Here is a 48,586-nt window from a genome sequence, read left to right on the forward strand (position 1 = left end):
TTTCCCCGGGCGGCTTTTTTTCGTCCCGGCGGGCCCGTTCCGGGACGCCGGAATGTCAAGCCTTGCCGCACCCCACCCCCGCCGGTACGCTGCCCCGACAGTACCCCGAGCCGGCATGTCTTCCCGTTTCGTCCACCTCCACCTGCACACCGAGTTTTCGCTCGCGGATTCGATCATCCGCGTGCCCGAGAAACCGGATCATGCCGACCCGAAGAAAGCCAAGCAGGCCAACCTGCTGAGCCGGGCGGTGGAACTGGGCATGCCCGCGCTGGCGGTCACCGACCGCAACAACCTGTTCGCGCTGGTGAAGTTCTACAAGGCCGCCGAAGGCGTGGGCATCAAGCCCATCGCCGGCGCCGACGTGATGGTCGCCGAAGGCAACGAAGCGCCATGGCCGGTGACGCTGCTGTGCCGCGACCGCGAAGGCTACCTGTCGCTGTCCCGACTGCTGTCGCGCGCCTGGCTGGAAGGCCACCGCACCGACGGCGTCGCCATCGATCCGGACTGGCTGCGCGCCGACCACCAGGGCCTGTTCGCGATCATGGGCCGGCAGAGCCTGGCCGGACGCCTCGCGCAGACCGGTCGCCATGACCTGGCCGAACAGCATCTGGCCGACTGGCAACGCGCCTTCGGCGACGACCTGCACCTGGAGCTGACCCGCACGCAGCGCGACGGCGAGGAGGCGTTCAACGCCTTCGCCCTGCACGCCGCCGGATCGCGCGGGCTGCCGGTGATCGCCAGCAACGACGTGCGCTTCCTGTCGCCGGACGACTTCGACGCGCACGAGGCGCGCGTCTGCATCGCCTCCGGCCGCGTGCTGGACGATCCCAAGCGTCCGAAGGAGTACAGCGCCGAGCAGTACATGAAGTCGGGCGAACAGATGGCGGCGCTGTTCGCCGACGTGCCGGACGCGATCGACAACACGCTGGCGCTTGCGCAGCGCTGCAACATCGAGATGCGGCTGGGCACGTACTTCCTGCCCGCCTATCCGGTGCCCGACGACGAGACGCTGGACAGCTGGATCCGCCGCCAGTCGCACGACGGCCTGAAGGCGCGCCTGGAAAAGAATCCGCTGGCGCCCGGCCACACCCGCGAGGATTACGAGCAGCGGCTGGATTTCGAGCTGGACACCATCTGCAAGATGGGCTTCCCCGGCTACTTCCTGATCGTGGCCGACTTCATCCAGTGGGGCAAGAATCACGGCATCCCGATCGGCCCCGGCCGCGGTTCCGGTGCCGGCTCGCTGGTGGCGTGGGCGCTGCAGATCACCGACCTGGACCCATTGCCGTACGGGCTGCTGTTCGAGCGCTTCCTCAACCCGGAACGCGTGTCGATGCCCGACTTCGACATCGACTTCTGCATGGACCGGCGCGACGAGGTGATCGACTACGTCGCGCGCAAGTACGGCCGCGACCGCGTCAGCCAGATCATCACCTACGGCACGATGGCGGCCAAGGCGGTGGTGCGCGACGCCGGCCGCGTGCTCGGCTACCCGTACGGCCTGGTCGACGGCGTGGCCAAGCTGATCCCCAACATCCTGGGCGTGTCGCTGAAGGACGCGATGGGCGAAGGCAGCAGCGAGGCCGCCTCGCAGGAGCTGATCGACCGCTACCGCGACGAGGACGACGTCCGCGACCTGATCGACCTGGCGCGCCAACTGGAAGACCTCACCCGCAACGCCGGCAAGCACGCCGGTGGCGTGGTCATCGCGCCCTCGCCGCTGTCGGACTTCTGCCCGCTGTTCGCCGAACACGACGAGGGCGGGCGCGGCAAGAATCCGGTCACCCAGTTCGACAAGGACGACGTGGAAGCGGTCGGCCTGGTGAAGTTCGACTTCCTCGGCCTGCGCACGCTGACCATCATCGACTGGGCGGTGAAGGCGATCAACGAACGCCACGCCCGCGCCGGCGTGCCGCCGGTGGACATCACCACCATCCCGCTGGACGACGCCAGCGTGTACCGCGACGTCTTCGCCAACGGCAACACCGGCTCGGTGTTCCAGTTCGAATCCACCGGCATGCGCCGCGCCCTGAAGGAAGCCAAGCCCGACCGCTTCGAGGACCTGATCGCGCTGAATGCGCTTTACCGCCCCGGCCCGATGGACATGATTCCGTCGTTCGTCGAGCGCAAGCACGGCCGCGAGGAATTCGAGTACCCCGACCCGCGCACGCGGACCATGCTGGAAGAGACCTACGGCATCATGGTCTACCAGGAGCAGGTCATGCAGATGGCGCAGATCGTCGGCGGCTACTCGCTGGGCGGCGCCGACCTGCTGCGCCGCGCGATGGGCAAGAAGGTGCCGGCCGAAATGGCCAAGCACCGCGAGATCTTCCGCGAAGGCGCCGCCAAGGGCGGCGTGGACGAGCGCAAGGCCGACGAAATCTTCGACCTGATGGAGAAGTTCGCCGGCTACGGCTTCAACAAGTCGCACGCCGCCGCGTACTCGCTGGTCGCCTACCAGACCGCATGGCTGAAGAAGCACTATCCGGCCGAATTCATGGCCGCCACGCTGTCCTCGGACATGGACAAGACCGAGAAGGTGGTCGGCTTCCTCGACGAGGCACGCGGCCTGGGCCTGAACGTGCGGCCGCCGGACGTGAACCATTCGGACTTCATGTTCGTGGCCACCGATGCCAACACCGTCCGCTACGGCCTGGGCGCGGTGAAGGGCGTCGGCCAGGGCGTGTGCGAAGGCATCGTCGAGGCGCGGAAGGACGGCGGCGACTTCCGTGACCTGTTCGATTTCTGCAAGCGTGTCGATTCGTCCAAGCTCAACAAGCGTGCGCTGGAAGCGCTGATCAATGCCGGCGCGCTGGACGCGCTGGGCCGCAACCGCGCCTCGCTGGCGCTGCAGTTGCCGGAAGTGCTGAAGGCGATCGACCAGATCAGCAAGAACCGCAGTGCCGGCATCGTCGACATGTTCGGCTCCAGCAACGGCGGCGACGACATCCATGTGGAACTGTCGGATACCGACGAATGGCCGCTGATGCAGGTACTGCATGGCGAGCGCGAGACGCTGGGGCATTACCTCAGCGGCCATCCGATGGACCCGTACCGCGACGACCTGCGCTCGCTGGTCGGCAACGACCTGAGCGAACTCGACCGCATCTGGTCCAGTTCCTCCGGCGGCGACAAGAAGGGCTGGCGACCGGAGGTCAATGCGATCGTCGCCGGCCAGGTGGTCGGCATCCGCCGCAAGGGCGACAGCCAGGTCTTCGTGCAACTGGAAGACGGCCGCGGCCGCATCGAATGCAGCGCGTTCTCCGATGCGCTGGCCGAGTTCGGCGCGCTGATGACCCGCGACCGCGTGCTGGTCATCAAGGGCGGCCTGCGCGAGGACGAATTCAGCGGCGGCTACAGCCTGCGCATCCGCCAGGTGTGGGATTACGCCCAACTCTGCCAGCAGCACGCGCACCGCCTGCAGCTGCGGCTGGACCTGCGCGTGCCGGGCCTGTGGGAACGGGTCGATGCGCTGCTGTCGCGGCACCGCCCCGGCGGCACGCCGCTGCGCCTGGACCTGCTGATGGCCACCGGCACCTCGGCCATCGCCGGCATGCTGGACCTCAACGGCCAGAAGGCCGTGCGGGTGGACGCGGAACTGCTCGACGCGCTGCGTTCGATGCCCGGCGTGCGCGCGGCCAAGCCGGCGTTCCATCGCCCGTGGGCGAACTGACGCACCGCGTGCGCGGCGTCACGGCCCTACCCCCCCGTACGTGACCGCCGGAGCGCTTCGGCTACACTTTCCCCCTTTCCGGCCCATGGCCCGCAGATGAATCCGAACTACCTCGATTTCGAACAGCCCATCGCCGATCTGGAAGCCAGGATCCAGGATCTGCGCACCGCCAGCACAGGGCCGGCGGTGAATGTCGATGCCGAGGTGCACGCCCTGCAGGACAAGCTGCGGGTGCGCACGGCGCAGATCTTCCGCGACCTGTCGCCGTGGCAGGTGTCGCAGCTGGCCCGCCACCCGGCGCGCCCTTACACGCTGGACTACATCAAGGTGTTCTGCGACGAGTTCCAGGAACTGGCCGGCGACCGCGCGTTCGCCGACGATTCCGCCATCGTCGGCGGCCTGGGCCGCATCGATGGTCGCAGCGTGATGATCATCGGCCACCAGAAGGGCCGCGACACCAAGAGCAAGATCGCCCGCAACTTCGGCATGCCGCGCCCCGAGGGCTACCGCAAGGCGCTGCGGCTGATGAAGATGGCCGAGCGTTTCAAGCTGCCGCTGCTGACCTTCATCGACACCCCGGGCGCCTATCCGGGCGTGGGCGCGGAAGAGCGCGGCCAGTCCGAGGCCATCGCCCGCAACCTGATGGAAATGGCCGAACTGAAGATCCCGATCATCTGCACGGTGATCGGCGAAGGCGGCAGCGGCGGCGCGCTGGCCATCGGCGTCGGTGACCGCACGCTGATGCTGGAATACGGCACCTATTCGGTGATCTCGCCGGAAGGCTGCGCCTCGATCCTGTGGAAGGACGCCGCCAAGGCCAAGGACGCCGCCGAACAACTCGGCCTGACCGCCAAGCGCCTGCACGGACTGGGCCTGGTGGACAAGGTGGTGCGCGAACCCATCGGCGGCGCGCATCGCAACCCGCGCCAGATGGCCGTCCGCCTCAAGGCCGTGCTGCTCAACGAACTGGACGCACTGGAACAACTGCCCGTCGAGCAGTTGCTGCAGAAGCGCTACGAGCGCCTGCGCGGCTACGGCGCGTACGAGGCCGCCTGAGCCGCCGACGGCGGGATCGACTCGCGCCGGTCCACCGGCACCGCGATGTTCCATGGGGATGGAATGAGGCGGCACCTGATGAGGCGCCGCAGGGGGAAGGGGAATGAGCGAGTCGATCGACCGTATCAACCGGAAGACCATGACCACCGCGTCGGTGGTCACCCACTACGCGCGTCCCTGGGACCTCAGCAAGGCCGAACAGGCCACGTTCGAGCGGGTGGCCGCACAGGCGAAGGACCAGCCCATCCTCGACATCGGCGTCGGCGGCGGGCGCACGGTGGCCGCCCTGCGCCGCATCAGCCACGACTACCTGGGCATCGATTACAGCCAGGGCATGGTGGACGCCTGCCGGCAACGGTTCCCGGACGCACGTTTCGAACTCGCCGATGCGCGCGCACTGTCGGACGTGGCCGATGCATCGATCTTCCTCGCCGTCTTCAGCTGCAATGGCATCGGCATGGTGTCGCACGCCGACCGCCTGCTGATCCTGCGCGAAGTCCAGCGCGTGCTGCGTCCCGGCGGCTTCTTCGTGTTCTCCACCCACAATCGCAACTCACCCGAATGCCGGCGCGGATTCCTGTTCCCGCCGTTCGACTGGTCGTTCAACCCGCTGCGCCTGGCGGTGCGGTCGCTGCGCTTCACCGGTGAGACCGTGCTGCGCATGCGCAATCGCAGACGCCACCATCCGCACGAAGTGCACGCCGACGACTACTCGGTCATCAACGATGTCTGCCATCACTACAGCACCCTGCTGTACTACCTGACCTTGGCAAAGCAACGCCAGCAACTGGTCGACGCCGGCTTCGAGGCCGACGCCGAGGCCTACGACCTCAGCGGGCGACGCATCGTCGACGACACGTCGGATGACTCGATCGCGCTGATCGCACGCAAGCCGTCCGTGCCCCTGCCCCAAGGCCGCCCATGAGCCCACTCCTCCTGCTTTCCTTCGCCCTGCAGATCGCCTGCTGCGTGCACGTGGTGCGGACCGGACGTCCGCTGTACTGGGTCTTCATCCTGCTGGTGTTCTCGTTCCTCGCGGTGATCATCTACTTCATCGCCGAAATCCTGCCCGACCTGCGCCACAGCCCCTCGGCGCGGCGCACCGTTCGCTCGGTGCGCGACCGTATCGATCCGGATCGCGACCGGCGCGATGCCGCCCGACTGCTCAAGGCCTCGGACACGCCCGAGAACCGGCGCCGGCTGGCCGAGGAAAGCCTGCGCAGCGGCGACTACGCGCAGGCCTGCGAACTCTACGAGCAGGCGCTGAAAGGCCTGTATGCCACCGACCCGGACCTGATGCTGGGACTGGCGAAGTCGCAGTTCGGCCTGGGCGACTCGGCCAAGGCACGCGCCACGCTGGATGCGCTGATCGCCGCCAATCCCGGGTTCCGCTCCGTCGACGGTCACCTGCTGTATGCGCGCGCCGTCGAGGACACCGCCGACGCGGCGGCCGCCATCCACGAATACGAAGCCGTCGTGCAGGGCTACCCGGGCGAAGAAGCGCGTGCCCGCTTCGGCCTGCTGTTGAAGCGGCAGGGCGATCACGCCCGCGCGCGCAGCGTGTTCCAGGAAATCATAGACCGCTCCGACGCCGCGCCCCGCTACTACCAGCGCGAGCAACGCGACTGGATCGACGTCGCCAAGCGGGAGCTGGCTGCGCTGCCGCACGCATAGGCGCGCGCGACTCGCCGCCACGTACTCGTGCGTGTCGTCGCCGTCAGGGTCGCTTCGGATCGCGCAAGCCGGACAGAGTGATGGGACGGCGATCCAGTACCGCCGAACCACCTTGGCCTGTACGGCAGTGACCGGCTGCATGTCGCCGGTATCGCGGCTAGCATGCACGCATGCATGATCCCGACGCCTTCCTGCCCGCGCTGCCGATCCCGCCGGTGACGGGACGCGTATGGGTGGCGCTGAGTGGAGGGCTGGATTCGACCGTGCTGTTGCACCGGCTGGCGCACGATCCGGTCGCGCGCCGGCACGGACTGGATGCCATCCACGTGCACCACGGGCTGCATGCCGACGCCGATGCCTGGGCCGCGCATTGCGAGGCCCTGTGCGCGACGCTCGATGTACCGCTGCAGGTCCGTCGCGTCCACGTGGACACGACGCGGGGCGAAGGCGTGGAGGCGGCGGCGCGACGTGCGCGCCACGCGGCCTTCTCCGAGGTCATGCAGGCCGGCGACATCCTCGCCTTGGCCCATCATCGCGATGACCAGGCGGAAACCTTCCTGCTGCGCGCACTGCGCGCATCCGGCCCGGATGGCCTGGCGGCGATGCGGCCGTGGCGCGTGTTCGGCGCGGGGTGGGCATGGCGTCCGCTGCTGGACGTACCGCGCTCTGCGCTGGAGGCCTATGCGCGCGCGGCATCGCTGGCGTGGATCGAAGACCCCAGCAATGCCGGCACGGCGTTCGACCGCAATTTCCTGCGCCACGAGGTGTTGCCGCTGTTGCGGCAGCGTTGGCCGCAGGCGGATGCCGCCTTCGCGCGCAGCGCCGCACTGAGTGCCGAAGCGGCCGACCTGCTGTCGCGGCAGGACCGCGAACTGCTCGCCCTCGCCGCCACGCTGGACCCGGCCGCGCTGGCGGTGGCGCCGCTGCGCCATGCCTCCGCCGCGTCGCGCGCACGTGCGTTGCGGTGCTGGATCGAAACGCTTCGCCTGCCACCGCTGCCCGCCGAAGGCGTGGCCCGCATCGACGAGGACCTGCTGGACGCACGCCCCGACGCGCAGGCCGAGTTCGCCTGGCAGGGTGCGGTGGTGCGGCGCTGGCGCGGCCTGCTACACGCCGAACGCCTGCGCCCCGCCTTGCCGGACGACTGGCAGGCCGACTGGGACGGCACCGCACCGTTCCAGTTGCCGGATGGCGGCGTGCTGGCGCTGCAGGACGAGCGCGAGCCGTTCGAGACGCCGCTACGACTGACCGCCCGTCGCGGCGGCGAGCGCATCGCCTTGCCTGGCCGCCCGCACCGGCATGCCCTCAAGGACGTGCTGCAGTCGCTGGGCGTGCCGCCGTGGGAACGGCGCCAGTTGCCGCTGCTCTGGCGCGGCGATGCGCTCTGGGCCGCCGGCGACCTGGCCCTGTCGGCCGACTGCGACGCCTGGCTGCGCGCGCGTGGCACGCGCCTGACCTGGCGTCGCGGCTGACCTTGCGTCGCCGGCGAATCCGCCCCGCGTTTGACCTGACCGCAGCCGATCCCCACACTTGCCGCATGGCAAAGAAAACCCCTGCAGACGCCTCGCCCGTCGCCCATTTCGAACAGTCGCTCGATGAGCTGGAGCAACTGGTCGAGAAGATGGAGCACGGCGACCTGAGCCTGGAAGCCTCGCTCGCCGCGTACGAACGCGGCGTGGGCCTGTACCGGCAATGCCAGACGGCGCTCGAACAGGCCGAACTGCGCGTGCGCCTGCTCAGCGACCCGGAACAGCCCGAGAACGGCGAGCCCTTCGCACCCGCGCCCGATGGCCGCTGACCCGCGCTTCGCCGCCTGGGCGGCGGCGCTGGAAGGCCATCTCGACCTCGCCCTGCCTCCGGCCGACGCCGCACCACAACGCCTGCACGCCGCCATGCGCCACGCCGTGCTCGGCGGCGGCAAGCGCATGCGCGCCCTGCTCGTCTACGCCAGCGGCACGCTGCTGCAGGCGGACGAGGCCACGCTGCACGCGCCCGCCATCGCGGTGGAACTGATCCACGCCTATTCGCTGGTGCACGATGACCTGCCGGCGATGGACGACGACGACCTGCGCCGCGGCAAGCCCACCGTGCACATCGCCTTCGACGAAGCCACCGCCATCCTCGCCGGCGATGCGCTGCAGACGCGTGCGTTCGAGCAACTGGCCGCGGCAGATGTCGATGCCAACCTGCGCGTGGACTGGCTGGCAACGCTGGCGCAGGCGTCCGGTGCGGCCGGCATGTGCGGCGGGCAGGCACTGGACATCGACGCGACCGGCACGCGGCAGACGCTGGACCACCTGCAACGCATGCATGCGCTCAAGACCGGCGCCCTGATCCGCGCTGCGGTGCGCATGGGCGCGCTGGCCGGCGGCGCCGACACCGCGACGCTCGCGCGCCTGGATGATTTCGCCACGGCGCTGGGACTGGCGTTCCAGGTACGCGACGACATCCTCGACATCGAGGCCAGTTCCGAACAACTGGGCAAGACCGCCGGCAAGGACGTGGCCCAGGCCAAGTCGACGTATCCGGCGCTGCTCGGCATGGACGGCGCGAAGGCCAAGCTCGCCGAGCTCGATGCGCGGATGCGCGAAGCGCTGGCGCCGTACGACGGCGATGCCGATGCGCTGCGCGCGCTCGGCGACCTGGCCATCCATCGCGCGCACTGAGCGCAGACATGAAAAAAGCCCGGCAATGCCGGGCTTTTTCTTCCGAGCGATGATCGCTTACTTGATCAGGCGCAGGGCGAACGGATAGCGGTAGCTTTCGCCGTTGTTGGCCTTGATGCCGGCGATGATGCACAGCACCAGGTTGGCGATGCCGACCAGCGGCATCAGCAGCAGGCCGATCAGCACGAAGGCGAGGATCCACGAAATCACGATGGCGATGAACACCGTGATCTGGAAGTTCAGCGCTTCCTTGGACTGGTCGACGACGAAACCCTTGGACGCATCGTCCTTGCTGACCAGCCAGATGATCAGCGCACCGATCGGGCCGGTGATGATGCCCAGCAGGTGCGCCAGCAGCGACATGGTGCGCTGGTCCTGCGGTGCATCACCGGTGGCCGGCGGCGGCGGTGCGGTGACGTTGTCGAATTCGCTCATCGTGTGGATCCCCGAAAGTAGTGTGGTGGGCGGTCGAGCGCTGCGTTCCCCCGCAGCCCTCCGCACGCCAAGCATAACGGGTAAAGACGTCGCCGTCGGCCACGGGCGCGCGCCGACGCCGTGACTACTCGCCGGCGACGGTCATCCGGCCCACCAGGATGGAGCCGACACCCACGTGCGAGCGGCGGTCCACGTCACTGCCCACCGCTTCGATGCCGGCGAAGATGCCCTTGAGATTGCCCGCGATGGTGATGCCGTCCACCGGGTAGGCCAGCGTGCCCTGCTCGACCCAGAAACCGGCCGCGCCCCGCGAGTAGTCGCCCGTCACGCCGTTGACGCCCTGCCCCATCAGCTCGGTCACCAGCAGGCCGGTTCCCATGCCCGCGAGCAGTTCGTCGAAGCCGCCCGCATTGGCCTTGACCTGCAGGTTGTGGACGCCGCCCGCGTTGCCGGTGGTCTGCAGGCCGAGCTTGCGCGCCGAATAGCTGCCCAGCACGTAACGCTCCAGCACGCCGTCGCGGATGAGGTGCGAGCGCTTCGTCGCCACGCCTTCGGCGTCGAACGCCGACGAGCGCAGGCCGTGCGGCAGCAGCGGCAGTTCCTCGATGGCGAACCAGTCCGGGAAGATGCGCTGGCCCACGTGGTCGAGCAGGAAGCTGGCCTTGCGGTACAGCGCGCCGCCGGAGACCGCGCCCAGCAGATGGCCGACCAGCGAGCGCGCGACTTCGGCCGAGAACAGCACCCGATGCTCGCCGGTGGCCAGCGAGCGCGGTTGCAGCCGCGACAGCGTGCGTTCGGCGGCCTTGCGGCCGATGACCGCGGGATCCTCCAGTTCAAGGTGCGACAGCGCCGTGCTGTACCAGCCATCGCGCTGCATGCCGTCGCCCTGCCCGGCGATCAGCGCGCAGCCGATCGTGTGCTGGGTGTCGCGCTCGTGGCCGATGAAGCCGTGCGAGTTGGCGTACACCGACAGGCTCTCGCCACTGCCGATCGAGGCGCCATCGGAGTTCTCGATGCGCGCATCGGCATCGCGCCCGGCCGCCTCGCAGGCGAGCGCCAGGTCCACCGCACGATCCATGTCGAGCGCCCAGGGATGCCAGACATCGAGGTCCGGGAAGTCGCGGGCCATCAACGCCGCGTCGGCTAGACCGGCGGCCTCGTCGTCCTCGGTATAGCGCGCGATGGCGCAGGCCTGCGCCACCGTGGCTTCCAGGCTCTCCTCGCGCAGGTCGGCGGTGCTGGCACTGCCCTTGCGCTGGCCGAAGTAGACGGTCACGCCGATGCCGCGGTCGCGGGTCGACTCCACGGTCTCCACGTCGCCCAGGCGCACGTTGACGTTCAGGCCGGTCTCCTCGCTGCAGCTCACTTCGGCCTGGGTGGCGCCATGCGCGCGGGCGCGCTCCAGCAGGCGCTGCGACAGCACCTGCAGGCGTTCCAGCCGGGCCAGGCTGTCGTCGGGGGAAGTCAGGGCGGTGGCGTTCAATGCTTTATCCTTGTGTCCTGTGATCCGCGCCCGGAGCGTCGGATCGAATGTATCCAGGCGCCCGCACGATGCGGCGGACGCGAGAGAGAGGCAGCAGCATGCGCGGACGCGACCCCGAGACCGGCGAATTCCTGAGCCCCAGCCGCACCCAGCAACGGGGCGAAGCGCTGGAGATCCGCAGCCTGGCCGAAAAACTGGTGGCGTTGCCGGCCGCGCAGCTGGCGCGCCTGCCGATTCCCGACGACCTGATGCCGCACATCGTCGAAACCCAGCGCATCACCTCGCACATCGCGCACAAGCGCCAGTTGCAGTTCCTGGCCAAGCAGATGCGGCGCGAGGACGACGAGGTGCTGGAAGCGATCCGCGATGCGATGGATGAAGGCGGCGACGCCGCGCGTCGCGAAACTGCCCTGCTGCACCGTGCCGAGCAATGGCGCGACCGCCTGCTGGCCGGTGGCGACGACGCCTTGGCGGCGCTGCTGGACGAGTTCCCCACCGCGGACCGGCAGAAGCTGCGCCAACTGGTGCGCAACGCGGCCGAAGAAAAGGCGAAGAACAAACCGCCGCGCGCGTTCCGCGAACTGTTCCGCGAGCTGCGCGATGTGCTGGCGGATGCCGGCGGCGACGTCGCGGACGAAGATCAAGACTGAGATACCGCGCTCTAGCCCCTCTCCCCTCGGCGACCGAAGGAAGTCCCTGCGGGAGAGAGGGGTTGGGGAGAGGGTACGGCGAAGTCCATGCAGCGCAGGCGTCATGGATTCCGCCGCACCCTCATCCGCCCCTGCGGGGCACCTTCTCCCGATGGGAGAAGGGACAGACAAGGACGCATGGTGTTCCGCGAGCTGCGCGATGTGCTGACGGATGCCGGCGGCGACGCCATCCACCACGACGAAGACGCGATGTAGCCCCTCTCCCTCCGGGAGAGGGGTTGGGGAGAGGGTAAGGCGAAGTCCATGTGACACAGGCGTCATGGATTCCACCGCACCCTCATCCGCCCCTGCGGGGCACCTTCTCCCGATGGGAGAAGGGACAGGCAAGGACGCATGGTGTTCCGCGAGCTGCGTGATCTGCCGGCGGATGCTGGCGTAGCTCGGGAGACCAGCGAAAACGATGCACTGTAGCCCCTCTCCCCTCGGGAGAGGGGTTGGGGAGAGGGTACGGCGAAGTCCATGTAGCGCAGGCGTCATGGATTCCGCCGCGCCCTCATCCGGCGCTTCGCGCCACCTTCTCCCAGAGGGAGAAGGGACAGGCAGGGATGCATCACGCCTTCGTCCCACCCACCGTCAGGCCTTCGATCAGCAGTGACGGCTGGCCCACGCCGACCGGTACGCTCTGGCCGTCCTTGCCGCAGACGCCGACACCCTGGTCCAGCGCCAAGTCGTGACCGACCATCTTCACCTTCTGCATGGTCTCCGGGCCGTTGCCGATCAGCGTGGCGCCCTTCACCGGCGCGGTGATGCGGCCGTCCTCGATCAGGTAGGCCTCGGTCGCCGAGAACACATACTTGCCGCTGGTGATGTCGACCTGCCCACCACCGAAGTTGACCGCGTACAGGCCCTTCTTCACCGAGCGGATCATGTCCTCCGGATCGTCCTGTCCGGCCAGCATGTAGGTGTTGGTCATGCGCGGCATGGGCAGGTGCGCGAACGATTCGCGGCGACCGTTGCCGGTGGGCGCCACGCCCATCAGGCGCGCGTTGTGGGTGTCCTGCATGTAGCCCACCAGCACGCCGTCCTCGATCAGCGTGGTGCAGTTGGTCGGCGTGCCTTCATCGTCGATGTTGAGCGAGCCGCGGCGCCCGGGCAGCGTGCCGTCGTCGACGATGGTGACGCCCTTCGCCGCGACCTGCTGGCCGATGCGGCCGGCATACACGCTGGTGCCCTTGCGGTTGAAGTCGCCTTCCAGGCCGTGGCCGACCGCTTCGTGCAGCAGCACGCCCGGCCAGCCGCTGCCCAGCACCACCGGCATCACGCCGGCGGGGGCGTCGATCGCCTCCAGGTTCACCAGCGCCTGGCGCAAGGCTTCGCGCGCGAGGTCTTCGGGCTTGCCGTCGGCGAACAACTCGGCGTAACCGTAACGGCCACCCATGCCGGCATAACCGGATTCGCGGTGGCCGTTCTGTTCGACGATCACCTGCACGTTCAAGCGCACCAGCGGACGCACGTCGGAGGCGAGCACGCCGTCGCTGCGCGCGACCAGCACGGTGTCGATGCCGCCGGACAGGCTGACGGTCACCTGCTGCACGCGCGGATCGGCGGCGCGAAGGAAACGGTCGACCGCGCGCAACGCTTCGACCTTGGCATCGTTGCCCATCGCGTCGATCGGATCGTCGCCGGCATACAGCGCGCGGCCGCCGCTGCGCACCAGCGTACGCGGCGCGTGCGCGGCGCCGTCGCGGGCGATGGCGCGCGCGGACTTGGATGCGTCGATCAGGGCCTGCGCGTTGATGTCGTCGGAGTAGGCGAAGCCGGTCTTCTCGCCGGAGATGGCGCGCACGCCGACGCCCTGTTCGATCGAATGCGCGCCGTCCTTGACGATGCCGTCTTCCACCGTCCAGCTTTCGCGCCGCGCATGCTGGAAATACAGGTCGCCGAAATCGATGCCCGGCCCCAGCAACGTGCCGAAGGCGCGGTCGAGGCCGGACGGATCCAGGCCGGCAGGCAGGAGAAGGCGGGTTTCGGCGAGCGTGATGGGCAGGGTCATGTCATTACCATGGGGGCGGAGGACGACCGCGGCAAGCGGCCACGGACCCGCCGGGACTCAGGGGGCGCCGGCGCTGCCGGTGCGTTCGTTGGTGCGGGCACGCGACTGTTCGCGTCCCACCACTTCGACCTTCGGCGATTTCCACGGGCCGGTGACGCGGTAGGTCTTGGCGCCCATCTCGGCCAGCGGCTTCTTCAGCACCGCATTGGCCACGGCGCCCACGGCGGCGCCGATGGGACCACCGGCGACGGCGCCGACGGCGGTCAGCACGTTGGCGGATTTCGGCTTCACGTCCACGGTCTGGTCGAACCGCTCGCTGCGCAGGTCGGTGTCGCCGCGGATCACGATTTCGGCCGCCGGGCCATCGATCATCAGGTTGTCGCTGCGCGCCAGTCCGCCATCGAGGCGGATGTCGCCGTCGATGCGGTTGAACGCGAAGCCTTTGGAAAAGAAATCGCTGAAATCGAGCATCAGGCGGCGGCGCACTTCGGCGACGCTCAGCAGGCCGAGCACGCGACCCGCACCCGGCTCCACTTCCAGCAGGTGGCCGTCGCGCACGGCGAGCTTCACGCTGCCTTCCAGCGCAGCCAGGCGGAACGCCGCCGGGCTGCCCGGCCAACCGGCATCGGCGGTGATCTGGCCATGGCCGCCGCCGACGCGGTCGCCGACACCCAGGTCGTCGAACAGCACGCCGAAGTTCTCGCTCTTCACGTCGGCGGCGAACCGCGTGCGCGCCGCGTTGCCGGTGCCGGTCCACTGGCCGCGCACGTCGATCTGCTGGCCGGGCGAGCGAAGCTGCAACTGGTCCACGTACATGCCGTCCGCCTGCTGGCGCGTGCGCAGCTTGGCCGTACCCAGCCGCGCATCGCCGAACCGCAGGTCCTCCACCTCCAGCGACAGCGGCGGCACCGCGGCAGGATCGATGTCGTCGGTCGCGCTGCGCCCGCCTGCACCGGCGGTCGCTGCGCCAAGCGCAGGCGCCTTGCGCCAGTGCACGCGCGCGAGCTTGCCGGCGATGGCAGCGCCCTTCGCATCGGGCACCAGCAGCGCGCCGGAGAGTGCATCGCCATCCAGCGACACCGCCAGCGCCTGCTGCGCGGGTGCAAGCTGCAGGCGCGTGTCGGGGAAGACCGACCCGAGCATCAGCAGCCGTTCGGCGGTGACATCGATATGACGCAAGGGCAGACCATCGCCCTCACCACCACCGCCGCGCGCGACGGCGATCCACTCCATCGCATCGAGCGCGCCGGTGCGGCCGGTGGCCACCAGGCCCGACGGCGGCGGCGCGTCCTTCACCTGGGCGCTGCCCAGGACGACACGCACGCCCGTCTGGCTGTTGGCATTGCGGGCACGCAACGCCAGCACGTCGCCAAAGGCCACGTCGATCTCGCCACTGCCGATCGGCAGCGGCGCGCGCACCGTCGTTGCCAGCGGCGTCGCCGGCGCCTTGCGCATGGGCGCCGGCAGGTTCATCGCAGTGCCCACCAGGTCCGAGGTCAGGCTGAGCTGGGTGGGCGCGGCCACGGCGCCCGCCGCGGTGCGCGGAATCGCCACCCCGACGGTCCATGGCGAACGACCGTCCATGTACGGCTTCAGCCATGCCATCCCGGGGGCGCGATCGAGCAGGCGGTCCGCGTCCACCACAGCGGACAGATCGGCCTCGAAGGCCTGCCTGCGATCACGCGTGCCGCTGCCGGCGCGCAGGCCCAGTACGCCCGGCAGGCCGTCGTGCACGACCTGCAACGGCCCGGAGGCGAAGCCGCCGTCGTCGTACTTCGCCTTGCCGCGCATGTTGTCGAACACCAGGTCCCAGCGCGTCTCCGACAACTGCGCGCCTTTCAGCTCCACCGTGCCCGCCAGTTTCTTACGCGCCTGCCGCTCGGCGCGCAGCGGCTGCAGCAGGTCGAAGGTCGCCGCCACCGGACCCTTGGCCTGCAGATGGTCCAGGGTTTCGCCGTAGGTCTTGCGGAGCGGACTCTGCCGGAGCAGCGCGAGCAAGCGGGCCGAATCGGTGTCCGTGCGCGCGGTGATCTTCAGGTCGCCTTCGCGGAAATCGGCGATGCCGGCCTGGAAGGCGGGAATGTCCACCTCCGCCAGCGCGCCGCGCCCCTTCAGCTCGAAGCCGTTGCCGATGAAGGCGATGTCGGCGTCGACCTGTTCGAGTTGCGGCCACTCGGGCTGGAACTTGAACTGGCCATGCTGGATCTTTGCGACCGCTTCGAACCGTCCGTTCTGCCGGGTGAACGGCCAGTCGTCCAGATCGCCGCTGACGAGGGCGCGACCATTGCGCACCGTGCCGCCGACCAGGGCCGCATCCAGCCAGTCGACCGCCGTCTTCGACATCTTGTGGTGGACCCAGAAGCGCTTTGCCACCGGCACCGGCGCGTCGGCCAAGTCCGCCGCCAGATCGATCCAGGGCCGCGTGCCGTCGCCCTGGAACCACAGGCCGCCACGCAGATCGGCCGCATAGTCCTTGCCCTGCACCTGCAGCGCCGTGGTGCCCACGCGCCAGCCGTTTCCTTCGCGCCAGCCAAGCATGTCGCCCCGCAGGCGCACGTCATGCACCACCGCGAATCCGCTGGGCCAGTCGAAGCGCATCGTCGCGGACGGATCCAGCCGCAGCCGGAAGCCATCGGCGTCGCCCTCGAAATCGCCCGCCAGGCCGCTGAGCCCGGGCGCATCGCCGACCGCTTTGAACGCGATGTCACGCAGCTGTCCTTCCGCATGCAGTGCGCCATGCCTGCGGCCGGCCAGGTTCAAGCGCGCGAGGCGCGCACCGGGCTGGGCCTGCACCAGCCAGCGGCGGAGGCCGGCATCGACCCGGTCGCTGAGCCCCAGCACGGCGAACAACGGTGCCGCATCCACCTGGTCCGCCAGCAGCGCATAGCGCTCGCCGCCGGCCACGACCAGGCCATCGAGCGTCTGCACGGCCGGTGCCGTGCCCACCCGCAGGCGTGGCGCATCAAGGCGCCAGCCGCCGGACACCAGTCGCCAGCGCATGCGCGCTTCCATCTGCTCGAAGCCGATGCGTGTCGGCGCGGCGGACGCCGGCAGCGGCGCACCCCGCAGCGCGACCTGGCGCAAGCGCGCATCCGCCGTCACCAGCACCACCCGATGCTTGCGCAGTTCCGTCCAGGCCTGCACGCGTCCGTTGCCGTGCTCGGCGACCACGCCGGCGTAGCGCAGCAGCGGCGACCATGCGCCGATGTCCTCCGCGGACACGTCCAGGTAGGCGCGTCCATCGCCGGCCTTGCGGTCGAAATCCACCGTGACATGCAGCGGCGCGGCATCCCGGCGGATCCATGCCCGCGTTCCCGCACGCACGCGGTCGCCCTGCACGCGCAGCCGCAGGTCGATCTCCGGCAGGCGGATGTCCCAGCCCAGCGACGGCGCGATGATGGCCAGCTTGCCGTCGATCACCTGCAGTTCGCCCAGGCCTTCCAGGCTCCGCAGCGGATCTTCGGTGGACTGCGATTGCCCCGGCAGTCCGCGCACCGCCCACTTGCCGTCGTCGCCGCGCTGCAACGTCAGCGACAGGCCGCGCAACCGCAGTTCGGTGAAGGAACGGCCCGGCAGCAGGCCGCCATACATCGACACCAGCACCTCGGCCTGGCCGATGCGCACGCCGCCGTCGCCCTCACCCAGGCGCAAACCGTCCAGCTGCAACAGCGGCCCACGGCGGGTCCACTGCGTCTTCACCGTATCGAAGGCCACCGGCCGGCCGGCCCGCTCGCTGAGCCAGGCCGCGATGCGGTCGGGATGCCGCTCGGCCAACGGCAACACCTGGCTGGCGATACCGAGCACCACCGCCATGCACACCAGCACCACCGCGATGCCATACACGGCACCCCGGCGGGCCAGGCGCAGACGGCGGCGCATCGGCGTGGGCATCAGCGGGCCGGGAATGGAGAGTGGGGAATGGAGAATGGGGGCGTCAAAGGCAACACGCCGGCTGTCGGGCTATCGCTCACGCGATTCCCCATTCCCGATTCCCTGTTCCCGGCTTCACAGCAGCACGACATCGAACTGCTCCTGCAGGTACTGCTCGTCGGCCTGGAAGCGGATCGACTTGCCGAGGAACTCTTCCAGTTCGGCGACGGCAGTCGACTCCTCGTCGGTGATGCGGGCCACGACCTTGGGCGAGGCGATCACCAGCAGGCGCGCGGCCTCGAACTGGCGCACCGCGCGGGTGATCTCGCGGAAGATCTCGTAGGTCACCGTCTCCGTGGTCTTGATGCTGCCGCGGCCGCTGCACTCGGGGCAGGGTTCGGACAACTGCCGCGCCAGGCTTTCCACGGTGCGCTTGCGCGTCATCTCCACCAGGCCCAGCGGCGAGAACTCGTACACGGTGGTCTTGGCGTGGTCCTTGGCTAGCGACTTCTCCAGCGTACGCAGCACCTGGCGGCGGTGCTCCGGATCGTCCATGTCGATGAAGTCGATGATGATGATGCCGCCCAGGTTGCGCAGCCGCAGTTGGCGCGCGACCGCCTGCGCGGCCTCCAGGTTGGTGCGGTAGACCGTCTCTTCCAGGTTGCGTTGGCCAAGGAACGAACCGGTGTTCACGTCGACCGTCGTCATCGCCTCGGTCTGGTCGATCACCAGGTAGCCGCCCGACTTCAGCGGTACCTGCTTGTCCAGCGCGCGGCCGATCTCGTCCTCGACCCCGTACAGGTCGAAGATGGGACGCTCGCCCGAATACAGTTCGATGCGCTCGGCCAGCACCGGCATGTACTTGGCCACGAAGGCCTGCAGGCGCTCGTGGGTTTCCTTGGAGTCGACCTTGACCTTCTCCACGTCCTTGCGGATCAGGTCGCGCACGGCGCGCAGCGGCAGGCTGAGGTCTTCGTACAGGATGCTGCACGAAGGCGACTCGCGGCCGCGCCGCTCCACCACGTTCCAGACGCGCGACAGATAGGCGATGTCCTCGGCCAGCGCCTCGGCCGGCTGTCCTTCCGCATTGGTGCGGATGATGTAGCCGTGTCCGCCGTGCAGGCCGGCCAGTTCGGTGACGACCTGCTTCAGGCGATGGCGCTCGGCCTCATCCTCGATGCGCGCCGACACGCCGATCACCTTCGACTGCGGCAGCAGCACCAGGTAGCGCGAGGGAATGCTGATCTGCGTGGTAAGGCGCGCGCCCTTGCTGCCGATCGGGTCCTTCACCACCTGCACCACGATGTCCTGCCCGTCGCGCAGCAGGTCCATGATCGGCGCGGCCGGCGGCGTGGGCAGCGGCGCGTCCTCGCCCTCGACCACCGCGCCCGGCGACGAACGCACGATGTCGTTCGCGTGCAGGAAAGCGGCGCGATCCAGCCCGACTTCCACGAACGCGGCCTGCATGCCCGGCATCACCCGCTGCACCTTGCCCTTGTAGATGTTGCCGACCACACCACGACGCCAGCCGCGCTCGATGTGCAGTTCCTGCAGCATGCCGTTTTCGATCACCGCGACGCGCGTTTCGCGCGGGGTGACGTTGACCAGGATTTCTTCCGACATGGGGATCCTTCCTCAGGCTGACGCGATGGCGGCGGATGCCGTGGGATGGATGCCGAAGTCGCGCAGCAACTTCGCCGTTTCGTGCAGGGGCAAGCCCATCACCGCCGAGTAGCTGCCGGCCAGCCGGGTGACGAACTGTTCGGCCCGCCCCTGGATGCCGTAGGCGCCGGCCTTGCCCATCGCCTCGCCGCTGGCGACGTAGGCGGCGATCTCGACCTCGTCCAGTTCGGCGAAGCTGACGTCGGTGATGACCAGCGCCTGCGCCTCGCGCGAAGCGCTGACCACCGAGACGGCGGACACCGCCTGATGCGTACGGCCGGACAGGCGACGCAGCATGGCAGCGGCGTCGGCGGCGTCGGTGGGTTTGCCGAACACTTCGTCGCCGAGAATCACCTCCGTGTCCGCCCCCAGCACCACCGCGCCCGGCGTGGCGACGACCTTCAGGAGGCCGGCACCCGCCTTCTCGCGGGCGACGCGGCGGACATAGTCGGTGGCGGGCTCGTTGGGCTGGCGGTGTTCGGGGATATCGAGATCGATGCGTCCGAAGGTCAACCCCAGGCGGGTCAGCAGTTCGGCACGGCGGGGGGATTGGGAGGCCAGGTAGAGCATCACGGAAGAATAACCCGCGGCGCCTGACTGAATGGCCGCTGATATCGGCCGGAACGGGCAACCCCGCCGCAGATCACAGCCCGTTCATGTCATCGTGAACACCCTTGCGCGTCGACGACGACCCGGGTGCACGCCACTCGAACCACGATAGGAGATCCCATGCGTCCGACCCTGATCCGCCCCCTGCTGCTCGCCCTCACCCTGTCCCTGGGAACCACTGCCGCCATGACTTCGTCTGCCCAGACCCTCGCCAGTATCGGTGCCGCCGCTTCGGAAGGCACCCTGCTCAACGTGTCGGCGCAGGCCGAGGCCTCGCGCGTGCCCGACATCGCCACGATCTCCGCCGGCGTCGTCACCCAGGCCGTCGACGGCAACACCGCCATGCGCCAGAACAGCGAGCAGATGGCCAAGGTCGTGGCCGCCATCAAGGCCGCCGGCATCGCCGACAAGGACGTGCAGACCAGCGGCATCAGCCTCAACCCGCAGTACCGCTACGCCGAGAACGAGGCCCCCAGGATCACCGGCTACCAGGCCAACAACACCGTCAGCATCAAGGTCCGCGACATCGCCAAGCTGGGCAAGGTGCTGGACGCCCTGGCCGGCGTGGGTGCCAACCAGATCAACGGTCCCAGCTTCGAGATCGACAACCCTGAGCCGGTCTACGACGAGGCCCGCCTGGCCGCGCTGAAGAAGGCCCAGGCCCGCGCCGAGACCTATGCGAAGTCGCTGGGCCTGAAGGTGCGCCGCATCGTCAGCATCTCCGAAGGCAATGGCGGCTTCCGTCCGATGCCGATGATGGCGATGGCCAAGATGGAAGCGCGTGACGCCAGTGGCGCGCCGCCGGTCTCGCCGGGCGAAAGCACCGTCTCGATCAACCTGGACGTGGTGTTCGAACTGGGCAAGTAAGATCGGCCCCGCAAACCACCGACGACGACGGCGTCCCGAGGGGCGCCGTTTTCGTTGCGCGGCCGGATCACCGGACTACGCCGAAGGTCGAACGCCCGCCCCCTTGCGGACGCCCTCCGCCGGAGTACAGTCTGGGCTTGCGGCGCCGGGACGTTGCAACCCCACTCCCCGCGACCGAGCGTTGTTCCGTTCACAGCCCTCAAGGAGGTGGATCATGGTTCGCGCACTACCCCACGGTTCCGATACCCGCATCGACATCGGCCGCATCGCCGCCATCGCGGCCGCCATCGCGGTGCATGCTGCCGCCCTGCTCATGCTGCTGATGCCGATGGCGGCGCCACCCATCGCAGCACCTGTGAAGCCCAAGATCGTCATTGAGTGGTACAAAAAGGAACAGGTCGAGCCCAAACCGATTGAAGCCGAGATCGTCAAGCGGGTGGATCCCAAGCCCGTTGAATCCCGTCCGACGGTGCAGCCACGCATTGAGACGCCGGTCATCGACATTCCCATCATCGTGGATACGGGCAGCGAGCGCGTGGTCGATATCGCTACGGTCGACAGTGGCGATATCGGCGGCTCATCCATGGGTACTGGGCCATTGCCATCCGCTACGCTGGAGTATGTCCACGCGACCGCGCCGCGCTACCCGATCAGCGAGTTGAAGAATGGTGTGGAAGGTACGGTGGTCCTGCGCGTACTGGTCGACATCGACGGCAAGCCCCTCGACGTGAGCATCGAGACCAGCAGCGGCAACCGCAACCTCGACCGCTCGGCCCTGCAGCACGTACTGAAGACCTGGCGCTTCAAACCCGCCATGCAGAACGGGCAGGCGGTGCAGGCCTACGGTCTGGTGCCGATCGCGTTCAACCTGCAGTGACACCCATCGCGTAAAGCAGAAAAGCCCGCCGAAAAGCGGGCTTTTCTGCTTCTGTAGGAGCGACGTGAGTCGCGACCGCAGACCTTGGGTCATCTGCGCACCTCGCCGCGACTCGCTGATCCTCCACCTCGACCATCCCCGGCGCATACACCATCCGTTCGCGACTCACGTCGCTCCCACAAAGATCTGCGCAGCTCAGGCGCGATGGTACGGATGGTTCGCCAGCATGGCGGCGGCACGGTAGACCTGTTCGGCCACCACCAGCCGCACCAGCATGTGCGGCAGGGTCAGCGGACTGAGCGACCACTTCTCGTGTGCGGCCGCCAGCACGTCCGGAGCATGGCCTTCCGGCCCGCCGATCAGCAGCGCGATGTCGCGGCCCAGCGTGCGCCAATGTTCCAGCCGCTGCGCGAGCTGCTCGGAAGAATAGGGTTTGCCGGTCACTTCGAGCGCCACCACATGCGCGCTCTTCGGCAGCGCCGCCAGCACGCGCTTGCCTTCGTCCTCGATCGCACGCTGCGGATCGCGTCCCTTCCCGCGCAGGCCCGGTTCGATTTCGACCAGCTCGAACGGCAGCCAATGCGACAGGCGCTTCTGATACTCGGCGAAGCCCTGCGCGACCCAGGTCGGCGCACGCTCGCCGGTGGCGATGAGGCGGCATTTCATGCGTGCATGTTAACGGCACAAGGTGCAGCGCCGCACCGAGCCATGGGCGCTGACTAGGATGGCTGGATGACCACTTCGCATTCCCAGCCGTCGTAGCGGCCACCGCATTCGTGCGCGAGGTCATACAACGGCAGGCAGATGTCGTCGATGGCGTCATAGGCGGGCACATCGCGGCGGAACACCTGTGCACCCCACTCCTGCTCCCCGTCATCGTCGCGGTCCGGCGCGCGGCTACTGAAACCCATGGCGCCGGCCCTGCGCAAGAATTCGTCACGCGCAACGGCGCTGGGGAAGTAAGCCCAATGACAGATCTCGCGCGGCTGCTGCAGTGTATCGCCCCGCTCTTCGAGTGCGGCGCAGACGTCGCGGTTCTCCATCGACTCGCGCGTGCGCGGGTTGGGATAGAGGAACTCGTGATACGTGCTCCACGTCGGATCGGGGCGATGTCCGGACTGGTAACGATAGTGCGGCGATGTGCGCATGGCCTGGTCGACCCGTGCGTCCCAGGTGTCACCGTGCGCCAAGTAGAAGTAGAAATCGCGGCAACCCGAGGAGGTGTTGCGACCGGCGTAGACGCCTTGCCCATCAGGGGCCAGCAAAGGGACCACCCGGTCTTCCAGCGCCACCAGCGCGTCGAACTCCTGCTGACTGGACAGCCCGTCCTCACGGGGTTCACGCATCTCCACGCGCAACCACGCCATGACCGGGTACTCGTCCACCCGCACCTCATCGGCCAGGCTCAGGTCCAGGTAGATCGACGCGGGCTGGTCATCCACCCGGAGTGCGTAGAAATTCCAACGACCCTCCCTGGCCATGAGCGAACCTGTCAGAGGCGCGATTCGTCGGCGGTCTCGACATCTTCCGGCGGCTGGTCGCCGACGGTCCACAGGCGTTCCAGCGCATAGAACTCGCGCACGCGCGGCAGCATGACGTGGACGATGACATCGCCCAGGTCCACCAGCACCCATTCGGCTTCGCGCTCACCTTCCACGCCCAGCGGCATGACATCCAGCTTCTTGGCGAACCGCACCACTTCGTCGGCGATCGACTTGACGTGGCGGGTGGAGGTGCCCGAGGCGATCACCAGGTAGTCGGCGACGCTGGACTTGCCGCGCACGTCGATCTCGACGACATCCTTGGCTTTCAGCTCCTGCACCGCGGCATGTACCGTGGCGAGCAGGTCCGGCAGGGCCGGCGGCGGGCTGGGGAGGCGGGTCTTGATGACGTGGGCTTGGCTGGACAAAGGCGTGAAGGCTCAGGGAACTCGGCCCTGATTATAGCGGACCCGGGTCGGCGACCCGTGACAGGTACAGCCTTTCGTCGGTAATGGCGTCCGCGACCGCTGACGGTACGAGCTGACGCCAGGGCCCATCCGCGGCGATGCGACGGCGGATCTCGGTGGCCGATTCCGTCTGCAGCGGCTGGTTCAAGCGGAAAACGCGGCCGGCGGGCGCACGATGCAGATCGTCGGGACGCGCGGTCCAGCGCCCCTCCAGCACGCTGGCCAGGACCGGCGCGAGGCCGGCATCGAGGCCGCTGCCGGGGCGATCAGCGACGATGAAATGCGCCAGCTCGAACAGCGTCTGCCACGCCCGCCATGTCGGCAGGCCCAGCAGGCTGTCCGCGCCGATCAGCAGCGCGAGCGGCACCGCCTCACCCCGTTCGGCCCGCAGTTCCCGCAACGTGTCGATGGTGTACGAGCGGCCGACCGGATCCCGTTGCGCGCGCAGGAGTTCGCGCCGGTCGACGCAGAGGCCCGACATGTCCGCGACGGCGAGATCCAGCAGATGGGCGCGCTGGGCCGCGGTGGCGCCGGGCGCCGCGCGATGCGGAGGATCCGCCGCCGGCATCAGGCGCACCGGCACGTCGAACGCATCGCGTGCGGCGCAGGCGATGGCCAGATGTCCGTTGTGGACGGGGTCGAAGGTGCCGCCGTAGAAGACCTGCAGCATCGCCGGTCAGGCGACCAGCAGGCGCACGGCCTTCGCGTCCGCGATGGCCAGCAGCAGCCGCTCCAGTACCACCCATGCATCGCCGTCGCCGCGTCCCTTGGCGATGCGGTCGATCTTCGATGCCTCGGCGACGAAACGGTCCCAGCGCGCGGGCGCGGCATGGCGCTGCAGCGCGCGCTTGAACGGCGCCTGCTTGGCTTCCCAGATGCCCTGCGACTTCATCTCGGCGGCCAGGTTGCCGCCATTGGCCTGCACGCGCGCCAGCGTCGCCGTGCGCAGCAGTTCCTTCACGATCATCGGCATCAGCCCGGCCACCACGTCACCCTCGGCGCGCAGGCCGGCGAGGATGCGCGACACCTGCGCGCCCTGCCCCGCCAGCACGGCATCGGTCAGGCGGAACACGTCGTAGCGCGCCGCATTGGCGACCAGCGACTCCATGCGTTCGACATCCAGCGTCTGGCCATCGCTGAGCAACGCCAGCTTGTCGATTTCCTGCGCGGCGGCAAGCAGGTTGCCTTCCACGCGATCGGCCAGCAGCTGCACGGCATCGCGCTCGGCGCGCAGGCCCTTGCTGCGCAGGCGGCTTTCGATCCAGCCCGGCAGCTCGTGGGGCTTGATGGCCCAAGCCACCGCGAGTACACCGACCCGCGTGACCGCATCGCTCCACTTGCCCTGGTAGGCCTTGCCCCACTCGCCCGAGGTGATCAGCAGCACCACGTCGGGAGGCGGATTGGCGCAGAACGCGGTGATCACTTCCGCGCCCTCCTTGCCCGGCTTGCCGCCCGGCAGGCGGACTTCGACCAGCCGCCGGGCGCTGAACAGGCTGGGCGCACTGAAGCTCGCTTCCAGCTGGCCCCAGTCGAAATCGCGGCCGTCAGCGTCGAAGACTTCGCGCTCACCGACACCCTGGGCACGCGCATGGGCGCGGACGGCATCAGCGGCCTCGAGCACGCGCAGCGGCTCCGGCCCGGCGATCAGATAGACCGGCAGCAGCGGCTCGGAGGTTCCGCGCGCCGCCAGCTGTTCCGGCTTGAGTTCCATCAGGGGGCCGCGTTCACCTGGCCCGAGCGCACCACACCATCGATGCGGCGCAGGATCGAAGCGGCCATCTCGCGGCGCAGTTCGTCGGCAAGTACTTCGCGTTCGGTGGTGGTACCCGTGGCGTCCTCTGGCGGCGACACGTAGTCGCGCGACAGCTCGACGACCTGCTGCGGCACCAGATCGGTGCCGTCGGCCTTCTTGAAGGCGAACACCACCGCATAGCGGAGGCTGAATTCCTGCGAACGCCCGAATTGGTCGATCGCGATCGGCAGATCGCCCCAGCGCTCGGAGACGACACGCAGCGTGGCAACCTGCGTGTCGCTCGACGCTGTGCTGTCCTCTTCGCCGATCGGCGCCGCAAGGGTCGCACCCGCCGCCTGCAGGCCACGCGAGAGGCTGGTCACCAGCGCGCTGTACGAGGCCGACGACGAGGTGACGCGGACCGGGCCGAGATCGGCCGGCAACGCAATCTTGCTGCGCAGATGGAAGCCGCACCCGGCCAGCAGGACCAGGGCGAGAACGAGGAGGGGCAGGCGGAATCGGATCATGGGCGAAGTCTGGACGAGCCCGTCATGGGCGGCAATAGCGTAGCCCGACCGGAGGTGAACGCCGGGGCAAGCCGTTGTCCACCCTCATGCCGCCACGATGTTGACGATCTTGCCCGGCACCACGATCACCTTCCTGATGCTCAGGCCTTCGAGGAACTTGGCCGTGTTGGGTTCCGCCTTCGCCAGGGCCTCCACGCGATCCCGCGGCGCGTCGGCCGCCACCTCGATGGTGCCGCGCAGCTTGCCGTTGACCTGCACCGCCAGGGTCACCGAATCGCGCACCAGCGCATCGGCGTCGACCTGCGGGAACGCCAGGTCCTCGATCAGCGTTTCCTCGTGGCCCAGCGCCTGCCACAAGGCGTGGCTGGCGTGCGGGGTAATGGGATTGAGCAGCAGCACCGCCGCTTCCAGTGCTTCCTGGCGCACGGCCCGGCCCTGCGGCGAGGCGTCGTCGAACTTGCCCAGCAGGTTGGACAGTTCCATCACCGCGGCGATGGCGGTGTTGAAGCTGTGGCGCTTGCCGTAGTCGTGGCCGACCTTGTCGATGGTCTCGTGGGTCTTGCGGCGGACGGCCTTCTGCTCCGCCGTCAGGCTGGCGGTGTCCAGCACGGACGTGGCGCCGTCGGCGACATGCTTCTGCACCTGCGTCCACAGGCGGCGCAGGAAACGCGCCATGCCTTCCACGCCCGCCTCGTTCCATTCCAGCGACTGCTCGGGCGGCGCGGCGAACATGGAGAACAGGCGCACGGTGTCGGCGCCGAACTTGTCGACCATCGACTGCGGGTCGACGCCGTTGTTCTTCGACTTCGACATCTTCTCGACCGGGCCGATCTTCACCGGCTGGCCGTCGGCCTTCAGCGTGGCGCCGACCACGCGCGCCTTGTCGTCGCGCTGGATCTCGACATCGACCGGATTGATCCAGTCCTTGGAACCATCGGCGTTGTCGCGATAGAACGTCTCGGCGATCACCATGCCCTGCGTCAGCAGGTTGGTGGCCGGTTCGTCGCTGTCCACCATGCGCGCGTCACGCAACAGCTTGTGGTAGAAGCGGAAGTACATCAGGTGCAGGATCGCGTGCTCGATGCCGCCGATGTACTGGTCCACGGGCAACCAGTAGTTGCCGCGCTTGTCGACCATCTCCTTCGCGCCCGGCGAGGTATAGCGCGCGTAGTACCAGCTCGACTCCATGAAGGTGTCGAACGTGTCGGTCTCGCGCTCGGCGGCGCCGCCGCATTGCGGACACTTGGTCTTGCGCCATTCGGGATCGGCCTTGATTGGCGACTTGACGCCGTCGAGGGTGACGTTTTCCGGCAGCACGACCGGCAGGTCCGAATCCGGCACCGGCACCGCGCCGCAGCTCTGGCAGTAGATGACCGGAATCGGGCAGCCCCAGTAGCGCTGGCGGCTGACGCCCCAGTCGCGCAGGCGGTAGTTCACCCGGCGCTGGCCCTGGCCCTTGCGCTCGAAGCGCTCGGCCAGCGCCTCGAAGGCGCCGCGGTAATCCAGGCCATCGAACTCACCGGAATTGACCAGCTCCAGGTCGTCGCGCGTTTTGTCGCCGTACCAGTCGCGCCAGGTGGTCGCGTCGTAGGTCTTCTCGTCGTCGTTCTTCGGCGCCTTCAGCGCGATCACCTGCTGGATCGGCAGCGCATACTTGGTGGCGAATTCGAAGTCGCGCTGGTCGTGGCCGGGGACGGCCATCACCGCGCCGGTGCCGTAGCCCATCAGCACGAAGTTGGCGACCCACACCGGCACCTTGTCGCCGGTCACCGGGTGGACGGCACGCAGGCCGGTGTCCATGCCGCGTTTTTCCTGCGTCTCCAGTTCGGCCTCGGACACGCCGCCGTGCTTCAGTTCTTCCAGGAACGCGGCCAGCGCGGGATTCGAGGCCGCCGCCTTCAGTGCCAGCGGATGCTCGCCGGCGATCGACACGAAGGTCACGCCCATCAGCGTGTCCGGTCGCGTGGTGAATACCGTCAGCGGGTCCTGGCCTTCGACGACGAACTGGATTTCCAGGCCTTCAGAGCGGCCGATCCAGTTGCGCTGCATGGTCTTGACCGCGTCCGGCCAGCCCGGCAGGTTGTCCAGGCCGTCCAGCAGTTCCTGGGCGTAGTCGGTGATGCGCAGGAACCACTGCGGAATCTCGCGCTTCTCGACCAGCGCGCCACTGCGCCAGCCGCGGCCGTCGATGACCTGCTCGTTGGCCAGCACGGTCTGGTCCACCGGGTCCCAGTTCACCACCGAGTTCTTGCGGTAGGCCAGGCCCTTGCGCAGCAGGCGGGTGAACATGCGCTGCTCGTGCACGTAGTACTCGGGGCGGCAGGTGGCGAACTCGCGAGACCAGTCGATGGCGTAGCCCAGCGACTTCAACTGGGTGCGCATGTGCTCGATGTTGGCGTAGGTCCACTTGGCCGGCGCGGTCCTGTTCTTGATCGCGGCGTTCTCGGCCGGCAGGCCGAAGGCGTCCCAGCCCATCGGCTGCAGCACGTTGTGGCCGGTCATGCGCTTGTAGCGGCTGATCACGTCGCCGATGGTGTAGTTGCGTACGTGGCCCATGTGCAGCGCGCCCGACGGGTACGGCAGCATCGACAGGCAGTAGAACTTCGGCTTGTCCGACTGCTCGTTCACCTCGAAGGCACGCCGGGCCTCCCAGAAGGACTGGGCCTGGGATTCGACGGATTTCGGATCGTAGGAAGCGGGTTCGGCAACAGTGGACATGGTGGTGTGCGGCAACGGCGACGGCAAAGCGGCCAAGGGTACCGCAGCGCACCATGGCCCGCCACGCCAGCGGTTAGCATGGACGGGTCGAAACCGGGGACCTCCATGACCAAGACCTTGCTCGCCCTAGCCCTGGCCGCCGTCGGCGTGCCGGCCTTTGCCGCCGAAGCCGCCACGCCGGCCACCACCCTGGCCCTGCACTGCGAGCGCCTGTTCGACGCCCGCAGCGGCAAGGTGCTGGGCGAACACACGGTCCTGGTACGGGACGGCCGGATCGCCGAGGTCATCCCGGGCCGCGCCAAGCTCGCCGATGCCGAGTCCATCGTCCTGGCCGACCGCACCTGCACGCCCGGCTGGACCGACCTGCATGTCCATCTCGGCAGCGAATCCAGCCCGCAGAGCTATTCCGAGGGCTTCCGCCTGGATCCGGTGGACTACGCCTTCCGTTCCGTCGGTTATGCCGAAAAGACCCTGATGGCCGGCTTCACCAGCGTGCGCGACCTGGGCGGCGAAGTGGCGCCACATCTTCGCGACGCGGTCAGCCAAGGTCTGGTGAAGGGTCCGCGCATCTTCGCGGCCGGCAAGTCGATCGCCACCACCGGCGGCCATGCCGATCCGACCAACGGCTACAACGACCGGCTGTCGCACCTGCTCGGCCCGCCGGGTCCCACCGACGGCGTGATCAACTCGCCCGAAGAAGCCCGCCAGGCGGTCCGCCAGCGCTACAAGGACGGCAGCGACGTCATCAAGATCACCGCCACCGGCGGCGTGCTGAGCTATGCCAAGTCTGGCGACGCGCCGCAGTTCGTCGTGGACGAGGTGAAGGCCGTCGTCGACACCGCGCGCGACTACGGCTTCCGCGTGGCCGCGCACGCGCACGGCAAGGAGGGCATGAAGCGCGCCATCCTCGGCGGCGTGACCAGCATCGAGCACGGCACCTACATGGACGACGAGATCATGCGGCTGATGAAGCAGCACGGCACCTGGTACGTGCCGACGATCTACGCCGGCCGATTCGTGGCCGAGAAGGCCAAGATCGATGGCTATTTCCCGCCCGTGGTGCGACCCAAGGCCCAGCGCATCGGCGCCTTGATCCAGGAAACCGCCGGCAAGGCCTACCGCAACGGCGTGAAGATCGCCTTCGGCACCGACATGGGCGTGGGGCCGCACGGCGACAACGCGCGCGAGTTCCTCTACATGGTCGAAGCCGGCATTCCCGCCGACATCGCGTTGCAGTCCGCCACGGTCCGTGCCGCGGAGGTGCTGGGCGTGGACGACCAGGGGGTCATCGAAGCCGGCAAGCGCGCCGACATCGTCGCCATGCCGGGCGACCCGGTGGCCGACATCAACGCGGTGATGAAGGTCGACTTCGTGATGAAGGATGGCAAGGTGTATCGCAGCCCGCGCCTCGACGATACCGCCCGATGACGCGATGACGAACGCGCCGCAGCGCGCCATTTTGCGGAAGGGCAGCCGTCAGGCCGCGCTCGCGCGGCGGAGGCCTTCACCTCCCTGCGCGAGAAGCGACGCCGGTTGACCGCAACACCGGCGGTGAGCCGGACTACGTTCGTGGTGAGCCTGTCGAACCACGCTGTTTGCGACGGGGCAACGCATCGCGACATCCACGCTTTGCCGTGACAAGCGTGGTTCGACAGGCTCACCACGAACGACATTCCCGGAATGCAGGCCTGCGGACTGAGTGGCGCCGGGCTTGCCCGGCGGCTCCTGGATCCAACTCGTCGTTTACGTATCGAAGCGCAGCGGAGCAAGCGCCGCGCTACGCACGCGGACTGCGCGAGACCATCCACAGCCAGCCCAGCCACACCGCATAGCCCAGCCGCTGTGCGACGCCGGCCGGCATCAGCTCCACCGCCAGCAGCGTGACGAACAGCACCAGCAGGGCCGCTACGGCACTCGCACGCGCCAGCAGGCGCCAGGCCGGACGTCCGCGCAGTCCCCGCGCGACCAGCAGCGCGCCCGGCACGAACGCCACCCACCACAGCATCCACGCGGTGGCATGCAGGCTGCTGGCCGGGTTGTCCAGATCCTCGGGATCGAGCGGCAACAGCCCCATCGCGGCAAAACCCAGTGCCGACAGCAGGGTCAGTTGCGCGCCCACGCGCAACGGCCAGCCCGCATCTTCCGGCAGACGGCGACGGAGATCGAGCGCCGCCGCAGCCGCCAGCGCGCCGGTCAGGACGAATCCCAGCACGTTGAAGCCCAGCGCATGCGGCACGCCCTTCGCCCCGAGGACGGCGACCGGGTGGAAGACCTGCGAATACCCGGACAACGCCAGGCCGAACCCGACCAGCACCGCGACAAACACCATCGCCGCCGCCGGCCCGCTCCAACGCCATGCCGCGCTCATGCGTCCTCCCACCGGAACACCTCCTCGATCCCTACGCCGAACGCCCGCGCGATGCGGAACGCCAGTTCCAGCGACGGCGCATAGCGCCCCGCTTCCAGCGCGATGATGGTCTGCCGCGTCACGCCACAGGCATCGGCCAGCGCCTGCTGGGTCATTTCGCCGCGCCCGAAGCGCAGGCGGCGGATGTCGTTGGCGATCGGCGTGCCGGTCATCGGCGGTCGCGCCAGTACATCACCGCCGTCGCGGCGTATTCGCACAGCCAGCCGCACATCAGTGCGAACACCAGCAGGTTGGCGACCATGAAGGGGGTCGCCCACGCCAACCGCTCGGCCGGCGAGAACGCCAGCATCACCGCCAAGCCGATCAGGCAGAACGTCAATCCGCTGCGGCCCCAGTCCGCCGCCTGCTGTTCGATCCGAAGGTCGCGTTCGTCTTCCTGCACCCGCCCTTTCCATCGCGCGCCGAGCACATGGGTCAGCACCGCCCACGCGACCAGCAGCAACACCAGGTTGCGGCCGATCGCCCGGGCCCCGTGGTTGTCCCAGACGGCGCCCTGGGCGAACACGTGGGCCTTGGCCAGGAAGTAAGCCACCGCCGCCAGCATGAAGGCCACGCCCACCCAGGCCTTCCACTCGCCGGGCGACACGCCGCGCTCGACGTCACCCAGCGGCGTGCGCGAGATCGCATACAGCGACACCCATGCCACCGTGACCAGCAGGGCCGTGCCCCACTTGCCCAGATCCACGCCCACCAGCACGTCCGGGCCCGCCAGCAGGGCCCAGAACGCCAACAGGCCCGCCACCAGCAACCCCAGCCAGCCCACTCGCTGCCATGCCATGATGTCCGCTCCAGAAGACAATATGTAATTCATACATTACATTTTGATCCTCCAATGTCAAACCTTTTTTACATCATCTTGTATCCTCCCGCCCGCGGCACCATCTGACCGCCACGCCCCCATCCGCCATGAGCGAGCCGATGACCGACCTGCCCCACGTATTCGACGCCACCACTGACACCTTCGAGGCCGAGGTCCTGCGCAAGTCGCTGGAAGTGCCGGTGCTGGTCGACTTCTGGGCGACCTGGTGCGGGCCCTGCAAGACGCTGGGACCGATCCTCGAGAAGCTGGCCGGCGAGTACAACGGTGCCTTCCTGCTGGCCAAGGTCGACGTCGACAAGGAACAGCAGATCGCCGCAGCCTTCCAGATCCGCTCGGTCCCCACCGTGTTCCTGGTCAAGGACGGACAACTGGTGGACGGCTTCCCCGGCGCGCTGCCGGAAGGCCAGCTGCGCGAGTTCCTGGCGTCGCATGGCGTGCAGCCGGCGGAAGCCGCCGCCGACGCCGTCGAAGCCGCGCCGCTCGATCCAGCCGCGCAGGTAGCCGCGCTGCGCGAGGCCGTGGCCGCCGAACCGGACAAGGACGAGCTGAAGCTCGATCTCGTGCTCGCCCTGCTGAAGACCGGCGACGCCCCCGAAGCCGAACGCCTGCTCGACGCCCTGCCCGCCAACCTCGCCACCGACGACCGTGCGGTCAAGGCACGCGCACGGCTGGGCTTCGCGTCGGCGCTCAAGGACGCCCCGTCGCCCGAGGCGCTGCGTGCAGCCGTGGCGGCGAACGCGGACGATCTGCGCGCGCGCCACCTGCTGGGCGTGCACGCCCTGGTCGCTGGCGACTCCGAAGCCGCGCTGGAGCAGTTCCTCGACATGCTCAAGCGCGACCGCGCCTTCGAGGACGGCCTGGCACGCAAGAGCCTGATCGACGCTTTCCGCGTGATCGAGGACGACGCGCTGGTCAGCCAGTACCGCAGGAAGATGTCCTCGCTGCTGTTCTGAACCGCGAATCCTTCCCCGTCCCCCAGCACAACGCACGAAACAGTCCTGCATGAAACCCGGCACCCTGCGGCACATCTTCAATGTGTGGCCGCCCTTCCTGCTCAGCGGCATCCACGTCACCGAGATGGCCCACGACTGGAGCTTCGCGCGGGTCGAACTGCGCATGCGCCCGTGGAACCGCAACTACGTGGGCACCCATTTCGGCGGCAGCCTGTTCGCGATGACCGATCCGTTCTGGATGATCCTGGCCAAGGAGCGGCTGGGCCGCGATTACTACGTCTGGGACAAGGCGGCGGAGATCGAATTCGTCAAACCCGGCAAGGGCACGCTGCATGCCGAGTTCCGGCTGGATGCGTTCGTGCTGGACGAGATCCGCGCAGAGGCCGCCAACGGCCAGAAGTACCTGCGCTGGATGCCAGCGGATGTGTTCAACGCGCAGAACGAAGTCGTCGCCCGCGTGCGCAAGCAGATCTACGTGCGACTGAAGCCCGAGGCACGCCGGGCGGGCTGATCAGGGCGCCGGCGGTGCCGCGCTGCGGGACGGCAGCGGCAGCGTGAAGGTCGAGGCCTGCGTGTCGTGGAACAGGTCGATCGCAAGACCTTTTCCATCGGCACTGACACGGATCGCGCGGCCCTCGGGATGCAGTTGCTGCCACGCGGCGATGCGCTGCGCGACCGGGCGCGCGTCGTCATGCGCCTCACGCAACCACCGCCACGCCGCCACCAGCCGCAATCGCGCCTCCGCGTCCTGGAAGCGCTCCGCGTAGCCGGCCAGCGAAGGCGCGGCGATGTTGTCGAGAATGCAGCCGATCGCATTCGCCAGGCAGGAAAACGTCCATCCTCCCGACAACGGTGCATCCCTGCCCAGCGGCGTGTCCGCACGGATGAGCACATCGGCCTGCGCGCCGCAGAACCAGGCGTGGCGTCGCGCACCGCGCGCGATCGTCTTCCGCTGATCGAGGAACAGATCCGCGACGACTTTGCGGTGCCACGACGACTCGGCCCCGGCGACGTTCAGCGCGCGGAATCCGTCGGCGATGTATCGCGCCTCGCCCGCCATGGCCGTGCAAATCCCGGCGGCCATGGCGCCGTCGGGCTCGAAGACCCCCGTGCACGCGTCCGGCAGGGGATGGTCGCCGGGCAGCTCGGCCAGCATGTCGACGAACAGCGCACCCGATGCGTCCATCAACGACGCCCCCACCAGGCCACCGACAAGGATGTCGCCACTGGCGACCAGCTTGCGCGCGATCGAGCCCATCCGGCAGACGCCGCGCAGCCCGGCTTCACGGTCGCCGCGCGCGAACGTGTACGCGTGCGCGACCAGCCCCTGCATCAGCGGCCGATAGGACGGGATCGGCGTGTCCGGCCGCGCGGGAAACGGGCTTCGGAAATGGCCGTAGTCGTCGAGCACGGCGATGCGCGCGGTGATCGCGGCGCGGGACGCCATCACCGGCGTCAGTTCCTGCAGCCTGGCCCGTACCTGGGCGAGGCAATGCGGCTGACCGGCCTTGCAGAGCGTCTTGTCATCGGCTGTGTCATCCAGGCGCGGATACGTCTCCAGCGGAGACGTGTGGACCGGTGCCGCACCTTCCCCGGACCAGAGCGGCAACGCCCGGAGCCGCACGGTTTCCTCCTTCATCAGGCGCTCGGCATCGGCGACCCGAATATCGAACGGCAGCGACCACAGCGCCGCGAATCCATTCGTGCCCGCCAGGGGTCGGGGAGCATCCAGCCATGCCAGCGCCTTTTCGTCTTCCGTCGGCATCGGTATCCACCGGCTGACGCAGTGCCCCGCAACGACCAGCACCACCATGCCGAAGACGACCAATCCGGACCACTTGAAGAACCCCTGCATTCCATTCCTCCTGCCACAACGTCCTGTACGCGACTATATAGCCGGGAGTCAGCGCCGGCCTACAATGACGCCATGCCCCCCGACCATCCCGCGCACCGCGTTTCGGTGCAGAAGCTCTTCATCACCGGCCTGCTGACCCTGTTGCCGATCTGGCTGACCTGGGTGGTCATCAAGTTCGTGTTCGTGCTGCTGTCCGGCATCAGCAAGCCGTGGGTGGAACCGCTGTCGCACCAGATCGCCGCCAACTTCCCGCAGTCGCTGGGCTGGTTCAACGGGCTGTGGGTGCAGAACACCATCGCCATGGTCGCCACGCTGTTCGTCATCGTCGCGGTGGGCGCGATGACGCGGCGCGTGGTCGGCCAGCGGCTGCTGCGCTGGTTCGAGGCGTTGATCGCGCGCGTGCCGCTGGCCAACGTCATCTACACCAGCGCGCGCAAGCTGCTGGACATGCTGGAGACCAAGCCCGGCAGCACGCAGCGCGTGGTGCTGATCGACTTCCCGCACCGGGACATGAAGTCGGTCGGCCTGGTGACGCGAGTGATCCGCGAGGAAGGCAGCGGCCGCGAGCTGGCGGCCGTCTATGTGCCGACCACGCCCAATCCCACCTCGGGCTATCTTGAAATCGTGCCGGTCGAACTGCTGACGCCGACCGATTGGACCGTGGACCAGGCGATGAGCTTCATCATTTCCGGCGGCGCGGTCGCGCCGGAGACCATGCCCTTCACCCGCGCCGGAGACCGCTGAGCCATGCACGCACCGCGCACCCTGGATGACCGCGCGGTCCGCCTGTTCATCGTGCTGGCCGCGGTGTTCTGCGCCAACGCGGTGCTGGCCGAATTCATCGGCGTCAAGATCTTCGCGCTGGAAGACACGCTGGGCATCGCGCCGCTGGAGTGGAACCTGTTCGGCCAGACCGGCTCGCTCAGCTTCACCGCCGGCACGCTGCTGTGGCCATTCGTGTTCGTGCTGACCGACATCATCAACGAGTTCTTCGGCAAGCGTGGCGTGCGCTTCATCTCGTGGCTGGCGGTGGCGTTGATCGTCTACGGCTTCCTGTTCGCCTTCGCGGCCATCGCGCTGGCGCCGGCCGGCTGGTGGGTGGAAGCGGCGCAGGCGCAGGGCGTGCCGGACTACCAGAAGGCGTTCGCGGCGATCTTCGGCCAGGGCATGTGGACCATCGCCGGGTCGGTGGTGGCCTTCCTCGCCGGCCAGCTGATCGACGTCTCGGTGTTCCACCGCATCCGCCACGCCACCGGCGAGCGCTGGGTGTGGCTGCGCGCGACCGGCTCGACCGCGATCTCGCAGCTGGTGGACAGCTTCGTGGTGATCTACATCGCCTTCGTGCTGGGGCCGCAGAAGTGGCCGACCTCGCTGTTCCTGGCGGTCAGCACGGTCAACTACGCCTACAAGATGCTGGCGGCGATCGCGCTGATCCCGCTGCTGTACCTGATGCGGCACGCCATCCGCCACTATCTGGGGCACGAACGCGAGCGCCAGCTGCGCGCCGAAGCCACCCTCGACTGAGCCGATGCGCCGGGCTGCGGCGCCGGCCACCGCGACGGTTTCGTGGGTACCTGCCCGGCGGCATGCCGTGGCATTCGGGCGAAAGCATCGCTTACGCCACGCGTGCTGTTTTTCCCCGCGCAACGCCTACCGCAACACTCCCCAACCGTACCGGCTGGCGCGGCGCATCGCCGGCCTGTGGGGCGGCGGACCGTAAGCGTCCCTACGGCTCGGGCAAATGTGACGACAAAAACGGCCGTCACCGGCCAGCGCAGCCCTCAGAGCCGCTTATAATTGTGACCGGTTCAACATTTTGCTCGGTCAGGCGCGGGGGCGGGGAATGCAGAGGCAGGCGATCCAGGGAAAGGGATGGCGGTACTGGGCACTGGCGATGCTGCTGCTGGCGTCGTGGTCGGTCCAGGCACAGGAGTGGGTCTACCGCGTGCGGCCTGGCGACACCCTGTGGGACGTCACCGGTGCGTACCTCAAGCCGTCGATCCCGTGGCAGCGCCTGCAGGAACACAACCGCATCGCCAACCCCTACCAGCTCCCGCCCGGCAGCACGCTGCGGATCCCGCTGCAGTGGCTGGACCGCCAGCCCGCGAAAGCGCGGGTGATCGCGCTGCAGGGCGAAGCGGTCGCGCGCACGCCGGCGGGCCGCGAGTCGTCGGTGACCAGCGGCATGTCGCTGGGCAGTGGCGCCAGCCTGAAGACATCGCCCGACGCCTCGCTCAGCCTGCAGTTCGCCGACGGCTCGCGCCTGCAACTGCTGGGCGACAGCGAATTGCTGCTCGATCGCCTGACCCGCTTCGGGCGCTCGGGCATGGTCGACACCCGGCTGCGCCTGCAGCGCGGCAGGATCGGCAACGACGTGCGCCACCTGCGCGGTCCGGCCGCGAACTTCATTGTCGAAACCCCGACCGCCTCCTCGGCCGTGCGTGGCACCACGTTCCGCGTGGAAGCGGGCGAAGCCTATTCGCAGACGGAGGTGCTGGAAGGGCGCGTGTCGGTGAATGCGCCCCGCCAGCGTGGTGCACTGCTGCGTCCCGGCTTCGGCGCGGTGGTCGCCGCCGGCCAGGCCGCGGTGTCGCCGCTGCCGCTGCTGCCGGCGCCCGACCTGTCGCGCATTCCGCCGCTGTCGCAGAGCGCCCGCCCCGACCTGGCCTGGCCCGCCGTCGAAGGCGCACGCCAGTACCGCATCCAGGTGAGCGCGCAGCGCACGTTCGACAGCCTGCGGGTGGATGCGGAAAGCGATGCGCCCCGTCATACGCTGCCGGCCCTGGAGGCCGGCACGTACTTCGTCCGCGTCCGCGCGATCGCCGCCAACGGACTGGAAGGCCGTGATGCCGTCGTCGAACTGCGCATCGACGATCAGCCGGCGCCGCCGTATTCGATCGCGCCTGCCGCCGGCAGCGTCGTCCGCACGCCGGAACTGGCACTGAGCTGGACGCAGGCGCCGGGCGCCGTCGCCTACGAGTACGACATCACCGCCACCGCCGATGCCACCCAGCCCGTGGCCGGCGCCCGCGTCGAAGGCGAAACCACTGTACGCCTTCCTGCTGCGCTGCCGCCCGGCGATTACGTCTGGCGCATCCGCAGCGTGGACGCCGCCGGCGAGACCGGACCCTACGGCGACGGCGTGCCGTTCACCGTGCGGCCGCTCGCGGAGGTCACCGAGATCGACGGTTCGGCCGCCGCCGCCGGCAACACCCGCGAGGTGACGTTCCGCTGGCCGGCAGGCCAGCCGGGCCAGCGCTACCGCTTCCAGATGTCGCGCACGCCGGATTTCAGCGCGCCGCAGGTCGACGAAATCGTGGACCGTGCCGAGATCACCCTGCCCCGGCTGCGTTCGGGCACCTGGTACCTGCGCGCCCAGACCATCGACGTGGATGGCTTCGAGGGACCGTTCCCGGCGCCACAGAGCGTCGAGGTGCCGTGCCGCTGGTGCAAGGTTGGCGCCGGAGCGGGCGCATTGCTCATACTGCTGGCCCTGTGAACATCCCCTCGCCCGCGTCCAAGTGGAAACCGCGCCTGCTCACGGCGGTGGGCGCGGCTGCGCTGGCGATCCTGGTGACGCTGTCCGGGGTGACCGCGCCGATCGACGCGTGGGTCTACGACCGGCTCGTGCTCGGTGCCGCGCCGGATGCCGATCCGCGCATCGTGGTGGTCGACATCGACCAGAAGAGCCTGGCCGAACTGGGGCGCTGGCCCTGGTCGCGGCGCACGCATGCGCAACTGGTCGACCGCCTGCGGCTGACCGAGGTGAAGGGCATCGCCTTCAACGTGCTGCTGTCCGAGCCCGCGCTGTTCGATCCGGAAGGCGATGCCCTGCTGGCCCGCGCGATCAGCCGCAGCGGGCGGGTGGTCCTGCCGGTGCTGGCAGAGCCCGTGCAGCTCAACAGTTCGACCGTCGAGCTGATGCCGATCCCCGAATTCGCCGCGTCCGCCGCCTCGCTGGGCCATGCCGAAATGGCGCTGGACGACGATGGCGTGGCGCGCAGCGCCTACCTGCGCGCGGGACTGGGCTCACCCCATTGGCCCGCGCTGGCGCTGGCCCTGCTGCAACTCGACCAGCCGCCCGGCAGCAACGGCGACCTGCCCGGACGCCGGCGGGTGACCACCGGCCTGGAGCCCGCTTCGCCCTATGACTGGGTACGCGACTACGAAGTGCGGGTGCCGTTCACCTCGCCGCCGAACGCCTTCCGCCACGTCTCGTACACCGACGTCCTCAACCAGCGCATTCCGGCCACGCTGCTGCGCGGCAACTGGGTGGTGGTCGGGGTCAGCGCGACCGGCATGGGACCGCTGGCGCGCGCACCGGGACAGCCGCCGACCGCGAGCATGAGCGGGACCGACTACCAGGCCAACCTGCTGAACATGCTGGTCAAGCGCGCGGCCATCACGCCGGTGTCGGAAGGCTGGCAGGCCGTGCTGGCGGCAACGCTTTCGGCACTGCCGCTGCTGCTGTCCCTGTTGCCCGTGCTGCGTCGCATCTGGCGCCCGACCGTGCTGACGATGGCCGGCACGCTGGTGCTGTCCATGCTGATGCTGCGCTACGGCCACCTCTGGTTCTCGCCGGTGCCGGCGCTGCTGGTGCTGGCGCTGGGCGCTTCGCTGTGGGTCTACCGGCTGCTGCGGCGCACGCAGCGGCAGGCGCAGTCGGATGCGCTGACCGGGCTGGCCAACCGCAGCCGGTTCGACCACGCACTGGACCAGGAGCTGCGCATCGCGCGCCGCAGCGGCCAGCCGCTGTCACTGCTGGTGATGGACATCGACCACTTCAAGCAGCTCAACGATACCCAGGGCCATGCCGCCGGCGATGCCGCGCTGAAGGCGCTGGGCCGCATCCTGCGCAGCCGCGCGCGCCGCCCGCGCGACCTGGTCGCCCGCCTCGGCGGCGACGAGTTCGCGGTCCTGCTGCCGGAAACGTCCGCGCAGGCGGCGGCGACCATCGCCACTACCATCCACGTGGACCTCGCCCATCATGGGCGCAAGCCGCACGGCGCCACCGCCAGCACGCCGCCACCGTTCACCGCCAGCGTCGGCATCCACACCTACCTGTCCGGCGACGAGGCGGGGCCGGAGGACGTCTTCGACCGCGCCGACGCCGCGCTGTACCGCGCCAAGCAGGCCGGCCGCAACCGCAGCTTCAGCCACACCGGCGAACACGAGGCGGTCGAGGTTTCTCCCCACCGGGTGTGATGCGGCGGCGCGCGACGCCTGCTACACGTCGAACACCATGCCCGGCCGCGCCAGTTCCACCGGCACGCCATGGCGCTCGCCGATCTCGCCCGCCAGCGCTTCGCGCGCCCGGTCCTCGCCGTGCACCAGCACCAGCGGCGGCGACGGCTGGAAATTGCCGTACCACGCCAGCAGGCCCTGCTGGTCGGTGTGCGCAGACAGGCCGCCCACGGTGTGGCGCTGCGCGTTGACGCGGTAGTCGCGACCGTGGATGCGCACCCACTGCGCGCCGTCCACCAGCCGCCGGCCCAGCGTGCCTTCGGCCTGGTAACCGACGAACACGACATGCGCGTTGCGCCGCCCCAGGTTGTAGCGCAGGTGGTGCTGGATGCGCCCGCCGTTGGCCATGCCGGAACCGGCGATGATGATCGCGCCGTTCTCGATCTGGTTGATCGCCATCGACTGCTGCGTGGTCTCCGCCACGTGCAGGTTGGGCAGGCGGAACGGATTGGGCGACTGCGCCCACACGCGACGCGCGTCCTCGTCGAACAGGCCATGGTGGCGCGCGTAGACATTGACGACCTTGGCGGCCATCGGGCTGTCTAGGAAGATCCGCCAGCGCGACAGCTTCCACGCCTCCCAGTGGCGTGCGAACCAGTACAGCAGCTCCTGCGTGCGGCCGACCGCGAACGCCGGGATCAGCACGTTGCCGCGGTCGCGCCACGCGTGATCGAAGATCTCGCCGAGTTCGCGGATCGTTTCCGGACGGTCGCGATGGTTGCGGTCGCCGTAGGTGGATTCCATCAGCAGCAGGTCGGCCTGCTGCACCACCGCGGGGTCGCGCAGGATGGGCGTGCCCTTCGGCCCCAGGTCGCCAGAGAACACCAGCTTGCGGCCGTCCGCCCACAGCTCGACGATGGCCGAGCCGAGGATATGGCCGGCATCGCGCAGCGCGATGTCCACGCCGGGCAGGATCGTGGTGCGCTCGTCGTACGGCATCGGGCGCACCTGCTTCATGGTGGCGTGCACGTCCTCGTCGCCGAACAGCGGCTGCACCTCCGGCTCGCCATGGCGGCGGTGGCGGTTGGCGCGTTCGGCCTCGGCTTCGGACAGCGAGGCGGTATCCAGCAGCATGATCGGCAGCAGCTCCGCGCTGGCGCCGTGGGTGTGGATGGAGCCGCGGAAGCCGCGCTTGACCAGCAGCGGCAGCCGGCCGATGTGGTCGATGTGGGCGTGGCTCAGCACCACCGCGTCGAGCGTGGCGGGGTCGAACGGGAACGGCTCGGCGTTGCGCGCCTCGGCATCGCGGCCGCCCTGGATCAGCCCGCAATCCAGCAGGATCCGCTTGCCTGCGGCCTCGACCAGATGCATCGAACCGGTGACTTCGCCCGCCGCGCCATGGAAATGCACCTGCATGGGAACCTCCTTGCCTGGACGCCCAGTATGGCCGCTGGCGCCCCCGCAGGCATGACCTTCGACACACCTGCCCTCCCGGCGACAGGCGTAGAGTCCCCGCCACGCCCCCACCCGGGGGTTCCTTTTTTCCAATGCCCTATGCGGGGCAGGAGTAGCTCGTGATTGCCCGCAAACCCCAGATCCTGATGCTTTCGCTCGCCGTGGCCGCCGCGCTGGCCGCCTGCGCCAAGAAGGAAGATGCCGCCCCGGCCGCCGACACGGCCGCGAAGGCGCCCGCGGCGCTGGAACTCAAGCTGGACGAAAGCAGCCTGCCGGGCGTCAACCGTTTCCAGCTCGCCGACCTGGACGCCAGCAAGAACGCCTGCACCGACTTCGCCGGTTACGCCAACGGCAAGTGGCTGGCCGCCAACGCGATTCCCAGCGACCACACAAGCTGGGGCGCGTTCGAGATGCTGGCCGAGCGTTCCACCGCCATCCAGAAGCAGCTGGCCGAACAGGCCGCCGCGCATGCCGACGCCACCGGCGTGGAGAAGATCGTCGGCGACCTGTGGGCCACCGGCATGGACGAAGCCAAGGCCAACGCGCAGGGCATCGAGCCGATCGCGCCCGTGCTGAAGACCATCGACGGCCTGCAGGACAAGGACGCCATCGTCGCCTACCTCAACGGCAGCGCCGCCAAGGGCCAGGCGTTCCTGTTCGGCTTCGGCGCCGAGGCCGACTTCAACAAGCCCGACACCAACATGGCCTACGCCTTCCAGGGCGGCCTGGGCCTGCCGGACAAGAACTTCTACTTCGATGCCGACAAGAAGGCCATCCGCGATGCCTACGTGGCGCACATCGCCAAGGTGCTGGAACTGTCCGGCGTTGCCGCGGCGGATGCGCAGAAGCAGGCCGGCGACATCCTCGCGTTCGAGACGCGCCTGGCCAAGGTGTCGAAGTCGAACGAGGAGATGTCGCGCGACGTGTCGCTGTACTACAACCCGGTGACGCTGGCCGACGCCGACAAGCTGACGCCGAACTTCTCGTGGACAACATTCTTCGCCTCGCAGGGCGTGGCGCCGCAGGAGAAGTTCTCGCTGGCCGTGCCCGCCTTCCACCAGGAAGTCAGCACGATGCTGGGCGACACCGATCCGGCCGCATGGCGCGCCTACCTGCGCTTCCACACCATCGATGGCGCCTCGCCGTACCTGAGCGACGCCTTCGCCAACGAGAGCTTCAACTTCTACAGCAAGACCCTGCGCGGACAGAAGGAAATCAAGCCGCGCTGGAAGCGCGTGCTGTCCACCATCGAAGCGCAGAGCGGCGAAGCGCTCGGCCAGATGTACGTCAAGGTCGCGTTCACGCCGGAATCGAAGGCGAAGATGGAAACGCTGGTGGCCAACCTGGGGACCGCGCTGAAGGCCCGCATCCAGAACCTGGCATGGATGAGCGACGAGACCAAGGCCAAGGCGATGGAGAAGCAGGCCGCGTTCACCACCAAGATCGGCTACCCCGACAAGTGGCGCGACTGGTCCGGCCTGTCCACCGGCCGCGACAGCTACTACGGCAACGTGATGGCCGCGCAGGCATTCAACTACAAGTGGAACCTGGGCAAGATCGGCAAGCCGGTCGACCGCACCGAGTGGGGCATGCCGCCGCAGATGGTCAACGCGTACTACAACCCGCTGCAGAACGAGATCGTGTTCCCGGCCGCCATCCTGCAGCCGCCGTTCTTCGACCCCAACGCCCCGGATGAAATGAACTACGGCGGCATCGGCGCGGTGATCGGCCACGAAATGACCCACGGCTACGACGACCAGGGCAGCCGCTTCGGCGCTACCGGCAAGTTCGAGAACTGGTGGACCCCGGCCGACGCCAAGGGCTTCTCCTCGCGCACGGACAAGCTGATCGCGCAGTTCAACGCCTATCGCACCGACGCAGGCCAGGCGATCAACGGCAAGCACACGCTGGGCGAGAACATCGCCGACCTCGGTGGCCTGGCCACGGCCTACGACGCGATGAAGGCCGCCGCCGGCGATACGCCGGACCCGAAGACCGACGGCCTGACCCGCGACCAGCGCTTCTTCCTCAACTGGGCCACGGTGTGGCGCCGCAACTTCACCCCGGAAGAGCTGAAGAACCGCATCGCCACCGACGAACACGCCCCGGCGCAGTTCCGTGCCATCGGCGCGCCGTCGAACCTACCGACCTTCGCGGCCGCGTTCTCGTGCAAGGCCGGCGATGCCATGGTGCGCAGCGGCGACCAGCAGGTGGTGATCTGGTAACCCCACGCGCCACGGGGTGAGGAGGAAAGGCCCGGCATGTCCGGGCCTTTTCTTTGCACATGGCCATTACGGTCCGCCCGGCGGTCGGCCGCTGGCCGCTGCTGAGGGCGTGCCCCCTGTGCCAGCCGGACCGCAAGGGGGTGTCGCCAGGCCGAGCATCCACCCATCGAAGGAGGACTGCCATGACCCGTCTCACCGTGCCCGCGCTCGGCATTGCGATCGCCTGCGCCCTGCTCGCCGCCTGCCAGCAGCAGGAAAGCCCGCCCGCCGCGACCGCACCGACCGCGGCCGCCGCCGTGAAGGAAGGCGACGCCGTGGCCATCACCGGGCGCATGCACGACGCCGAACTGCTCGAGGACATCGCCTTGCAGGTGCGGCGCGCGGGCGCGTTCCCGCTGATCGAGTACAGCAGCGACCGGCTCGCGCGGCGGCTGTTCTTCGATGTGCCCGCGCAGTACGACAGCCAGACGCCGGCGATGGACCTGGCGCTGGCGGAGGTCTTTGACGTGGTCATCGCGTTGAACAACGGCACCTCGGAGAACCTGTTCGAGGGCGCGGACCCGCAGCGCGTGGCCGCCCGCGGCGAGGCCGGCGAAGCGGTCGGCCAGGCCTTCATGAAGCGCAACGTGCGGCAGCTCGAACTGGGAAACGGGCTGTACCCCACGCCGTGGCGCGCAAAACGCCTGGGCCTGTCCGAAGCCGACCTGGCAAAGACGTTCTGGGAGGGCGTCAACGTCGACTACGCCGCGCTGCAGACGCGCGGCCAGTCGGTCAAGGGCGCGCTGGCCGCCGGCAGCGAACTGCACATCACCCACCCCAACGGCACCGATTACCGGATGCGCATCCAGGGGCGGCCGATCCTGGTCAGCGACGGCACCATCGGTGCGGACGACCTGAAAGCCGGCGGGCCGGCGCTGCAGGTGTTCCTGCCCGCCGGCGAGGTCTACACCACGCCGCTGGCCGGCAGCGGCGAAGGCCGGATCGTCGCCACGCGCGACTACTTCCGCGGCCAGCCCATCGACAACCTCAGCGTGACCATCGCCGGCGGCAAGGTCACCGCCCTCACCGGCACCGGCCCGGGCTTCGCGCCGATGAAGGCCGACTTCGATGCGGTGACCGACGCCCGCAAGAACGAGGTCTCCTTCTTCGACCTGGGCATCAATCCGAACGTCAGGCTGCCGGCGGACAGCCAGGTAGGCAACTGGGTGCCCGCGGGCACCGTCACGCTGGGCCTGGGCAACAACCTGTGGGCCGGCGGCGACAACGCCATCACCTACGGCATGAACTTCTTCCTGCCCGGCAGCACGGTGACGCTGGATGGCAAGGTCATCGTCGACAAGGGGCAGCTGATGCTGTGAGCCCGCGATGGGCGGCCCCTCGCCGGGCCGCCCATGCCGATCGCCACGCTCTGTGACGCAGCGCATGGATCGGCCGCCAAGGCCACCGGCAGATGTGGGGAACGATGACGGAGCGCGCGCGACGCGCTTGCTAGAATCGCCCGTCCCCCGAACTCCTGGATCTTCCTGATGCCCAGCCCGCGCCACGCTCTCGGCCGCCCCACCCTGATCGCCTTCGCCCTCGTCATCGCCCTGGGCGCGCCGGATGCCGAAGCCCAACGCAGGAAGCGCGCCCCCGCCGCACCGGCCGTCAGCGCGCAGTGCGCCGACTTCTACGGTGCCACCAACGCGGACTGGCTGAAGAAGAACCCCGCCTCGGCCGACCAGGGAGCGGTGAGCGTGCTGGGCGCCTTCCGCGAGCGCACGCTGGAACAGCAGCGCGCCCTGCTCGACGGCGCCATGCGCGCACCGCAGGGCAATGTGCAGAAGCTGCTGGGCGACTTCTGGGCCAGTGGCCTGGACGAAGCCGCGGTGGACGCCGACGGCGCCAAGCCGATCGCGCCGCTGCTCGACCGCATCAACGCCATCAAGAAGCCGAAGGACGTGGCGCCGGCGATCGCCGCGCTGCACCAGGTCGGCATCCCGGTGGCCTTCAACTTCGGCCCCGACGTGGACCTGCAGGCGCTGGACCGCCACATCGGCTACTTCATGCAGGGCGGCCTGGGTCTGCCCGACCCGGCGTACTACACCCGCACCGACGCCGACACGCGCGAACTGCTCGGCCGCTACCGCACCTACGTCAAGCAGGTGCTGGCGCTGACCGGTACGCCGGCCAACAGGCTGGATGCCGAGTCGGCCCTGGTGATCGACGTGGAAACCCGACTGGCCCAGGTCTCCAAGCCGCTGGTCGATCTGCGCAGCCCATTCGCCAACTACGCGCCGGTGCCGACCAAGGACCTGGGCAAGCAGTACCGCAACCTGCAGCTCGACGCCTTCCTCAAGGTGCAGGGCGTCAGCGACGACACCGTGTCGATGGCCGACCCGGCCCTGTTCAAGCGCCTCGATGGCCTGGTGGGCAGCCTCAAGCCCGACCAGTGGAAGGCCTACCTGCGCTGGCGCGTGGGCGATGCCATGGCGCCGCACCTGGCCAAGCCGTTCCGCGATGCCGAGTTCGATTTCCGCGGCCGCGTGCTGCGCGGCGAGACCACACCGGCGCCGCGCTGGCGCCACGTGCTGGACGCCATCAACCTGGCCGCCGGCCCGATGCTGGGCAAGGAGTACGCCGAGCGCTACGTGTCGGCCGAGCACAAGCGCCGCGCCGAACAGATCGCCAGCCAGGTGCGCGATGCACTGGGCCGCGGCATCGAGCGCAACACCTGGCTGAGCGATGCCGCCAAGGCCGAAGCCAAGGCCAAGCTGGACAAGCTGAAGATCGAAGTCAGCACGCCCCGCCGCGACCTGGACTACAGCGTGCAGCCGATGGGCCGCGGCAGCTTCGGCGGCAACATGCTGATCGCCTCGACCTGGCGCCATCGCGAAGAGATGAAGCGGATCGGCAAGGGCAACGCCGACCGCCGCTGGGACGTGCTGCCGCAGCAGCCCGCGCTGGCCTACGACCTGGCGCAGAACCGCCTGATCGTCACCGCCGCCGTACTGCAGGAGGAGATCTTCGACGCCAAGCAGCCCGCGGCCGTGCAGTACGGCGCGTACGGCGCGCTGGTCGGCCACGAGCTGAGCCGCGGCTTCGACGTGAAGGGCCGCATGGTCGACGCCAAGGGCCAGCTGCGCGACTGGTGGACGCCCGCCGATGTGGCGGCGTGGAATGCGCTGGGCGACAAGGTGGTCGCGCAGTACAACGGCTACGCCTTCCCCGGCCTGAAGAACGTCAAGGTCAATGGTGCATTGACGCGCGACGAGAACCTGGCCGACCTGGCGGGCGTGGAACTGGCATGGGACGCCTTCACCACCGCCGAGCCGCAGGCCAACGCCGCCGCGAAGCAGTCGTTCTACAAGGCCTGGGCCACGCTCTGGGCGCAGAACCTGTCGGAAACCGAAGCCGCCCAGCGCGCCGCCGTCGACGTGCACGCCCCCGGCCAGTGGCGCGCCAACGGCCCGCTGGTGCAGCAGCCCTCGTTCGCCCAAGCGTTCACCTGCAAGGCCGGCCAGCCGATGCAGGCCAAGGACGCGGATCAGGTCAAGATCTGGCGCTGAGGCCTGCTGCAGGTCCCATGAAAAACGGCGCGGAATCCCGCGCCGTTTTTCTTCGCATGCCCTGCAGCGTTTACTTGACGCTGCGCAGATGCGGCGGCCTGGGCTTGCGCGGTCCCCTGCGGAACGGCGGCTGCCCACGCCAGTAACGGATCATCAGCCAGCCGAACACCATGCCGCCCAGGTGCGCGAAGTGCGCCACGCCCGGCTGCAATCCGGTGAAGCCGAGCACCAGCGCAAGCAACGCATAGAAGATCACCAGCGTGCGTGCCTTGATCTCCATCGGCAGCGGAAACACGATCATGCGGTGGTTCGGGAACAGCATGCCGTAGCCGAGCAGCAGGCCGAACACACCGCCGGACGCACCGACGGTGGGATACGGCAGCGCACCGCCCGCCACCATCCACCAGCCCACGGCGAGCTGCAGCAGGCCGGCGCCGGCAACGCAGACCAGATAGAACGTCAGGAAACGTTTCGTGCCCCAGGTCTGTTCGAGCGGCGATCCGAACATCCACAGCGCCAGCATGTTGAAGCCAAGATGCGCAAAGCCGCTGGTGTCATGCAGGAATCCATAGCTCAGCAACTGCCACGGCATGAAGCCATGGCCGACTGGCCACAACGCGAACCAGGCCTCGAACGCGGCGCCCAGCGTCAGTTGCAGAAGATAGACCGCGACGTTGGCAATCAGCAGATTGCGGGTGACGGGAAGAAGTCGGGGAAACATGGCAAACCTCGGAACAGTCGCCCCACATCATACGGGCAGCGCGTCAGCGTGCGCCGGGGCCCCACAGTGCCGCATCCAGCTCGTCCGCCTTCCGCGGGCGCTTCACGCGTCCGTTCTCCACCTTCACGCCCTCCGCGCGCAGGCGCTGGCTCTGCTCGCGGAAGGCCTTCGACCCCTGCGGGAACGCGATGCGTCCATCCGAGCGCAGCACGCGGTGCCAGGGCAACGCCGGATCGTCGTTCTGGCTGAGGATGCGCGCGGCCAGTCGCGCACGACCCGGCAGGCCGGCGCGATGCGCCACTTCGCCATAACCGGCGACCTGACCGTGCGGTATGGCACGGATCGCGGCCAGGATGCGATCTTCGGGAGACTTGGCGCTCATGCGGGATTAGCATAGCGGCATCGCATCGGTCACAGGGGAGCATCCCATGCAGAACTTCGAACAGGTCCGCGGCCACCTGAATTCTTCCGGCTACAAGGTGACCATGCACGATCCCTACGTCGCCTGCGTGGAACTCTCGCTGGGCAACGGCAAACGCCATCAGACGATCTACCTGTCCGAACTGGGCAACGACGACGAACGCGGCTACCTGCGCGTAAGCACCGTGATCGCACCGATGACCGGCATCGACGCCAAGCGCGCGTTGAAATTCAACTGGCAAAGCAGCGTGGGTTACCTGGCGATCGGCGAACTCGACGGCGTGCCCTATCTCCAGCTATGCGAAAACCGCCCCTACGAAAGCCTCAGTCCCGCCGAAGTGGACCGGCTGGTGCTGGAGATCGGCGGCCTGGGCGACAGCATGGAGCGGGCGCTGTCCGCGGAAGGGGATCTGTTGTGAGAGCCGGGACTAGGGACTAGGGACTAGGGACTAGGGACTAGGGACTAGGGACTAGGGA

Annotated in this window: 41 protein-coding genes; 21 read left to right on the top strand and 20 right to left on the bottom strand. The window is 68.7% G+C overall.

All coding sequences use genetic code 11. The annotated features are described in order from the left end of the window. The first annotated feature begins 115 nt into the window (after window positions 1–115). The 7 genes from dnaE to MMG85_RS15645 all read left to right on the top strand — a co-directional run bounded on the left by dnaE (window position 116) and on the right by MMG85_RS15645 (window position 9,069). Entirely contained in the window at window positions 116–3,673 is a 3,558-nt protein-coding gene (gene dnaE, locus MMG85_RS15615; RefSeq protein WP_241046868.1) for a DNA polymerase III subunit alpha, read from the top strand. Between the two features lie 96 nt (window positions 3,674–3,769). Beyond that, window positions 3,770–4,729 carry an acetyl-CoA carboxylase carboxyltransferase subunit alpha gene (locus MMG85_RS15620; protein WP_241046869.1) on the top strand — a complete coding sequence of 320 codons (960 nt, stop codon included), beginning with the start codon at window positions 3,770–3,772 and terminating at the stop codon, window positions 4,727–4,729. Between the two features lie 103 nt (window positions 4,730–4,832). Beyond that, complete coding sequence (locus MMG85_RS15625) at window positions 4,833–5,654, top strand: class I SAM-dependent methyltransferase (protein ID WP_241046870.1); 822 nt, start codon at window positions 4,833–4,835, stop codon at window positions 5,652–5,654. Further along, window positions 5,651–6,403 (top strand): tetratricopeptide repeat protein, encoded by a 753-nt coding sequence (locus tag MMG85_RS15630; RefSeq protein WP_241046871.1) that lies wholly within the window; start codon window positions 5,651–5,653, stop codon window positions 6,401–6,403. The genes MMG85_RS15625 and MMG85_RS15630 overlap by 4 nt, the downstream gene beginning before the upstream one ends. Before the next feature lie 170 nt (window positions 6,404–6,573). Then, complete coding sequence (tilS, locus tag MMG85_RS15635) at window positions 6,574–7,875, top strand: tRNA lysidine(34) synthetase TilS (protein ID WP_241046872.1); 1,302 nt, start codon at window positions 6,574–6,576, stop codon at window positions 7,873–7,875. 65 nt (window positions 7,876–7,940) lie between these two features. After that, window positions 7,941–8,201 carry an exodeoxyribonuclease VII small subunit gene (locus MMG85_RS15640; protein WP_241046873.1) on the top strand — a complete coding sequence of 87 codons (261 nt, stop codon included), beginning with the start codon at window positions 7,941–7,943 and terminating at the stop codon, window positions 8,199–8,201. Continuing rightward, complete coding sequence (locus tag MMG85_RS15645; protein ID WP_241046874.1) at window positions 8,191–9,069, top strand: polyprenyl synthetase family protein; 879 nt, start codon at window positions 8,191–8,193, stop codon at window positions 9,067–9,069. The genes MMG85_RS15640 and MMG85_RS15645 overlap by 11 nt, the downstream gene beginning before the upstream one ends. A gap of 57 nt (window positions 9,070–9,126) precedes the next feature. On the opposite strand, the gene MMG85_RS15650 is transcribed toward MMG85_RS15645, so the two are convergent. Further along, window positions 9,127–9,504: a DUF4870 domain-containing protein gene (locus tag MMG85_RS15650; RefSeq protein ID WP_055935868.1), complete on the bottom strand. Its 378-nt coding sequence runs from the start codon at window positions 9,502–9,504 to the stop codon at window positions 9,127–9,129. Window positions 9,505–9,628: 124 nt separating this feature from the next. Next, window positions 9,629–10,987 (bottom strand): metalloprotease PmbA, encoded by a 1,359-nt coding sequence (gene pmbA, locus MMG85_RS15655; protein ID WP_241046875.1) that lies wholly within the window; start codon window positions 10,985–10,987, stop codon window positions 9,629–9,631. A gap of 98 nt (window positions 10,988–11,085) precedes the next feature. Between pmbA and yjgA the strand changes: the two genes are divergently transcribed. Next, window positions 11,086–11,637 carry a ribosome biogenesis factor YjgA gene (gene yjgA, locus MMG85_RS15660; protein WP_055935874.1) on the top strand — a complete coding sequence of 184 codons (552 nt, stop codon included), beginning with the start codon at window positions 11,086–11,088 and terminating at the stop codon, window positions 11,635–11,637. A gap of 610 nt (window positions 11,638–12,247) precedes the next feature. Here yjgA and tldD read toward each other — a convergent pair. From tldD to MMG85_RS15680, 4 genes are all read right to left on the bottom strand, one after another. Further along, window positions 12,248–13,690, bottom strand: a complete 1,443-nt coding sequence (gene tldD, locus MMG85_RS15665) for a metalloprotease TldD (RefSeq protein WP_241046876.1) — start codon at window positions 13,688–13,690, stop codon at window positions 12,248–12,250. 57 nt (window positions 13,691–13,747) lie between these two features. Continuing rightward, window positions 13,748–17,569, bottom strand: a complete 3,822-nt coding sequence (locus MMG85_RS15670; RefSeq protein ID WP_241046877.1) for a YhdP family protein — start codon at window positions 17,567–17,569, stop codon at window positions 13,748–13,750. A gap of 126 nt (window positions 17,570–17,695) precedes the next feature. Then, entirely contained in the window at window positions 17,696–19,183 is a 1,488-nt protein-coding gene (gene rng, locus MMG85_RS15675) for a ribonuclease G (protein WP_241046878.1), read from the bottom strand. A 12-nt stretch (window positions 19,184–19,195) separates the two neighbouring features. Further along, complete coding sequence (locus MMG85_RS15680) at window positions 19,196–19,792, bottom strand: Maf family nucleotide pyrophosphatase (RefSeq protein ID WP_241046901.1); 597 nt, start codon at window positions 19,790–19,792, stop codon at window positions 19,196–19,198. A 159-nt stretch (window positions 19,793–19,951) separates the two neighbouring features. On the opposite strand from MMG85_RS15680, the gene MMG85_RS15685 reads away from it, so the two are divergent. Together MMG85_RS15685 and MMG85_RS15690 are read left to right on the top strand one after the other, a co-directional pair. Continuing rightward, the gene (locus MMG85_RS15685) at window positions 19,952–20,698 is read left to right on the top strand and encodes an SIMPL domain-containing protein (RefSeq protein WP_241046879.1); all 747 of its coding nucleotides are present in this window, start codon (window positions 19,952–19,954) and stop codon (window positions 20,696–20,698) included. 214 nt (window positions 20,699–20,912) lie between these two features. Continuing rightward, window positions 20,913–21,575 (top strand): energy transducer TonB, encoded by a 663-nt coding sequence (locus MMG85_RS15690; protein ID WP_241046880.1) that lies wholly within the window; start codon window positions 20,913–20,915, stop codon window positions 21,573–21,575. A 195-nt stretch (window positions 21,576–21,770) separates the two neighbouring features. On the opposite strand, the gene rlmH is transcribed toward MMG85_RS15690, so the two are convergent. The 7 genes from rlmH to leuS all read right to left on the bottom strand — a co-directional run bounded on the left by rlmH (window position 21,771) and on the right by leuS (window position 28,500). Further along, entirely contained in the window at window positions 21,771–22,241 is a 471-nt protein-coding gene (rlmH, locus tag MMG85_RS15695; RefSeq protein ID WP_241046881.1) for a 23S rRNA (pseudouridine(1915)-N(3))-methyltransferase RlmH, read from the bottom strand. A gap of 53 nt (window positions 22,242–22,294) precedes the next feature. Continuing rightward, window positions 22,295–23,056: a DUF695 domain-containing protein gene (locus MMG85_RS15700; RefSeq protein ID WP_241046882.1), complete on the bottom strand. Its 762-nt coding sequence runs from the start codon at window positions 23,054–23,056 to the stop codon at window positions 22,295–22,297. Window positions 23,057–23,067: 11 nt separating this feature from the next. Then, window positions 23,068–23,484 carry a ribosome silencing factor gene (gene rsfS / locus MMG85_RS15705; protein WP_055935896.1) on the bottom strand — a complete coding sequence of 139 codons (417 nt, stop codon included), beginning with the start codon at window positions 23,482–23,484 and terminating at the stop codon, window positions 23,068–23,070. Between the two features lie 31 nt (window positions 23,485–23,515). After that, window positions 23,516–24,193, bottom strand: a complete 678-nt coding sequence (gene nadD, locus MMG85_RS15710) for a nicotinate-nucleotide adenylyltransferase (protein WP_241046883.1) — start codon at window positions 24,191–24,193, stop codon at window positions 23,516–23,518. Window positions 24,194–24,199: 6 nt separating this feature from the next. Then, complete coding sequence (gene holA, locus MMG85_RS15715) at window positions 24,200–25,234, bottom strand: DNA polymerase III subunit delta (RefSeq protein WP_241046884.1); 1,035 nt, start codon at window positions 25,232–25,234, stop codon at window positions 24,200–24,202. Continuing rightward, window positions 25,234–25,782: an LPS assembly lipoprotein LptE gene (gene lptE / locus MMG85_RS15720; protein WP_241046885.1), complete on the bottom strand. Its 549-nt coding sequence runs from the start codon at window positions 25,780–25,782 to the stop codon at window positions 25,234–25,236. The genes holA and lptE overlap by 1 nt, the downstream gene beginning before the upstream one ends. 84 nt (window positions 25,783–25,866) lie before the next feature. Beyond that, entirely contained in the window at window positions 25,867–28,500 is a 2,634-nt protein-coding gene (gene leuS, locus MMG85_RS15725) for a leucine--tRNA ligase (protein WP_241046886.1), read from the bottom strand. 105 nt (window positions 28,501–28,605) lie between these two features. On the opposite strand from leuS, the gene MMG85_RS15730 reads away from it, so the two are divergent. Next, on the top strand, window positions 28,606–29,928 hold the full coding sequence (locus MMG85_RS15730) for an amidohydrolase family protein (RefSeq protein WP_241046887.1): 1,323 nt from the start codon (window positions 28,606–28,608) through the stop codon (window positions 29,926–29,928). A gap of 349 nt (window positions 29,929–30,277) precedes the next feature. On the opposite strand, the gene MMG85_RS15735 is transcribed toward MMG85_RS15730, so the two are convergent. From MMG85_RS15735 to MMG85_RS15745, 3 genes are read right to left on the bottom strand one after another with little or no spacing between them, the layout of a single operon-like run. After that, a complete protein-coding gene (locus MMG85_RS15735) occupies window positions 30,278–30,868 on the bottom strand; it encodes a DUF998 domain-containing protein (protein WP_241046888.1) in 591 nt (196 codons plus the stop codon). Further along, window positions 30,865–31,080, bottom strand: a complete 216-nt coding sequence (locus tag MMG85_RS15740) for a helix-turn-helix transcriptional regulator (RefSeq protein ID WP_277399914.1) — start codon at window positions 31,078–31,080, stop codon at window positions 30,865–30,867. Before MMG85_RS15740 ends, MMG85_RS15735 begins: the two co-directional genes overlap by 4 nt. Then, window positions 31,077–31,706, bottom strand: a complete 630-nt coding sequence (locus MMG85_RS15745) for a hypothetical protein (protein ID WP_241046889.1) — start codon at window positions 31,704–31,706, stop codon at window positions 31,077–31,079. The genes MMG85_RS15740 and MMG85_RS15745 overlap by 4 nt, the downstream gene beginning before the upstream one ends. 140 nt (window positions 31,707–31,846) lie before the next feature. Between MMG85_RS15745 and trxA the strand changes: the two genes are divergently transcribed. Further along, window positions 31,847–32,701 (top strand): thioredoxin, encoded by an 855-nt coding sequence (trxA, locus tag MMG85_RS15750; RefSeq protein ID WP_241046890.1) that lies wholly within the window; start codon window positions 31,847–31,849, stop codon window positions 32,699–32,701. A 49-nt stretch (window positions 32,702–32,750) separates the two neighbouring features. Beyond that, a complete protein-coding gene (locus tag MMG85_RS15755) occupies window positions 32,751–33,212 on the top strand; it encodes a DUF4442 domain-containing protein (protein ID WP_055935920.1) in 462 nt (153 codons plus the stop codon). Here the strand turns inward: MMG85_RS15755 and MMG85_RS15760 are convergent, their stop codons facing one another. After that, window positions 33,213–34,556, bottom strand: a complete 1,344-nt coding sequence (locus MMG85_RS15760; RefSeq protein ID WP_241046891.1) for a hypothetical protein — start codon at window positions 34,554–34,556, stop codon at window positions 33,213–33,215. Window positions 34,557–34,628: 72 nt separating this feature from the next. Between MMG85_RS15760 and MMG85_RS15765 the strand changes: the two genes are divergently transcribed. The 4 genes from MMG85_RS15765 (at window position 34,629) to MMG85_RS15780 (ending at window position 39,761) form a co-directional block, all read left to right on the top strand. Further along, window positions 34,629–35,300 carry a DUF502 domain-containing protein gene (locus tag MMG85_RS15765; RefSeq protein ID WP_241046892.1) on the top strand — a complete coding sequence of 224 codons (672 nt, stop codon included), beginning with the start codon at window positions 34,629–34,631 and terminating at the stop codon, window positions 35,298–35,300. 3 nt (window positions 35,301–35,303) lie between these two features. Next, on the top strand, window positions 35,304–36,080 hold the full coding sequence (locus tag MMG85_RS15770; RefSeq protein ID WP_241046893.1) for a queuosine precursor transporter: 777 nt from the start codon (window positions 35,304–35,306) through the stop codon (window positions 36,078–36,080). Window positions 36,081–36,399: 319 nt separating this feature from the next. Beyond that, window positions 36,400–38,055 (top strand): FecR domain-containing protein, encoded by a 1,656-nt coding sequence (locus tag MMG85_RS15775; protein WP_241046894.1) that lies wholly within the window; start codon window positions 36,400–36,402, stop codon window positions 38,053–38,055. Beyond that, the gene (locus tag MMG85_RS15780; RefSeq protein ID WP_241046895.1) at window positions 38,052–39,761 is read left to right on the top strand and encodes a CHASE2 domain-containing protein; all 1,710 of its coding nucleotides are present in this window, start codon (window positions 38,052–38,054) and stop codon (window positions 39,759–39,761) included. The genes MMG85_RS15775 and MMG85_RS15780 overlap by 4 nt, the downstream gene beginning before the upstream one ends. Window positions 39,762–39,782: 21 nt before the next feature. Here the strand turns inward: MMG85_RS15780 and MMG85_RS15785 are convergent, their stop codons facing one another. After that, window positions 39,783–41,156, bottom strand: coding sequence for an MBL fold metallo-hydrolase (locus MMG85_RS15785; RefSeq protein ID WP_241046896.1), 1,374 nt, complete (start codon window positions 41,154–41,156; stop codon window positions 39,783–39,785). Window positions 41,157–41,338: 182 nt separating this feature from the next. Here MMG85_RS15785 and MMG85_RS15790 point away from each other — a divergent pair, with 182 nt between their 5' ends. From MMG85_RS15790 to MMG85_RS15800, 3 genes are all read left to right on the top strand, one after another. Continuing rightward, a complete protein-coding gene (locus MMG85_RS15790; protein ID WP_241046903.1) occupies window positions 41,339–43,420 on the top strand; it encodes a M13-type metalloendopeptidase in 2,082 nt (693 codons plus the stop codon). 182 nt (window positions 43,421–43,602) lie between these two features. Then, window positions 43,603–44,778 carry an aminopeptidase gene (locus tag MMG85_RS15795; protein WP_241046897.1) on the top strand — a complete coding sequence of 392 codons (1,176 nt, stop codon included), beginning with the start codon at window positions 43,603–43,605 and terminating at the stop codon, window positions 44,776–44,778. Window positions 44,779–44,946: 168 nt separating this feature from the next. After that, on the top strand, window positions 44,947–46,968 hold the full coding sequence (locus MMG85_RS15800) for a M13 family metallopeptidase (protein ID WP_241046898.1): 2,022 nt from the start codon (window positions 44,947–44,949) through the stop codon (window positions 46,966–46,968). 70 nt (window positions 46,969–47,038) lie between these two features. Here MMG85_RS15800 and MMG85_RS15805 read toward each other — a convergent pair whose 3' ends face one another. Both MMG85_RS15805 and MMG85_RS15810 read right to left on the bottom strand, forming a co-directional pair. Beyond that, window positions 47,039–47,689 (bottom strand): rhomboid family intramembrane serine protease, encoded by a 651-nt coding sequence (locus MMG85_RS15805; RefSeq protein ID WP_241046899.1) that lies wholly within the window; start codon window positions 47,687–47,689, stop codon window positions 47,039–47,041. A 43-nt stretch (window positions 47,690–47,732) separates the two neighbouring features. Then, a complete protein-coding gene (locus tag MMG85_RS15810) occupies window positions 47,733–48,071 on the bottom strand; it encodes an MGMT family protein (protein WP_241046900.1) in 339 nt (112 codons plus the stop codon). 46 nt (window positions 48,072–48,117) lie between these two features. Between MMG85_RS15810 and MMG85_RS15815 the strand changes: the two genes are divergently transcribed. Further along, window positions 48,118–48,528 carry a hypothetical protein gene (locus MMG85_RS15815; RefSeq protein ID WP_055935954.1) on the top strand — a complete coding sequence of 137 codons (411 nt, stop codon included), beginning with the start codon at window positions 48,118–48,120 and terminating at the stop codon, window positions 48,526–48,528. Window positions 48,529–48,586 lie beyond the last annotated feature (58 nt).

The organism is Pseudoxanthomonas sp. LH2527 (assembly GCF_022539275.1).
In the GTDB taxonomy this organism is placed as follows: domain Bacteria; phylum Pseudomonadota; class Gammaproteobacteria; order Xanthomonadales; family Xanthomonadaceae; genus Pseudoxanthomonas_A.

Excerpts from the sequence above, each read along its gene's own strand:
- dnaE (WP_241046868.1), top strand. The coding sequence starts at position 116 with ATGTCTTCCCGTTTCGTCCACCTCCACCTGCACACCGAGTTTTCGCTC.
- MMG85_RS15620 (WP_241046869.1), top strand. The coding sequence starts at position 3,770 with ATGAATCCGAACTACCTCGATTTCGAACAGCCCATCGCCGATCTGGAA.
- MMG85_RS15625 (WP_241046870.1), top strand. The coding sequence starts at position 4,833 with ATGAGCGAGTCGATCGACCGTATCAACCGGAAGACCATGACCACCGCG.
- MMG85_RS15630 (WP_241046871.1), top strand. The coding sequence starts at position 5,651 with ATGAGCCCACTCCTCCTGCTTTCCTTCGCCCTGCAGATCGCCTGCTGC.
- tilS (WP_241046872.1), top strand. The coding sequence starts at position 6,574 with ATGCATGATCCCGACGCCTTCCTGCCCGCGCTGCCGATCCCGCCGGTG.
- MMG85_RS15640 (WP_241046873.1), top strand. The coding sequence starts at position 7,941 with ATGGCAAAGAAAACCCCTGCAGACGCCTCGCCCGTCGCCCATTTCGAA.
- MMG85_RS15645 (WP_241046874.1), top strand. The coding sequence starts at position 8,191 with ATGGCCGCTGACCCGCGCTTCGCCGCCTGGGCGGCGGCGCTGGAAGGC.
- MMG85_RS15650 (WP_055935868.1), bottom strand. The coding sequence starts at position 9,504 with ATGAGCGAATTCGACAACGTCACCGCACCGCCGCCGCCGGCCACCGGT.
- yjgA (WP_055935874.1), top strand. The coding sequence starts at position 11,086 with ATGCGCGGACGCGACCCCGAGACCGGCGAATTCCTGAGCCCCAGCCGC.
- tldD (WP_241046876.1), bottom strand. The coding sequence starts at position 13,690 with ATGACCCTGCCCATCACGCTCGCCGAAACCCGCCTTCTCCTGCCTGCC.
- MMG85_RS15670 (WP_241046877.1), bottom strand. The coding sequence starts at position 17,569 with ATGCGCCGCCGTCTGCGCCTGGCCCGCCGGGGTGCCGTGTATGGCATC.
- rng (WP_241046878.1), bottom strand. The coding sequence starts at position 19,183 with ATGTCGGAAGAAATCCTGGTCAACGTCACCCCGCGCGAAACGCGCGTC.
- MMG85_RS15680 (WP_241046901.1), bottom strand. The coding sequence starts at position 19,792 with ATGCTCTACCTGGCCTCCCAATCCCCCCGCCGTGCCGAACTGCTGACC.
- MMG85_RS15685 (WP_241046879.1), top strand. The coding sequence starts at position 19,952 with ATGCGTCCGACCCTGATCCGCCCCCTGCTGCTCGCCCTCACCCTGTCC.
- MMG85_RS15690 (WP_241046880.1), top strand. The coding sequence starts at position 20,913 with ATGGTTCGCGCACTACCCCACGGTTCCGATACCCGCATCGACATCGGC.
- rlmH (WP_241046881.1), bottom strand. The coding sequence starts at position 22,241 with ATGAAATGCCGCCTCATCGCCACCGGCGAGCGTGCGCCGACCTGGGTC.
- MMG85_RS15700 (WP_241046882.1), bottom strand. The coding sequence starts at position 23,056 with ATGGCCAGGGAGGGTCGTTGGAATTTCTACGCACTCCGGGTGGATGAC.
- nadD (WP_241046883.1), bottom strand. The coding sequence starts at position 24,193 with ATGCTGCAGGTCTTCTACGGCGGCACCTTCGACCCCGTCCACAACGGA.
- holA (WP_241046884.1), bottom strand. The coding sequence starts at position 25,234 with ATGGAACTCAAGCCGGAACAGCTGGCGGCGCGCGGAACCTCCGAGCCG.
- lptE (WP_241046885.1), bottom strand. The coding sequence starts at position 25,782 with ATGATCCGATTCCGCCTGCCCCTCCTCGTTCTCGCCCTGGTCCTGCTG.
- leuS (WP_241046886.1), bottom strand. The coding sequence starts at position 28,500 with ATGTCCACTGTTGCCGAACCCGCTTCCTACGATCCGAAATCCGTCGAA.
- MMG85_RS15730 (WP_241046887.1), top strand. The coding sequence starts at position 28,606 with ATGACCAAGACCTTGCTCGCCCTAGCCCTGGCCGCCGTCGGCGTGCCG.
- MMG85_RS15735 (WP_241046888.1), bottom strand. The coding sequence starts at position 30,868 with ATGAGCGCGGCATGGCGTTGGAGCGGGCCGGCGGCGGCGATGGTGTTT.
- MMG85_RS15740 (WP_277399914.1), bottom strand. The coding sequence starts at position 31,080 with ATGACCGGCACGCCGATCGCCAACGACATCCGCCGCCTGCGCTTCGGG.
- MMG85_RS15745 (WP_241046889.1), bottom strand. The coding sequence starts at position 31,706 with ATGGCATGGCAGCGAGTGGGCTGGCTGGGGTTGCTGGTGGCGGGCCTG.
- trxA (WP_241046890.1), top strand. The coding sequence starts at position 31,847 with ATGACCGACCTGCCCCACGTATTCGACGCCACCACTGACACCTTCGAG.
- MMG85_RS15755 (WP_055935920.1), top strand. The coding sequence starts at position 32,751 with ATGAAACCCGGCACCCTGCGGCACATCTTCAATGTGTGGCCGCCCTTC.
- MMG85_RS15760 (WP_241046891.1), bottom strand. The coding sequence starts at position 34,556 with ATGCAGGGGTTCTTCAAGTGGTCCGGATTGGTCGTCTTCGGCATGGTG.
- MMG85_RS15765 (WP_241046892.1), top strand. The coding sequence starts at position 34,629 with ATGCCCCCCGACCATCCCGCGCACCGCGTTTCGGTGCAGAAGCTCTTC.
- MMG85_RS15770 (WP_241046893.1), top strand. The coding sequence starts at position 35,304 with ATGCACGCACCGCGCACCCTGGATGACCGCGCGGTCCGCCTGTTCATC.
- MMG85_RS15775 (WP_241046894.1), top strand. The coding sequence starts at position 36,400 with ATGCAGAGGCAGGCGATCCAGGGAAAGGGATGGCGGTACTGGGCACTG.
- MMG85_RS15785 (WP_241046896.1), bottom strand. The coding sequence starts at position 41,156 with ATGCAGGTGCATTTCCATGGCGCGGCGGGCGAAGTCACCGGTTCGATG.
- MMG85_RS15795 (WP_241046897.1), top strand. The coding sequence starts at position 43,603 with ATGACCCGTCTCACCGTGCCCGCGCTCGGCATTGCGATCGCCTGCGCC.
- MMG85_RS15800 (WP_241046898.1), top strand. The coding sequence starts at position 44,947 with ATGCCCAGCCCGCGCCACGCTCTCGGCCGCCCCACCCTGATCGCCTTC.
- MMG85_RS15805 (WP_241046899.1), bottom strand. The coding sequence starts at position 47,689 with ATGTTTCCCCGACTTCTTCCCGTCACCCGCAATCTGCTGATTGCCAAC.
- MMG85_RS15810 (WP_241046900.1), bottom strand. The coding sequence starts at position 48,071 with ATGAGCGCCAAGTCTCCCGAAGATCGCATCCTGGCCGCGATCCGTGCC.
- MMG85_RS15815 (WP_055935954.1), top strand. The coding sequence starts at position 48,118 with ATGCAGAACTTCGAACAGGTCCGCGGCCACCTGAATTCTTCCGGCTAC.